Origin of the sequence: Sphingobium sp. IP1 (assembly GCF_002708645.1) — a bacterium.
Classification (GTDB): Bacteria; Pseudomonadota; Alphaproteobacteria; order Sphingomonadales; family Sphingomonadaceae; genus Sphingobium; species Sphingobium yanoikuyae.
The window spans coordinates 1-55,470 of record NZ_NOIW01000020.1 but is presented as its reverse complement, the minus strand read 5'-3'; the positions used below and the strand labels follow the sequence as shown (position 1 = coordinate 55,470).

61 protein-coding genes (1 of these 61 only partly in view) are annotated in these 55,470 nt (G+C 65.9%); 28 read left to right on the top strand and 33 right to left on the bottom strand.

The genetic code is table 11. The features are described from left to right. The 3 genes in view from CG471_RS09470 to CG471_RS09460 are tightly spaced (at most 52 nt apart) and all read left to right on the top strand, a layout consistent with a single transcriptional unit that may run on beyond the window. Positions 1–199: the final stretch of a L,D-transpeptidase family protein gene (locus CG471_RS09470; RefSeq protein ID WP_099231700.1), read on the top strand. It extends 1,262 nt beyond the left edge of the window; only the last 199 of its 1,461 coding nucleotides appear in the window; its start codon lies beyond the left edge, outside the window; it ends in the stop codon at positions 197–199. A gap of 5 nt (positions 200–204) precedes the next feature. Then, the gene (locus tag CG471_RS09465; RefSeq protein WP_099231699.1) at positions 205–525 is read left to right on the top strand and encodes a hypothetical protein; all 321 of its coding nucleotides are present in this window, start codon (positions 205–207) and stop codon (positions 523–525) included. 52 nt (positions 526–577) lie between these two features. After that, the gene (locus CG471_RS09460) at positions 578–1,261 is read left to right on the top strand and encodes a murein L,D-transpeptidase catalytic domain family protein (RefSeq protein WP_010339641.1); all 684 of its coding nucleotides are present in this window, start codon (positions 578–580) and stop codon (positions 1,259–1,261) included. A gap of 45 nt (positions 1,262–1,306) precedes the next feature. Here the strand turns inward: CG471_RS09460 and CG471_RS09455 are convergent, their stop codons facing one another. The 7 genes from CG471_RS09455 to CG471_RS09425 all read right to left on the bottom strand — a co-directional run bounded on the left by CG471_RS09455 (position 1,307) and on the right by CG471_RS09425 (position 6,505). Beyond that, entirely contained in the window at positions 1,307–2,032 is a 726-nt protein-coding gene (locus CG471_RS09455; protein WP_099231698.1) for a hypothetical protein, read from the bottom strand. 98 nt (positions 2,033–2,130) lie between these two features. After that, positions 2,131–2,826, bottom strand: a complete 696-nt coding sequence (locus tag CG471_RS09450) for an ATP12 family chaperone protein (protein WP_099231697.1) — start codon at positions 2,824–2,826, stop codon at positions 2,131–2,133. Continuing rightward, positions 2,823–3,077 carry a hypothetical protein gene (locus CG471_RS09445; RefSeq protein WP_004208582.1) on the bottom strand — a complete coding sequence of 85 codons (255 nt, stop codon included), beginning with the start codon at positions 3,075–3,077 and terminating at the stop codon, positions 2,823–2,825. Before CG471_RS09445 ends, CG471_RS09450 begins: the two co-directional genes overlap by 4 nt. Then, complete coding sequence (locus tag CG471_RS09440) at positions 3,074–3,733, bottom strand: HAD-IA family hydrolase (protein WP_099231696.1); 660 nt, start codon at positions 3,731–3,733, stop codon at positions 3,074–3,076. The genes CG471_RS09445 and CG471_RS09440 overlap by 4 nt, the downstream gene beginning before the upstream one ends. Positions 3,734–3,744: 11 nt before the next feature. Next, a complete protein-coding gene (locus CG471_RS09435; RefSeq protein ID WP_099231695.1) occupies positions 3,745–5,115 on the bottom strand; it encodes an RluA family pseudouridine synthase in 1,371 nt (456 codons plus the stop codon). Next, a complete protein-coding gene (crcB, locus tag CG471_RS09430; protein WP_010339636.1) occupies positions 5,112–5,498 on the bottom strand; it encodes a fluoride efflux transporter CrcB in 387 nt (128 codons plus the stop codon). Before crcB ends, CG471_RS09435 begins: the two co-directional genes overlap by 4 nt. 44 nt (positions 5,499–5,542) lie before the next feature. Beyond that, positions 5,543–6,505 (bottom strand): DMT family transporter, encoded by a 963-nt coding sequence (locus CG471_RS09425; RefSeq protein ID WP_099231694.1) that lies wholly within the window; start codon positions 6,503–6,505, stop codon positions 5,543–5,545. On the opposite strand from CG471_RS09425, the gene CG471_RS09420 reads away from it, so the two are divergent. Continuing rightward, positions 6,504–7,082: an Lrp/AsnC family transcriptional regulator gene (locus tag CG471_RS09420; protein ID WP_099231693.1), complete on the top strand. Its 579-nt coding sequence runs from the start codon at positions 6,504–6,506 to the stop codon at positions 7,080–7,082. The two genes, CG471_RS09425 and CG471_RS09420, sit on opposite strands and share 2 nt — an antisense overlap. A 19-nt stretch (positions 7,083–7,101) precedes the next feature. Here CG471_RS09420 and CG471_RS09415 read toward each other — a convergent pair whose 3' ends face one another. The 5 genes from CG471_RS09415 to CG471_RS09395 form a co-directional block, all read right to left on the bottom strand. Continuing rightward, positions 7,102–8,058: a fatty acid desaturase family protein gene (locus CG471_RS09415; RefSeq protein ID WP_099231692.1), complete on the bottom strand. Its 957-nt coding sequence runs from the start codon at positions 8,056–8,058 to the stop codon at positions 7,102–7,104. Between the two features lie 258 nt (positions 8,059–8,316). Next, positions 8,317–9,225: a LysR substrate-binding domain-containing protein gene (locus CG471_RS09410; protein WP_099231691.1), complete on the bottom strand. Its 909-nt coding sequence runs from the start codon at positions 9,223–9,225 to the stop codon at positions 8,317–8,319. Positions 9,226–9,311: 86 nt separating this feature from the next. Then, a complete protein-coding gene (locus CG471_RS09405; RefSeq protein WP_257211487.1) occupies positions 9,312–9,563 on the bottom strand; it encodes a hypothetical protein in 252 nt (83 codons plus the stop codon). Continuing rightward, positions 9,553–9,918 (bottom strand): hypothetical protein, encoded by a 366-nt coding sequence (locus CG471_RS09400; protein WP_099231690.1) that lies wholly within the window; start codon positions 9,916–9,918, stop codon positions 9,553–9,555. Before CG471_RS09400 ends, CG471_RS09405 begins: the two co-directional genes overlap by 11 nt. A 142-nt stretch (positions 9,919–10,060) precedes the next feature. After that, positions 10,061–10,792: a hypothetical protein gene (locus CG471_RS09395; protein ID WP_180275655.1), complete on the bottom strand. Its 732-nt coding sequence runs from the start codon at positions 10,790–10,792 to the stop codon at positions 10,061–10,063. A gap of 162 nt (positions 10,793–10,954) precedes the next feature. Here CG471_RS09395 and CG471_RS09390 point away from each other — a divergent pair, with 162 nt between their 5' ends. The 4 genes from CG471_RS09390 to CG471_RS09375 all read left to right on the top strand — a co-directional run bounded on the left by CG471_RS09390 (position 10,955) and on the right by CG471_RS09375 (position 13,863). Continuing rightward, positions 10,955–11,176, top strand: coding sequence for a hypothetical protein (locus CG471_RS09390; RefSeq protein WP_004208594.1), 222 nt, complete (start codon positions 10,955–10,957; stop codon positions 11,174–11,176). Beyond that, complete coding sequence (gene rarD, locus CG471_RS09385) at positions 11,173–12,075, top strand: EamA family transporter RarD (RefSeq protein ID WP_099231688.1); 903 nt, start codon at positions 11,173–11,175, stop codon at positions 12,073–12,075. Before CG471_RS09390 ends, rarD begins: the two co-directional genes overlap by 4 nt. 567 nt (positions 12,076–12,642) lie before the next feature. Beyond that, positions 12,643–13,083: an excalibur calcium-binding domain-containing protein gene (locus CG471_RS31655; protein ID WP_306552738.1), complete on the top strand. Its 441-nt coding sequence runs from the start codon at positions 12,643–12,645 to the stop codon at positions 13,081–13,083. 171 nt (positions 13,084–13,254) lie between these two features. Continuing rightward, entirely contained in the window at positions 13,255–13,863 is a 609-nt protein-coding gene (locus CG471_RS09375; protein ID WP_099231687.1) for an outer membrane protein, read from the top strand. Positions 13,864–14,004: 141 nt separating this feature from the next. On the opposite strand, the gene CG471_RS09370 is transcribed toward CG471_RS09375, so the two are convergent. Next, positions 14,005–15,336 carry a dihydroorotase gene (locus tag CG471_RS09370; protein ID WP_010339625.1) on the bottom strand — a complete coding sequence of 444 codons (1,332 nt, stop codon included), beginning with the start codon at positions 15,334–15,336 and terminating at the stop codon, positions 14,005–14,007. Positions 15,337–15,405: 69 nt separating this feature from the next. Between CG471_RS09370 and CG471_RS09365 the strand changes: the two genes are divergently transcribed. After that, complete coding sequence (locus CG471_RS09365; protein ID WP_099231686.1) at positions 15,406–16,143, top strand: folate-binding protein YgfZ; 738 nt, start codon at positions 15,406–15,408, stop codon at positions 16,141–16,143. Further along, positions 16,140–16,886 carry a glutaminyl-peptide cyclotransferase gene (locus CG471_RS09360; protein ID WP_099231685.1) on the top strand — a complete coding sequence of 249 codons (747 nt, stop codon included), beginning with the start codon at positions 16,140–16,142 and terminating at the stop codon, positions 16,884–16,886. Before CG471_RS09365 ends, CG471_RS09360 begins: the two co-directional genes overlap by 4 nt. Before the next feature lie 65 nt (positions 16,887–16,951). Here the strand turns inward: CG471_RS09360 and CG471_RS09355 are convergent, their stop codons facing one another. The 10 genes from CG471_RS09355 to coxB all read right to left on the bottom strand — a co-directional run bounded on the left by CG471_RS09355 (position 16,952) and on the right by coxB (position 25,690). Next, positions 16,952–17,821, bottom strand: a complete 870-nt coding sequence (locus CG471_RS09355; RefSeq protein ID WP_099231684.1) for a class I SAM-dependent methyltransferase — start codon at positions 17,819–17,821, stop codon at positions 16,952–16,954. Between the two features lie 53 nt (positions 17,822–17,874). After that, positions 17,875–19,275, bottom strand: coding sequence for a threonine synthase (gene thrC, locus CG471_RS09350; RefSeq protein ID WP_099231683.1), 1,401 nt, complete (start codon positions 19,273–19,275; stop codon positions 17,875–17,877). 44 nt (positions 19,276–19,319) lie between these two features. Then, positions 19,320–19,961 carry an SURF1 family protein gene (locus tag CG471_RS09345; protein ID WP_099231682.1) on the bottom strand — a complete coding sequence of 214 codons (642 nt, stop codon included), beginning with the start codon at positions 19,959–19,961 and terminating at the stop codon, positions 19,320–19,322. Further along, entirely contained in the window at positions 19,958–20,341 is a 384-nt protein-coding gene (locus CG471_RS09340) for a DUF983 domain-containing protein (protein WP_099231681.1), read from the bottom strand. The genes CG471_RS09345 and CG471_RS09340 overlap by 4 nt, the downstream gene beginning before the upstream one ends. 10 nt (positions 20,342–20,351) lie before the next feature. Next, the gene (locus CG471_RS09335) at positions 20,352–21,182 is read right to left on the bottom strand and encodes a cytochrome c oxidase subunit 3 (RefSeq protein ID WP_004208605.1); all 831 of its coding nucleotides are present in this window, start codon (positions 21,180–21,182) and stop codon (positions 20,352–20,354) included. A gap of 44 nt (positions 21,183–21,226) precedes the next feature. After that, entirely contained in the window at positions 21,227–21,802 is a 576-nt protein-coding gene (locus CG471_RS09330) for a cytochrome c oxidase assembly protein (RefSeq protein ID WP_099231680.1), read from the bottom strand. Continuing rightward, positions 21,802–21,939, bottom strand: a complete 138-nt coding sequence (locus tag CG471_RS30585; RefSeq protein ID WP_010339616.1) for a hypothetical protein — start codon at positions 21,937–21,939, stop codon at positions 21,802–21,804. Before CG471_RS30585 ends, CG471_RS09330 begins: the two co-directional genes overlap by 1 nt. Then, a complete protein-coding gene (locus CG471_RS09325) occupies positions 21,936–22,856 on the bottom strand; it encodes a heme o synthase (protein ID WP_026108937.1) in 921 nt (306 codons plus the stop codon). The genes CG471_RS30585 and CG471_RS09325 overlap by 4 nt, the downstream gene beginning before the upstream one ends. A 132-nt stretch (positions 22,857–22,988) precedes the next feature. After that, the gene (gene ctaD / locus CG471_RS09320; RefSeq protein WP_004208609.1) at positions 22,989–24,668 is read right to left on the bottom strand and encodes a cytochrome c oxidase subunit I; all 1,680 of its coding nucleotides are present in this window, start codon (positions 24,666–24,668) and stop codon (positions 22,989–22,991) included. 14 nt (positions 24,669–24,682) lie between these two features. Beyond that, complete coding sequence (coxB, locus tag CG471_RS09315) at positions 24,683–25,690, bottom strand: cytochrome c oxidase subunit II (RefSeq protein ID WP_099231679.1); 1,008 nt, start codon at positions 25,688–25,690, stop codon at positions 24,683–24,685. 284 nt (positions 25,691–25,974) lie between these two features. On the opposite strand from coxB, the gene pyrE reads away from it, so the two are divergent. The 6 genes from pyrE (at position 25,975) to CG471_RS09285 (ending at position 30,153) form a co-directional block, all read left to right on the top strand. Beyond that, positions 25,975–26,556, top strand: coding sequence for an orotate phosphoribosyltransferase (gene pyrE / locus CG471_RS09310; RefSeq protein ID WP_004208611.1), 582 nt, complete (start codon positions 25,975–25,977; stop codon positions 26,554–26,556). 1 nt (position 26,557) lies between these two features. Then, complete coding sequence (locus tag CG471_RS09305) at positions 26,558–27,289, top strand: pyridoxine 5'-phosphate synthase (protein ID WP_099231678.1); 732 nt, start codon at positions 26,558–26,560, stop codon at positions 27,287–27,289. Between the two features lie 7 nt (positions 27,290–27,296). Beyond that, positions 27,297–27,698 (top strand): holo-ACP synthase, encoded by a 402-nt coding sequence (gene acpS, locus CG471_RS09300; RefSeq protein WP_004208613.1) that lies wholly within the window; start codon positions 27,297–27,299, stop codon positions 27,696–27,698. 35 nt (positions 27,699–27,733) lie between these two features. Next, the gene (gene lepB / locus CG471_RS09295) at positions 27,734–28,648 is read left to right on the top strand and encodes a signal peptidase I (RefSeq protein WP_099231677.1); all 915 of its coding nucleotides are present in this window, start codon (positions 27,734–27,736) and stop codon (positions 28,646–28,648) included. 29 nt (positions 28,649–28,677) lie between these two features. After that, positions 28,678–29,760 (top strand): AI-2E family transporter, encoded by a 1,083-nt coding sequence (locus CG471_RS09290; protein WP_099231676.1) that lies wholly within the window; start codon positions 28,678–28,680, stop codon positions 29,758–29,760. 66 nt (positions 29,761–29,826) lie between these two features. Continuing rightward, the gene (locus CG471_RS09285; RefSeq protein ID WP_004208616.1) at positions 29,827–30,153 is read left to right on the top strand and encodes a hypothetical protein; all 327 of its coding nucleotides are present in this window, start codon (positions 29,827–29,829) and stop codon (positions 30,151–30,153) included. A 213-nt stretch (positions 30,154–30,366) separates the two neighbouring features. On the opposite strand, the gene CG471_RS09280 is transcribed toward CG471_RS09285, so the two are convergent. After that, positions 30,367–30,948, bottom strand: coding sequence for an FKBP-type peptidyl-prolyl cis-trans isomerase (locus CG471_RS09280; protein WP_004208617.1), 582 nt, complete (start codon positions 30,946–30,948; stop codon positions 30,367–30,369). A gap of 83 nt (positions 30,949–31,031) precedes the next feature. Continuing rightward, complete coding sequence (gene rpsU, locus CG471_RS09275; RefSeq protein WP_004208618.1) at positions 31,032–31,238, bottom strand: 30S ribosomal protein S21; 207 nt, start codon at positions 31,236–31,238, stop codon at positions 31,032–31,034. A gap of 233 nt (positions 31,239–31,471) precedes the next feature. Between rpsU and CG471_RS09270 the strand changes: the two genes are divergently transcribed. After that, on the top strand, positions 31,472–32,230 hold the full coding sequence (locus tag CG471_RS09270; RefSeq protein ID WP_099231713.1) for a class II aldolase/adducin family protein: 759 nt from the start codon (positions 31,472–31,474) through the stop codon (positions 32,228–32,230). 47 nt (positions 32,231–32,277) lie between these two features. Here CG471_RS09270 and CG471_RS09265 read toward each other — a convergent pair whose 3' ends face one another. Continuing rightward, positions 32,278–35,859: a hydantoinase B/oxoprolinase family protein gene (locus CG471_RS09265; RefSeq protein WP_099231675.1), complete on the bottom strand. Its 3,582-nt coding sequence runs from the start codon at positions 35,857–35,859 to the stop codon at positions 32,278–32,280. A gap of 46 nt (positions 35,860–35,905) precedes the next feature. Further along, positions 35,906–36,370 (bottom strand): Rrf2 family transcriptional regulator, encoded by a 465-nt coding sequence (locus CG471_RS09260; protein WP_097384593.1) that lies wholly within the window; start codon positions 36,368–36,370, stop codon positions 35,906–35,908. 119 nt (positions 36,371–36,489) lie between these two features. Here CG471_RS09260 and CG471_RS09255 point away from each other — a divergent pair, with 119 nt between their 5' ends. Continuing rightward, positions 36,490–37,383 (top strand): NAD(P)/FAD-dependent oxidoreductase, encoded by an 894-nt coding sequence (locus tag CG471_RS09255; protein ID WP_099231674.1) that lies wholly within the window; start codon positions 36,490–36,492, stop codon positions 37,381–37,383. Between the two features lie 34 nt (positions 37,384–37,417). Here CG471_RS09255 and CG471_RS09250 read toward each other — a convergent pair whose 3' ends face one another. After that, positions 37,418–38,572, bottom strand: a complete 1,155-nt coding sequence (locus CG471_RS09250) for an FAD-binding oxidoreductase (RefSeq protein WP_099231673.1) — start codon at positions 38,570–38,572, stop codon at positions 37,418–37,420. Positions 38,573–38,688: 116 nt separating this feature from the next. Here CG471_RS09250 and CG471_RS09245 point away from each other — a divergent pair, with 116 nt between their 5' ends. From CG471_RS09245 to CG471_RS09220, 6 genes are all read left to right on the top strand, one after another. Beyond that, positions 38,689–40,551, top strand: a complete 1,863-nt coding sequence (locus CG471_RS09245; protein ID WP_099231672.1) for a CHASE3 domain-containing protein — start codon at positions 38,689–38,691, stop codon at positions 40,549–40,551. 44 nt (positions 40,552–40,595) lie between these two features. After that, complete coding sequence (locus CG471_RS09240; RefSeq protein WP_099231671.1) at positions 40,596–41,837, top strand: putative DNA modification/repair radical SAM protein; 1,242 nt, start codon at positions 40,596–40,598, stop codon at positions 41,835–41,837. A gap of 82 nt (positions 41,838–41,919) precedes the next feature. Then, a complete protein-coding gene (locus CG471_RS09235) occupies positions 41,920–42,276 on the top strand; it encodes a hypothetical protein (RefSeq protein ID WP_010339604.1) in 357 nt (118 codons plus the stop codon). 62 nt (positions 42,277–42,338) lie between these two features. Further along, positions 42,339–42,809 carry a hemerythrin domain-containing protein gene (locus CG471_RS09230; RefSeq protein WP_099231670.1) on the top strand — a complete coding sequence of 157 codons (471 nt, stop codon included), beginning with the start codon at positions 42,339–42,341 and terminating at the stop codon, positions 42,807–42,809. Between the two features lie 10 nt (positions 42,810–42,819). Next, a complete protein-coding gene (locus CG471_RS09225; protein WP_099231669.1) occupies positions 42,820–44,226 on the top strand; it encodes a UdgX family uracil-DNA binding protein in 1,407 nt (468 codons plus the stop codon). Between the two features lie 67 nt (positions 44,227–44,293). Continuing rightward, entirely contained in the window at positions 44,294–45,619 is a 1,326-nt protein-coding gene (locus CG471_RS09220) for an amidohydrolase family protein (protein WP_099231668.1), read from the top strand. An 18-nt stretch (positions 45,620–45,637) separates the two neighbouring features. On the opposite strand, the gene CG471_RS09215 is transcribed toward CG471_RS09220, so the two are convergent. After that, entirely contained in the window at positions 45,638–46,036 is a 399-nt protein-coding gene (locus CG471_RS09215; RefSeq protein ID WP_099231667.1) for a DUF1489 family protein, read from the bottom strand. A 23-nt stretch (positions 46,037–46,059) separates the two neighbouring features. Further along, a complete protein-coding gene (gene mgtE, locus CG471_RS09210; RefSeq protein WP_099231666.1) occupies positions 46,060–47,511 on the bottom strand; it encodes a magnesium transporter in 1,452 nt (483 codons plus the stop codon). 183 nt (positions 47,512–47,694) lie between these two features. On the opposite strand from mgtE, the gene CG471_RS09205 reads away from it, so the two are divergent. Next, on the top strand, positions 47,695–48,147 hold the full coding sequence (locus tag CG471_RS09205) for a peptidylprolyl isomerase (protein ID WP_004208636.1): 453 nt from the start codon (positions 47,695–47,697) through the stop codon (positions 48,145–48,147). Positions 48,148–48,251: 104 nt separating this feature from the next. On the opposite strand, the gene CG471_RS09200 is transcribed toward CG471_RS09205, so the two are convergent. Both CG471_RS09200 and CG471_RS09195 read right to left on the bottom strand, forming a co-directional pair. Beyond that, complete coding sequence (locus tag CG471_RS09200; protein WP_180275654.1) at positions 48,252–48,938, bottom strand: hypothetical protein; 687 nt, start codon at positions 48,936–48,938, stop codon at positions 48,252–48,254. A gap of 32 nt (positions 48,939–48,970) precedes the next feature. Then, on the bottom strand, positions 48,971–49,651 hold the full coding sequence (locus CG471_RS09195) for a peptidase (protein ID WP_099231664.1): 681 nt from the start codon (positions 49,649–49,651) through the stop codon (positions 48,971–48,973). 314 nt (positions 49,652–49,965) lie between these two features. On the opposite strand from CG471_RS09195, the gene CG471_RS09190 reads away from it, so the two are divergent. Both CG471_RS09190 and CG471_RS09185 read left to right on the top strand, forming a co-directional pair. Next, entirely contained in the window at positions 49,966–50,520 is a 555-nt protein-coding gene (locus CG471_RS09190) for an outer membrane protein (protein WP_004208639.1), read from the top strand. A 163-nt stretch (positions 50,521–50,683) separates the two neighbouring features. Then, positions 50,684–51,598 (top strand): helix-turn-helix domain-containing GNAT family N-acetyltransferase, encoded by a 915-nt coding sequence (locus CG471_RS09185; RefSeq protein WP_099231663.1) that lies wholly within the window; start codon positions 50,684–50,686, stop codon positions 51,596–51,598. Positions 51,599–51,777: 179 nt separating this feature from the next. On the opposite strand, the gene ppc is transcribed toward CG471_RS09185, so the two are convergent. Further along, entirely contained in the window at positions 51,778–54,480 is a 2,703-nt protein-coding gene (gene ppc / locus CG471_RS09180) for a phosphoenolpyruvate carboxylase (RefSeq protein ID WP_099231662.1), read from the bottom strand. 114 nt (positions 54,481–54,594) lie between these two features. On the opposite strand from ppc, the gene CG471_RS09175 reads away from it, so the two are divergent. Then, a partial coding sequence (locus tag CG471_RS09175) for an ATP-binding protein (protein ID WP_143560178.1) occupies positions 54,595–55,470 on the top strand: 876 nt, incomplete at its 3' end.

Genomic DNA, 55,470 nt, shown 5'->3' with positions numbered 1-55,470 from the left:
GACCCAGCGCGTATCGCTGCCCTCGCAGGTCGCGGTCTATCTGCTCTACTGGACCGCCTTTGCCAGCAGCAACGGCACCATGAATTTCCGCGCCGATCCCTATGACTGGGACAAGCTGCTGGCCCAGAAGATCGAGGCCTCCAGCCGCCGCGTCGACCCCACCGCGGTCAATTCGACCGCCCCCGCAGCCAAGGACTGATCCCCATGCGCCATTTTGCCCGCCCCCTGCCCTTCGCCGCCCTGTCGGGCGCGCTGCTGCTTGCCGCCTGCGGCAAGAAGGAAGAGGAAGCCCCGGCGACCAATAATCTGGTCGAACCGCCGGTCGAGAATGTCATCGTGAACGAGCCGGAAGCACTGCCGCCCGAGCCGGAAAATGTCGTAACCCCGACTCCGGCACCGCCGCCGTCCGTGTCGGAACAGCAGCAGATTCTGGATGATGCCGAAGCCAGCGGCATGACCTCGCGCCTGCGCGAAAACGGCGAGGGGAGCCAGGGAGCGGACGAAGCGGGCAATAGCAGCCTGTGACTAACGGCGCCCCCGTCTTGGAGCGGGGGCGTTGATTTGTTATAGACGGCACATGGATCGCCGCAAATTCACGAAGTTCGCTTTAAGCGGACTCGCCTTCTCGTTTTTGACCGACAGTGTTGGCAAGGCCGCACTGCCGGTAGCGCCTGAACCCGCGAACCGCCCTCCGGTTCCCGCGACTCCATCGGCCGCACCGATTTTTTCGCGCAAGCCCTATGCGCTGCTGCTGGAGGAGGCCAAGGCCGCGCTCGACCAGCATGCGCGCGACTTCACCCTGCGTGACCGCATCGCCATTGCCGACTTCAACGCGCCGTCGAAGGAATTTCGGTTCCATATCGTCGACCTGATCGGTGGCCAGGCCAACAGCTATCTGGTGTCGCACGGCCGCGGGTCCGATCCGGGCCATTCGGGCTGGCTGCAGAGCTTTTCCAACGAGCCCAATTCGCTCGCCAGTTCGTCGGGCGCCTACAAGACGCTGACCGTCTATGATGGCCAGCATGGCCGGTCGATGCGGCTGGCGGGGCTCGATCCGCAGAACAACAATGCCGAAATGCGCGCCATCGTCATCCATGGCGCCGACTATGTCAGCGAGGACCATGTCGCGGCCTGGGGCAAGTGCGGCCGCAGCGAGGGCTGTTTCGCGCTCGCCCGCCACATGGTGCCGCAGGTATTGGGCATGCTCGGGCCGGGCCGCATGGTCTATGCCAACAAGATTACCGGCATGGTCGAAGCCTGACTGGCAAAGGCCCCGCCCGGATCACCGGGCGAGGCCTCTTCATGCTCAGCCGGCCTTGACGCCGCTCAGCGCCTGAGCGGCAGGCTTGTTCGACGCATCGACCGAACCGTCGGCCAGCATCGCCTTGCTCATCGTTGCCGCTTCGGTCTTGAGCGCGGCATCGTCGGTCGCCTGGCTGACGCCGATCAGCGCCGACAGCAGGATATTCTTCGTCACCGGATCGGCCGCATTGGCCGCCGCCGACTTGCGGGCCAGGCCCAGCGCTTCCTGATAGAGCGGCGCGGAGCCGGCCTTGTCCTGCGCGCCCAGCTTCTGGTTGCCCAGCTGGATCAGGATACCGGCCAGGATGTTGCGGCTGGTGGCATCGGCGGGCTTGGCCTCCACCACCTTGCGCCAGTGTGGCAGGGATTCGCCATAGAGCGCGATCACCTTGTCCATCTTGCCGAGCGCGCCCTGGGCAGCGGCATCGGCATAAAGCGCGTTGGCGAGGAAATTGACATTGTCGATCTTGGTCGGGTCGACCTCCACCGCGGTGCGGATGGCGGGCATCGCCGCCTCATATTTGGTCGCGGCGGTGGCATTGTCGCCCGCCTGCAGCGCGGTCTGGCCGGCGGTGAAATCGGTCACCGCCTGGTTGAAGGCGTTGATCTGTTCGGGAGTCATCTGGCCGGCGGCGGGGGCAGTGCTGGCTGCCGGGGCATCCTGTGCCAGGGCCGGTGCGGCGAGGGTGGAAAGGGCAAGAAAGGCAGGAACCAAAAGGCGGGACTGCAAGGTCAGGGTCTCCCTGGTCGTTGATCCAATGTGGCGGATGCAGTCAGGGCATCCGCCAACACAAGAATGAACGAACGAGCGGTCCCGTTCCCAGCCCCCTAGGCTCGTGCCATCCCGCAAAAGGCTCGACCCACGGCAAACTCGCCCGTTCGGCGCGCCGAACGGGCCAGCGCTTCGGCATCCTCGCCCCATTGTTCGGCCTGCCAGCGCTCGTCGATCTCGGCCGCTTCCCATACGGAATCCGCATCGAACGCCTCTTCCAGCACTGCCAGGCCGCAGACCAGCGAGCCGCTCAAGGTCACCAGCCGCGACAGGCCGGCCAGGGTGAAGGGATCCAGTCCGTCCACCGCCGCCGCCAGCCGTTCCAGCGTCGCGTCGGGCTGGGCGACATGGATGATGCCCTGGGTGGTGACGAAGGCAACGTCGTAGCGGGCGCGCGCCCAGTCGAGCAGCGGATCCCAGGCCGCCGCCTGACGCGCGACGAACGCCTCCGGCCCCTCGGCCCGATAGCAGAGCATGTCGGTGCCGCCATATTCGGCGATGTCGGCCGCGAATTTCGCGCGGTTGCCGGCGATATGGTCGATCGCGGCATTGGCAAGGCCGGTGAAGGCCATCGTCGCCGGATCGACCGTCTCGCCCTGGTCGCGCCATTCCTGCGCCACCGCCTCTGCCAGCACCGTATTGGGCAGCGCCAGTTCGGCACGGGCCGGCGTGCGCACCGGGCGGCCATCCAGCCGGATCGCGAAACCGCCCTCGACCGGCTCGACCGTCACATCCTTGTAGAAACGCTTCACGGGCGGCTCCGCTTGAACAGGGCCAGCATCAGGCGCGGCACGATGATGAACTGGAACAGGCCGGCGACGACCATGATCAGGCCGAACGCCTTGGCCTTGTCGCCCTGTACCCAGGAAAAGCGCTGCATGATCGCCAGGAAACCGAACATGACGAGGAAGGCGCCCGACAGGCGGAACAGGCCAAGCGCGAAATGGCGCTGGCGCGCAATCTTCTCCGGGTCGACCGGCGGGATGGGAGGCATGTCGTTCATGGCGCGTCGATATGGCGGCGCAATTCGTCGCTGTCCATCGCCACCGCATGGGCGCCGGCCTGCACCAGTTCGGCCGGCGCATGATAGCCCCAGCCGACGCCGATCGTGCGGGTGCCGGCGGCCAGCCCCATGTCGATGTCGAAATGGGTATCGCCGATCATCACCGTGGTTTCGGGCACCGCGCCCGCCTCCGCCATCGCCTGCAGCAGCATCGAAGGGTGCGGCTTGGACGGGTGGCGGTCAGCAGTCTGCAGGGTCACGAAATGATGGGCCAGATCATGATGGGCCAGACACAGGTTGAGGCCGCGATCGGACTTGCCGGTGGCGACGCCCAGCAGCCAGCCATCGCCGTCCAGCGCCCGCACCAGGTCGGCCATGCCGGGATAGAGCGGTTCGGACACGGCATTGGCGCTGCGCAGGGCGTGGAAGGCCGCCTTGTAGCGATCGGTCAGCAACTGGTGATAGTCCGGCTCTGCATCGGGCAGCAGCCGGGCCATCGCATGGGGCAGCGACAGGCCGACGATCGACAGGATCGCCAGCCGGTCGGGCGGTGCCAGCTTCTCGCCCTCGAAGGCATGGGCCATCGCGGTGCAGATGCTGTGCTGGCTATCAACCAGCGTGCCGTCGCAATCGAAGACGGCAAGGCGGTTGCTCATGCCCCCGCCCCTTATTTCTCGCCGCGACCGCGCCGCTCGCCGCGCCTGCCCTTGCGGATCTGCTTGGCATGGGCGCGGGCCGCCTTCTTCTCGTCCTCGCGGGTCGGCGTCCGGTCGATCTCGTCATCCAGCGGCATATCGCCGAGCGACAGGTCGAAGCCCAGCGCAACCAGGCTGTTGAGGAAATGTTCGGGCAGTTCCGCCTTCATGTCGATGCGGCCGCCATCGGGATGGTCGACGCGGATGCGGCGGGCATGGAGGTGCATCTTGCGGCTGATCGATCCGGACAGGAAACTGTCCTTGCCGCCATATTTGCCGTCGCCGACCAGCGGATGGCCGATCGCCGCCATATGGACGCGCAACTGGTGGGTGCGGCCGGTATAGGGCTGCAACTCGACCCAGGCGGCGCGATTGCCGGCCCGTTCGATCACGCGATAGCGGGTGCGGGCGGGCAGGCCCTCTTCCTCGTCCACATGCATCTTCTCGCCGCCGGTGCCCGGCTGCTTGGTGATCGGCAGTTCGATCATGCCATCGTCAATGCTGGGCACGCCGATGACGATCGCCCAATAGACTTTCCGCGCGGTGCGGCTGGAAAAGGCCTTGGCGAAATGCGCGGCCGAGCGGCTGGAACGCGCGAGCAGCAGCGCGCCCGACGTGTCCTTGTCGAGGCGATGGACCAGCTTGGGCCGGGATTCCGCGTCGAAGATCAGCCCGTCGAGCAGTCGGTCGACATGCTCGTCGGTCTTGGTCCCGCCCTGGGTGGCGAGGCCCGGCGGCTTGTTGATGACGATCGCCTGCTTGTCGCGGTGGATCACCATGTCCTGGACATAGGCGATCTCGTCCTCGGTCAGGTCGATGACGCGGACACGCTTGGGCTTGTCGGCCGCCGCCACCTTGGGCTCGGCCGGCGGCACGCGGATCATCTGGCCTTCGGCGATGCGATCGCCCGGCGCGGCGCGGGCGCCATCGACACGCAACTGGCCGGTACGCGACCAGCGCGACACGATGTTGAAGCCGACATCGGGCAGATGCCGCTGGAACCAGCGGTCGAGGCGGATGCCATCGTCATCGGCCTGCACCCGATATTGCCGCACGTCCAGGCTGACGCCCTTGGCCGGATTGGGCTTGGCCGCGACCGCAGGGGCCGGTGCCGCCGCCTTGGCGACGGGCGCCTTGGTGCGAGGCTTGCCCACTGACTTGGTGCCGGGCTTGCCGCCTGACTTGAACGGCCGGTCGCCATCCTGCTTGCGCGCGCTCGCCGCCTTGGCGCCGCCGCGGGCGCGACCGGGCGCGCCGCTGCGGCCGCCGGGTTTTGCACTGCTACCGCCGGGCTTGCCGCCCCGCGCCGGACCGCCGGATTTGCCGGGAGGACGCCCCTTCATGCCGCAACACTCCGCATAACCGTAAGACCCAGCGCCAGCGCGGCCACCGCGCCGACCAGCGAGAAGAGCGCATAGCCAAGCGCCAGGCCGATCTGGCCGCGCTCGATCATCAGCATCGTCTCCAGGCTGAAGGAGGAAAAGGTGGTGAAGCCGCCCAGCACGCCGACGCCGAGCAGCAGCCGCATCGGTTCGCCCGACGCCGTGCTGCCACGCGCCAGCCATCCGGCGAGCAGCCCCATGGCGAAACCGCCGATCAGATTGGCGGCAAAAGTGCCCCAGGGCCAGGCCGCGCCGGGCGCCATCTGCCCGGCGAACCGCCCCAGCAGATAGCGCAGCGCCGCGCCAACCGCGCCGCCGCCCATAACAAGGAAGATATTGGTCATGATTGTCGCCCTATCGCGATTCCGCCAAAGGGGAAAGGACGCATTCAGGCGGCGATGCTGGCCTCCGCCGGGACGGGACGGCGATGGGCGGCGATGCAACTCAGCACCGAGAGGATCACTAGCACGAATGCCGTGCCCTCCAAGGGCGTCGGCAGCCGCGCTTCCCAGATGAAACCATAGAGCAGGGCAAAGCCGGTTTCGAACAGGATCATCTGTCCCACCATGGTCAGCGGCAGCAGCCGGGTCATGCGATTCCACAGCGCATTGCCGACGATCGAGGCAAACAGAGCGACAGCGATCACGACAGCCGCAAAGCGGGTCCAGTCGGCCGCATCATGCGTGCCACTGCCCAGCCACGGCACCAGAGGCAGGAACAGCAGCGCCTGCGCGCCAGTGGCGAGGCCGATCAGGAAATTCCAGTCCTGCGACGTAATCCCGTCCATCCGCCGCAGCCAATGGGCATTGCCGATCGCAAAGCCGGTCCAGGAAATTAGCGCGCCAACCGCGCAGGCAAAGCCGATGATCCGCGTCGCCACCGCGCCCCCGCCCGGCATGACGATCGCCTGCCAGCCGATGCACAGGGCACCCGCGACGCAGAGCAGCAGCGACGGCGCCAGGTGCCGCAGCGGCACCGCGCCCGCCTGCCGGCTGCCGACGATGGTCACCGCCACCGGCAGGAAGCCGACCACCAGTGAGGTCATGGCAATACCCCCCATCTGCACCGCGCTCACCAGCAGCACATAATAAAAGAGGTTGCCGGCCAGTGCGAGCCAGGCCAGCGCCCACAGGATGCGCGGCGTCAGCAGCGGCCGGATCGCCCGCCAGCGCGGCGCAACCAGCAGCACGGACATCAGCCCATAGGCCAGATAGCGACCCACCGCCTGTTCGAGCGGACTGAAACCGGGCACGATCTCGGGCGCCAGGAAGACGAGGCCCCAGAGCGCCCCCGCCCCCATGCCGCAAAAGATGCCGGCCAGGATCGCGCCGGATGCTCGTGATTGGTTCATGCTCGCATTCCGCCTGTCGAAAATTCAGGTGACGGGAAATATCATCATCGACATGAGAAAGGCGCTCTTGATTGGCCGGTCAAATGCAACAATTACTCATTTCATGAGCCAGACCACCAAGATCGACCATTTCGACCGGGCGATTCTGCGCCTGATCCAGCGCGACACCCGCATGCCCCAGCGCGCAATTGCCGAGGCGGTCAACCTGTCGACCGCCGCCGTGCAGCGCCGCATCGCCGTGATGGAGCGCAGCGGCGTGATCGTGCGCAATGTCGCGATCGTCGATCCCGATCAGGTGGGCCTGGGCGTCACATCGATCGTCGAGGTCAATCTGGTCGATGAAAAGGCGGCGCGCGTCGACAAGGCCAAGCAATTGTTCCGCGACGCGCCCGAAGTGCAGCAATGCTATTATGTCACCGGCGGCCGCAGCTTCATCATGCTGATCGTCGCGCCCGACATGCGCAGTTACGAAGCGATCACCCGCCGCCTGTTCGCGGAAAATGAATCGGTCGCCAGCTATCACAGCTATCTGGCGCTCAACCGGGTGAAGGCGGGCATGGAACTGGTGATCCCCTGATTCATCCCCGCACTTCGGGTTAGGGATTTGCCTCGCCCGGCACGGCCCGTCGGTTTCTATCCCCCGGCGGCGGCATCAACTCCCGAATCATGGCCCAATAGCCCCGCGTGACATGGGCATCGCGCGCATAAAGGGGATCAGACGCCATGAGGTGCCGGTGCAAGCGGCGCAGATTATGCCAGGGCACCGACGGAAACAGATGATGTTCCAGATGATAGCTGACATTGAGCGGCCCGATCAGGATCCGATCGATCAGGGTCGGGATGACGGTGCGGGTGCCGCGAATTTCCGACTCGTCGGTGACGCCATTATGTTCCGCCATCGCCCGGATGCGGTTGAAGACGTTCATCCACAGAAATTGCGGGACGAGGAACAGCCCCAATATCTGCCAGCGCCAGGGCGACCACAGGATGACCCCATAGACCAGCAGCACCCAGACGACATAGCGGACGCGCAGCGCGAGCCGAAAATCGAAGCCGAAGCGCATCGGATTGTGGAAATTGGCCAGCGGCGACCAGACCCGCGCCGGGCGGGCCACGCGATAATAGTTGACGCCGGTCAGGCTGCGTAACAGCAGCACAGCCATGGCACGCCCATCCTTCGGAAAATCCTGGTCGCTGTCCTTGCGCGCGGCGCGATAGAGATCGACGCTGAGCGCAAAGGGGTAGGCCACGAACAGGTCGCCGATCAGGTCATTGATCCGGCGATTGCTGAACAGCATCCCGTGACAGGCCTCATGCATCATCACCGCCAGAACCTGGATACGCGTGCCGATGACGATGCCGGCGATCAGATAGGCCGGCCAACGATCGACCCGGATCGCGATCACGCATGCGGCGATCATCACCGCCCATTGCAGCGCCAGCAGCAGCGCGTTGCGCCAGTTGGGAACGACCGACAATTGCCGGATCAGCGGCAGGGTGGCACGGCGCGAGTAACGATAGCCGGGGCCACGTTCCTGGGCGATATCCTCCATGGAAACTGCCTCCCGACACCATGCCTGCCTGGGACGGAATGCTATGGTCGGCGCAGAACAGCGTCAAGCACGCCCCTTCTTTCCCATCAGCATTAACGGCTTGTTAGGCGCATGGCCGCAGAAGGATCGCTTCCAATCGGTGGGGATCGATGATGGTTGATATTGTTTTCGAATTTTCGGCGCACATGCTGGCGCTCGGGCTGATCGTCGGCGGGCTGTACAGCCTGACAAAGGAAGCCGGCTTGCGCTAAAGGCCATTCAGGCCAGCGTGCTACCCGTCAGCGACGGAAAGCTTTCCGCGACATAGTCGATGAACGCGCGCAGGGTCGGCGACATGCCGGTGCGCGCGGTGAAGAGGACATGGACGATGCCCTCGCTGGTCCGCCAGTCGGGCAGGACATGCACCAGCCGCCCCTGTTGCAGCTCGACCGAACAGGCTGCTGACGACAGCAGCGCCACGCCCAGCCCGGCCACCGCCGCATCGCGCACGGTCGCTGAATCATTGCTGCAAAAACGGGGATGATGGGCCACGATATGCTGTCGCCCCTGCCCGTTCATCAGCAGCCACTCATCATGTTCGACATGCTCGCCCACGCTCAGCGTCGGCAACTCGGCAAGGCTGGCGATGGTCGTTGCCGCGACCTGCGCCGCCACCGCCGGCGCGGCCACCAATATGCGGTCCAGCCGCCCCAGTTGATGCATCGTCAACGCCTGATCATGCACGGTGTCGATATCCACGCGAAAGGCGGCATCGAACCGCTCCTGGATCAGGTCGATGCGCTGGCTGCTGATATGCATTTCCAGATGCACGTCGGGATAGAGCAGCAGGAAGCGGGCAAAGACGTCGGTGCGCAGATAGCGGGCCAGCCCCGGCGGGCAGGCGATGCGCAGATTGCCGCTGATCTGCGACCGGGCACGCGCGGCGATCGCCTGGGTAGCGTCGATCCCCTCGGCGATCGTCTCGCACTGGCGATAGATTTCGCGGCCGACATCGGTCACGCGCAAATTGCGGGTCGATCGCTCGATCAGGCGGACGCCCAGCACCTGTTCCAGCCGCGCGACCCGGCGACTGAGCTTCGCCTTGCGCTCGCCGGTGGCACGCTCCGCCGCGCTGAAGCCGCCATGGCGCACGACCTGGGCAAAGCTGCGCAAATCATCCAGATCCATGGCGCCGTCCCGTCCGCTCTCCTGCCGCGTCGGACCGGTGCTACACGCTCCGCCCGGCTGGCGCCAGTCGGGCGCGGCATCCGCGATCACCGCGCCTGGCCGCTGACCATCATCGGCAGGAACAAGAGCGACGCCGCGACCGTCGCCACGAAGGATACCAGCAGATCATCGACCATGCCGTTGATGCCGCTGAACAAGGCGATTTCCACGAACAGGATCAGGACGAACAACGCCATCCGCGTGACGACACGCGGATGCGCCAGATGGAATGCGCGCACCATCTCCAACGCCTGCATCGGCGGCTGGCGCAGCGCGCTGCCGGAAGGATCAGGCCGCACGGACCACCGCCCGCCGGGCATCCCCGGTCGTGTAGAGCACGCGCAGCAGGTCGAGTTGCTCGCGCGAGAAACCCGCCGCATCGAACGCCTCCAGCTCCTCGCCGGTCAGCGACCGGCCGGTGCGCAGGATGATCGCGCTCTGGCGCAGCGTTTCCAGCCGCGGATTGGCCAGGGTGTAGGTCGGCTCCGGGCCGCGCAGGAAGCTGCGCAACCGGCCGAGCGGCGCGCGGACCGAAGGCACGGAACTGGCCGGATCGCTATCGGCCAGCCAGAGCACCTGGCGCTCCTGCGCGTCAAAGGGTTCGCCGACATTGTCATTGGCCGTATCGGCCCGGTTGAAGACGGAGTGTTGCATCGCCTTGATCCCACCTGTTGTTGCAGGCGATGTAGCGATGCACGGGTCGGGCTTGTAGCCGGCAAAAGGACGACAGATCGTTTCCGTTTTGGAAACAAAGCGCCCCGGTTCAGCAAAGGCCCACTTCCCCTTATGCCCCTTCTTATCGACCGTGGTCGGCGATGATGTCGACGCCCGTCTTGCCGCCCGGCGCATTGGTGAAGACGATGAAATAGGCGCTGCCATCGGCCTTGCGCGTGCCGCCCAGCACATTGTCGCCCTCGACGATGCGATGTTCCGCATCGAAGCCGGCACGGCGCGCCTGGGTATAATAATAGTCGATCACGCCCTGCTTGGGCACCGCCGTCACGAAGCTCGCCGCGCGCAGGGTGCAGCCGTCCTTTTCCGCGCCCGCCGCCTCGGTCAGTTGCGCGCCAGGATAGAGGGTGAAGGGATCGGGCATACGGCTGGCCCATTGCATGCCATAGACCAGCTTCTTGGCGCAGCCGGCATTGCTGCCGCCGCCCAGTTGCGCCTGTTCGCGCGCCAGCCCGCCCAGCGTCATCGGGCTGTTCTTGATCGGACCGCTGACCGGTGCCGGCGCGGAGAGCAGCTTGGCCGCTTCCGCCTGTGCCTTGCCGGCGTCACCGCCCAGCACCGGCAGGGCGCCATTGGCGGCACGATCGGCACTGCGCACGGCATTGCGGTTCGACTGGCCGACCAGATTGGGATCGACGACGATATCATCGGCCAGCGCGCCCTTGACCGCCGGGTCCGCGGCATTGTTGGTCAACTGGTCGTCCAGCGCGGCAAGATTGCCGTCCTTGCCGCCCTTGCCACAGGCCGCGAGCGCCAGCAGCAACGCCATCACACCAACTTGTCTGGAAATCGCCATCCGCCTCGCTCCTTCATAACCCGGCACATAGAACGGATAGCGGGACTTTCCGTTCGCATTCAGGGTGCATAGACGCCCCTAACCCATCGCAGGGCCAGTTTCTGCCGGGTGGCATGGTCGCTTGTCTTGTTCCGGGACAGCAAAGCCGCCATCAGTCGGACTATGCTCAACCTTCTGTCAGCCCTGATCGGTCTTGTCACCCTTGTCCTGATGATCCCGGCGGTGTTTCCGCTGCTCGGCGCGCTCAACTGGCTGCTGGTGCCGATGGCGCTGTTCGGCGCCTTCATCGGCCTGATGTCGTCGAAAAAGGGCGGGCAGAATTTCTGCCTGATCGTCGCCGCCTTTGGCGCGCTGCGCCTGTTCCTGGGCGGCGGCATCCTGTGACCATCGCGGAAAGCGAAGCCCGCAAGGGCGTCATCGCCGCGATCGGCACCTACAGCATCTGGGGGATGCTGCCGCTCTTCTTCCGCCTGCTGCATCATGTCGACCCGATCGAGATCGTGACCCAGCGGGTGATCTGGTCGGTCATCCTGATCCTGGTGCTGCTGGCCGCGCGCAAGGGGCTGGCCGCCTTCGTCGCGGCATTGCGCACGCCCCGGCTGGTCCTGCCGCTGATGGCATCGGCGGTGATGATCGCGATCAACTGGCTGGTCTATGTCTGGGCGGTCAATGACGGCCATGTCGTCGCCTGCAGCCTGGGCTATTTCCTCAACCCGCTGGTCAGCGTCGGCCTCGGCGTCGTCATACTCAAGGAAAGGCTGCGGCGCGGACAGATGCTGGCGATCGCGATCGCCGCCATCGGCGTCGCCATCCTGGCTGCGGCCGCGCTCACCACCTTGTGGATCAGCCTGGCGCTGGCGATCAGCTTCGCCCTTTATGGCCTGATCCGCAAGCTCACCCCGGTCGCGCCGATGACGGGCCTCGGCGTCGAGACGCTGCTGCTGGTCGCGCCCGCGATCGGCTACCTGATCTGGCTGGCGGGCCATGGCGGCATCAGCTTTGGCCAGGACGTGCCGACCACCGGCCTGCTGATCCTGGCCGGCGGCGTCACCACCGTGCCGCTGGTGCTGTTCGCCACCGCCGCCCAGCGCCTGCCGCTGGCGACGCTGGGGCTGCTGCAATATCTGGCGCCGACGCTGCAATTCCTGTGCGGCGTGGTGCTGCTGGGCGAGACGCTGAGCCAGGGCCAGATGCTGAGCTTCGGCCTGATCTGGCTGGGCCTCATCCTCTTCGCCAGCGACAGCTATGCCGCCGCCCGCCGCAACCGGCTGGCCACGGCCTGACCCCGGTCTGGACAGTCCGTTCGGGGTAGCGGATGGGCGTGCATGGTGGGCGAGAAGGCCCAAACTGCGGGATTACTTGGTCGCAAGAGGCGAAACTTGACCGATCAGGCGGCGATAGCGGCTGCCCGATGACGTTTCACCCCAATCATAACAACGTCTTTTCAATGCCTTAGCTGAAGGCGCGCGGAAGTTTACGCGTGTGCGCCATGCGGGATATTGGGCCGATCAGAAAAAACGGCCGGAATAGAATGGGTTGACGATAGAAAGGAGCCGGCCGGAAGTTTATACCGGGCGCATGGCTGTAGGACAGGATTTTTATCGGATCGGCCGGAATGGGTAGGAAACGGACTGACGGGTTTTGGAAGAGAATGTTTGATACTGGACATAATCGTTGGCACGCCGCCTCGCGCTTGTCCCATGGCTATCCATATCACTGATGCAATCTCGAACAGGCCCGCTGGCAGGCCTCTCACTTCAAGGCCGGAAACCATCTGACCGCCGCGCGGCAGCGCGGCTCCCATCAAAGCGAGTCGCGCCAATGGGGCACCGGATCGGCACCGCCCTCGAATGCAAACCGATCCTTTACTCTCGATCGGCAATATGCCCCACATGCGTAACAATTTCGCCTTGAAGTCGTTTGCGGTCGCCGGGCTGGTCGGCGTCACCGTAGGCGGTGGTAGCAGATACATGTCCACCTCAACGACGGTCCCCGAAGCCAGCGCCGCCGACGAAGTCATATCAGAGTGGCGACCGACCCGCGACACGATCCGGGATCGCCCGATGTCAGCGGACGAACTGGACGCCCAGCAGCCTTCAGGTTCTAGCGCCACTCCTCAGCGCAGGCCACGCGCCCAAACTCCAACGGGATCGGGAACATGGTCGTATCGGAATTGCGCCGACGCCCGTGCAGCCGGCGCTGCGCCAATCCACCGGGGGCAGCCGGGCTATGGGGCACATATGGATGGCGACGGGGATGGCATCGCATGTGAGCCATATCGGGGACGATAACCCCAATCATCGTCAATCCATCCCGACAAATCGCAACGCGACATAATTGTCACAATCCATCCTCGAAACGGTTTGGAAACGAAACCAAGGTTGCCCTAACGGCTTCCCCCCCTATTTGAGCCAGCAAGGGTCGCACGATAACTTTGTGCATCAATATCAGGGGTTTGTAATTTGAAGAACGTTCTTTTCGCGGCGGCCGCTCTGGCTGCTGTGTCGGCTCCCGCGTACGCGCAGGAAGCCTCGAATTTCGGCGGCTTTAAGGTCGGTGCGACCGTTGGCTATGACAGTGTCAATCTGTCCTACGACGATCTCGACGATAGCAAGGGCGGCTTCCTCTATGGCCTGACCGCTGGCTATGACTATGACATCGGCACTCTGGTAATCGGCGTTGAAGGTGAAGTCAGCGACTCCACCGTCAAGGAAACCGCAACCGACGTTCTTGTCGATGGCGATCGCTGGAAGCTGTCGGCTGGCCGCGACATCTATGTCGGCGCACGCCTTGGTTTCCCGGTGTCGCAGAACCTGATGCTGTATGCCAAGGGCGGCTACACCAACGCCCGCGCGAAGCTCTCGGTCAGCTATGATGGCGACAGCGCCAGCGAAGGCGACAACCTTGACGGTTACCGCGTCGGCGGCGGCATCGAATTCGCCAACGCAGGAAACTTTGCCCGCCTGGAATATCGCTACAGCGACTATGGCAACTACAGCTATGACGGTTTCAACACCGGCATCGCCGCGTCGCGCCATCAGATTGCGGTAACGGGCGGTTTTCGCTTCTAATCTGATCTTGCTCGGCAAACGTGGCTGAGCGACCGGCCCGGAATTCTTTTCGGTACGACTTGCGGCCCTGATCGTCTTCGGATGGTCAGGGCCATTTTTATGTCTGGGCTGGAGGCCGTCCCTCGCGACGGCCTGACCCGGTCAGTTGAACTCGGTCGCCTCGAACCGGACCGGTTCGCCGACCGCCTGATTGGCGAGGCTGTCTTCCCACATCACGCGGTTGCCGCGGATGATGGTGCCGATCGCCTTGCCGGTCAGGTCCATGCCGTCGAACGGCGACCAGTCGCAGCGCGAGGCGAGCCAGTCCTTGCCGACGGTCCATTTCTTCTTGAGGTCGACCACGGTGAAGTCGGCATCATAGCCGAGCGCGATGCGGCCCTTGCAGGTCAGGCCGAACACGCGCTGCGGCCCCGACGAGGTCAGTTCGATGAAGCGGCGCAGCGTCAGCCGCCCTTCGGCGACATGGTTGAGCAGCAACGGCACCAGCGTCTGCACGCCCGGCATGCCGCTGGGCGAGGCGGGATAGACCTTCGCCTTTTCCTCGATCGTGTGCGGCGCATGGTCGCTGCCCAGCACGTCGGGCACGCCCTGGTTGAGCCAGAACCACAGGCCGTCGCGATGCGCCGCGCTGCGGATCGGCGGGTTCATCTGGGCATAGGTGCCCAGCCGCGGATAGGCGTCCTCGCCGGCCAGGGTCAGATGCTGCGGCGTGACTTCGCAGGTCGCGACATCCTTGTTCTGGCCGATATATTCCAGCTCCGCCGGGGTGGTAACGTGCAGGATGTGGATGCGACGGCGCGCCTTGCGGGCGAGCGCGATGATCCGCTTCGTCGCGATCATCGCGCTTTCATCGTCGCGCCAGACGGGGTGGGACGAGGGATCGCCCTCGACCCGGTAATCCTTGCGCGCGTTCATCCGCGTCTCGTCCTCGGCATGGATGGCGACGCGGCGGGTGCCCGACGCCAGCACGCGGGCCAGCGCATTGTCATCATCGACCAGCAGGCTGCCGGTCGACGCGCCCATGAAGATCTTGACGCCGGAGGTGCCGGGAATGCGCTCCAGTTCCTTCAGTTGCTCGGCATTTTCCGCCGTCGCGCCGACATAGAAGGCATGGTCGCACCACATGCGATGATGGGCGCGCTTCAGCTTGTCATGCACCCGCTCGGCGGTGTCGGTATTGGGATTGGTGTTGGGCATTTCGAACACGGCGGTGACGCCGCCCAGCACCGCAGCGCGGCTGCCCGATTCCAGATCCTCCTTATATTCCAGCCCCGGCTCGCGGAAATGCACCTGACTGTCGATGCAGCCGGGCAGCACGTCGAGGCCGGTGCAGTCGATCACTTCGCCCGCATCGCCCAGGCTGGTGCCGATGGCGACGATCTTGCCGCCGCGCACGCCCACATCCACCTGCTCCGCGCCGCCCGGCGTATGGACGGTGCCGTTCTTGAGGATCATGTCGAAGGTCTGGGTCATGGCGATATTCCTGTCTGCTGTTCGCGCGAACCGCTTGGCGAAGTCGTGCCGCCGTCCTACCTAAAGCCGATGACCGATACCACCCTTACCGACCGCGCGGTGCTGCGCATTTCCGGCGAAGAGGCGCGTCCCTTCCTGCAGGGGCTGCTGACCCGCGACGTGCTGACGCTGAAAGACGGCGAAGCGCGCTGGACCGCGCTGCTGACGCCGCAGGGCAAGGCGCTGTTCGACTTCATCCTGTGGGGCGATGACGGCGATATATTGATCGACTGCGAGGCGGCGCAGGCCGATGCGCTGGCGAAGCGGCTGACCATATACCGGCTGCGGCGCAAGGTGGTGATCGCGCGCGATGAGTCGCTGGCGGTGCATTGGGCGATCGATGCGGCCGACAAGCCGCGCGACCCGCGCCTGCCAGACCTGGGCGCGCGCTGGCTGGCGCCGGCGAGCGATGGCGACGCCTCCGCCGCGTTTCGCGCGCATCGGCTGTCGCTTGGGGTGTTCGAAGGCGCGGCGGAACTGGGGCAGGACCAGACGCTGTGGCTCGAATCCAATGCCGAGGAACTGCACGGCGTCGATTATGACAAGGGCTGCTATGTCGGCCAGGAAAACACGGCCCGCATGCATTATCGCAACAAGGTGAACCGGCGGCTGGTCGCGGTGCCGCTGGAGCAGGCCGACGAGAAGCGCCAGCGCGCCGCCCTGCCCGACCTCAACCTGTCGATCGAGCTGCAACGGGTGGAGGCGATCGACCCCGCCACCCTGCCCGCCTGGCTCGCCACCGCGATCGCCGCGCAGGCCGCCGAATGAGGCAATGGCTGCTGGCGCTTGCCTGCGCCTTCACCCTGACCATGCCGGCGCGGGCGGAAACGCCCTGGACACTGGTCAAGGCCTATCCGCATGACCCGGCGGCCTTCACCGAGGGTCTCTTCTACCTCGACGGCGCGCTTTATGAGAGCACCGGCCTTGAAGGCCAGTCGGAGATTCGCAAGGTCGCGCTCAAGACCGGCAAGGTCGAGCAGCGCCGCGTGGTCGAGCAGCCCTATTTCGGCGAGGGCATCGTCAATTGGGGCGGCAAGCTGGTCAGCCTGACCTGGCGCCACCGCCAGGGCTTCGTGTGGAAGCTGGACGATTTCTCGCCCCTGTCCACCTTCCGCTATGAAGGCGAAGGCTGGGGCCTGACCCAGGATGGCCGGTCGATCATCATGAGCGACGGCAGCGCGCAGCTGCGCTTCCTCGACCCCGAGACGCTGGGCGAACAGCGCCGCATCACCGTCACCTGGAACGGCCGCGCGGTCGACCGGCTCAATGAGCTGGAATGGGTGAAGGGCGAGATCTGGGCCAATGTCTGGTACGACACGAAGATCGCCCGGATCGACCCGCGCAGCGGCGGCGTGATCGACTGGATCGACGTCGCCCCGCTGCGCAAACAGGCCGGCGTCACCGACAGCGAAGCCGTCGCCAACGGCATCGCCTATGACGCGAAGAGCGATCGCGTCTTCATCACCGGCAAGAACTGGCCGAAACTGTTCGAGATCAGGGTCGGGAAATAGCCAAGGGCGCAGCTGAAAGCCCTCTCCCGCCTGCGGGAGAGGGTTTATAGGCGTCGCCCTTCCGTTTACCGCTTCCAGCGTGCCCAGATGGCGGTGGGGAGCAGCAGGCCGCGGGCTTCCTCGCGCACGGTCAGTTCGCCCGCTTCCACCTCGCCGGGCAGGTCGGCAAAGGCCTGGCGCAGCAATTCGCCGATCGCCAGCGCCGACATGCGCACCGCATAGACGGTGAGGAAGAGGAAGCGACTGTCGGCGTCGAGCAACTGGCGGCAATTGGCGATGAGGCCCGGCAGATCCTCTTCCAGCCGCCACACTTCGCCGTCGGGGCCGCGGCCATATTTGGGCGGGTCGAGCAATATGCCGTCATAGCGGCGGCCGCGCCGCACTTCGCGCGCGACGAACTTGGCCGCGTCCTCGACGATCCAGCGGATCGGCCGGTCGCCCATGCCCGACAGGTCCGCGTTCGCCCGCGCCTGCGCCACCGATTTCTTCGACGCATCGACATGGACCATGCGGGCGCCGGCCGCCGACATGCCCAGCGTGCCGACGCCGGTATAGCCGAACAGGTTCATCACCTCCGCCTCGGGCTTGTCGGTCGTGCTGGCGCGCATGAAGTCCCACACCGGCGCCATGTCGGGGAAGAAGCCGAGATGGCGGAAGGGGGTGCAGCTCGACTGGAAGGTCACTTCCTTCCAGTGCAGCGGCCAGCCTTCGGCCGGGACCGGCTTGTCATAATACCAGCGGCCGCCGCCATCCTCGTCAGAGCCGGGGATGAATTCGCCGTCGGCGCGCCAGTCTTGCGTCGCCGGCGCCCACATCGCCTGCGGTTCGGGGCGGATGAAGCGGAAACGGCCATAGCGTTCGAGCTTGCGGCCGTTGCCCGAGTCGATCAGGCCATAGTCGGACCAGGGTTCGCCGATGAGAGTCTTGAGTTCCATTCCGGCCTCATCGTCTCTTGCGCCGCTCCTGTCGAGAGGGGATCAACCCGCGATCAGCCGCGCGGCGTCGCCCGCTCCGCGACATAGGCGGTCACCGCCTCGAACGTGCCGGGCAGCTTGGCATAGCTTTCCTCGCGCGCGAACAGGTCGCCGACCCGTGCGGGCAGCGGCGGCCGCGTGCCGGTCGCCCGTTCCACCGCGTCGCGGAACTTGGCGGCATGGGCGGTCGCCAGCGTCACCACCGGGATCGACGGGTCGATGTCCGCCTCGCGCGCGGCGGCGAGGCCGATGGCGCTGTGCGGGTCGATCACCTGCCCGGCGGCGTCGAACGCCCAGCGCATCGCCATGGTCATGCCATCGGCATCGATCCGGGCGGAGGTGAACAGGTTGGCCGCGCCCTCGCGCTGGGCATTGGTGAGGCGCATCGCCTTGCTCGCCTCGAAACCCTGCATCTGCTGGGCGAGCGCGATGCCGTCACGGCCGCCGGCATCGAACAGCAGCCGCTCGAAATTGGAGCTGACCTGAATGTCCATGCTGGGCGTGGCGGTCGGCACGACCTGGCCCTGGCTATAGTCGCCCTCCGACAGGGCGCGGTGGAGGATGTCGTTGACGTTGGTGGCGACCACCAGCCTGGCGACCGGCAGGCCCATTTTCGACGCGACATAGCCGGCGAAGACATCGCCGAAATTGCCGGTCGGCACCGAGAAGGCGATCGGGCGATCGGGCGCCCCCAGCCGCACGGCGGCGTAGAAATAATAGACGACCTGCGCCATCAGCCGCGCCCAGTTGATGCTGTTCACCGCCGACAGGTTGAAGCGCGCCTTGAAGTCCGCATCGTTGAACATGCGCTTCACCAGCGCCTGCGCATCGTCGAAGCTGCCGTCGATCGCGATATTGTACACGTTCGGCGCCAACACCGTGGTCATCTGGCGGCGCTGCACGTCGGACACGCGGCCCTCGGGATGCAGCATGAAGATGTCGACCTTCTCGCGGCCGGCGACCGCGTCGATCGCGGCCGAACCGGTGTCGCCCGATGTGGCGCCGACGATGGTCAGATGGTCGTCGCGGCGCGACAGGAAGCGCTCGAACAGCTGGCCGAGCAGCTGGAGCGCGACATCCTTGAACGCCAGGGTCGGACCATGGAACAGTTCCAGCATCCAGTGGCGATTGTCGAGCTGGACCAGCGGCGTCACCGCGTCATGGCTGAACCGGCCATAGGCGGCGGTGCAGAGGTCACGCAGTTCCTCTTCGCTCAGCGAGCCGGCGACGAATGGCGCCATGACCCGCACGGCGGTTTCGACATAGGAAAGACCGGCGAGCGCGCGAACGTCGGCAGCGGAAAATTGCGGCCAGCTTTCGGGCACATAAAGCCCGCCGTCGGACGCCAGGCCCGCCAGCGTGACATCTTCAAAACCGAGCGCCGGTGCGCTTCCCCTGGTGCTGACATATTGCATAATGGGAAAGCGCGGTAGCGACGCGGGCGCGCCGGGGCAAGTGTTTACGACGGCCTTGGCGGCTCCGCATTGCGTCGGCGCAGGACAAGCAGATAGATTATTGCTGCCAGCGCGGCAAAAATGAACCATTGCACCGCATAGGCGAGATGATTGTTGGGCACGTCGGCGGTGCTGGGCGGCGCCATGGGTTTCAGGCCCGGCGGCGCGGCGCGCGCGACCAGCATCGGCCGCAGCGGCATGGTCCTGCCGCTGGCGCGCGACAGGAGCGAGCGATGATCGGGCTCCTGCGAAATCCAGCCTTCGACCTGTCCGCCGGTCCAGGCCGGCTTGTCATCCGGCTTCTGGCCGACGCCGACCGCGACCAGTGCGCCCGGCCCTTCGGCGCCGGTCGCGCATTGGGCGATATGGCGATAGCCGGTCGATCCGTCGGCGGCGCGCCCGGCCTCCACCTGCCAGCCGACGACGCGCAGGCAATGGACCGAGGATGGGCGGAACAGCAGTTCGTCGGGCACCGGCGGCATTTCCGGGAAGGCGACGGCCGGGCGCGACACATTGCTGGCGGCCAGCGCCAGCATGGTCTCCTTCTCGCCCCGGCGCTGCAACTGCCAGATGCCGAGCGCGATCATGACTACGATCGCGACACAGACCAGCAGGGTCGGGACAATCGGGATGCGCCGTCCGCTCATGCGTCCTTCTTCTCCACCACCCGCCCGTCGCGGGCATCCTTGCGATATTCGAGCGTCAGCAGCGCGCCCTTGGCGACGCGCAGGCTGCCGACGACGGCGCCGGCGGTCAGCGGCGCCCAGAGCAGCAGGTGCAGCCATAGCGGCGGATGGACCGTCAGTTCCAGCGTCAGCGCCAGCGCGACCATGACCGCGCCGATGATCAGCGTCAGGAAAGCCGCCGGCCCGTCGCCAACATTATATTGGCCATAGTCCAGCCCGCACTGGCGGCAGCCCGACGCAAAACGCACCGGCCCTTCGAACAGGGTCGGTGCGCTGCAACGGGGGCAAAGGCCGCGGGCGGAGGCCGCAAGCAGGTCCATGCCTGTCGCCTTCGCCGTCATCCCTGAACCATCAGCCGCCGTGGATCGGCGCGCCCCAGCCGCCCCAGACATAGATGGCGGCGAACAGGAACAGCCACACCACGTCGACGAAATGCCAGTACCAGGCGGCCGCTTCAAAGCCGAAATGCTGGCGCGGGGTGAAGTCGCCCTTATAGGCGCGGATCAGGTTCACCACCAGGAAGATGGTGCCGACCAGCACATGGAAGCCATGGAAGCCGGTCGCCATGTAGAAGGCCGAGCTATAGGGCGAACCGCCGAACGGGAACGGCGCGTGCATATATTCATAGGCCTGGATGCAGCTGAACAGCGCGCCCAGGATCACGGTACACCACAGGCCCTTCTTCAGCCCTTCGCGATCGCCATGGATCAGCGCATGATGCGCCCAGGTCACGGTGGTGCCCGAGCAGAGCAGGATCAGCGTGTTGAGCAAGGGCAGCTCGAACGCGTTCATCACCTCGATGCCCTTGGAGGGGAACATCCCCTCGATCGGCGCCAGTTCGCTGGGGAAGAGGGAGAAGTCGAAAAAGGCCCAGAACCAGCCGACGAAAAACATGACTTCCGACGCGATGAACAGGATCATGCCATAGCGCAGATGCAGCTGGACCACCGGCGTATGATCGCCGGCATGCGCCTCGGCAATCACATTGCTCCACCAGCTGAACATGGTGAAGAGGACACCGGCCACACCGATCAGGAAGATCCAGCCACCGCCGGCAGGCATCGCGTCGGGATGCATCCACATGATCGCGCCCATCGCCATCACCAGCGCCGACATCGAGCCGAACAGCGGCCAGATGCTGGGCGGAAGGATATGATAATCGTGGTTCTTGGCGCCTGCCATGACGGTTTCTACCTCTTCCCTGTTTTTCGGTTATTCTCGTCAGCTTAGCTTGGCTGCTTCCCCTGCTCAACAGGATAGAAGGTGTAGCTGAGCGTTATCTGCTGCGTGTCCTTGTTGTCGGGATCCTGCAATATCTTGGGATCGACATAATAGATGACCGGCATGCGCACTTCCTCACCGGGCTGCAGCGTCTGCTGGGTGAAGCAGAAACACTGGATCTTGGTGAAATAGGCGCCGGCCTGGGTCGGCGTGACGTTGAAGCTGGCGGTGCCGGTCACCGGCTTGTCGGACAGGTTCTTCGCAATGAAAATCGCCATGTCGCGGCCCCCCACGGTCACCGTGTCGGTGCGATGTTCGGGCCGAAATTCCCAGGGCATGCCGGGCTGGACATTGGAATCGAAGCGGATCGACATGGTCCGCCCGGCCACCGGGGTCAGCTTCACATCGGCTGCCGCGCGCTGGGTCGTGCCGCCGAAACCGGTGGTCTGGCAGAAGATGCGATAGAGCGGGACCGAAGCGAAGCCCAAAGCAAGCATCGCCAGGCCGATGCCCGCCATCGCCACCAGCGTCCGCCGGTTGCGGCGGTCGCGGTCAAAGGGCGAGGGCGGGAGCGAGGCCATCAGATATTATGGCTCGCGCCGATCTTCGCCAAAGTGATGGCGAAGAAGAGGATGGCGAGGAAGCCGAGCAGCAGCCCGGTCACCAGCGCACGGGACTTTTGCCGCGCACGCACCTGATCCTGATCTTCCGGACTCATGCCAGCAGCCAGCGGTCGACGACCACTGCCCCGAACAGCAGGAAGAGATAGAGGATCGAATATTTGAACAGCCGCTTTTCCGGCGCCATGCGTGCGGGGTCGGTCTCGCGGCGCAGATAGACCTGGAAGGCCATGGCCGCGAAGATCGCGGTGCCGACCAGCGCCGCCGTGCCATAGATCGCGCCGGTCAGGTGCAGCGCGACCGGGGCCAGCGCCGCAACCGCCATGATGAAGGTGTAGAAGAGGATCTGGCGCCGGGTGACGACCTCGCCCGAAACGACCGGCAGCATCGGAATGCCGGCGGCGGCATAATCGGTCTTCACGAACAGCGCGAGCGCCCAGAAATGGGGCGGCGTCCAGAAGAAGATCAGCATGAACAGCGCGATCGGCAGCGCGGTGATGTCGCCCGTCACCGCCGCCCAGCCGATCACCGGCGGGAAGGCGCCGGCCGCGCCGCCGATGACGATATTCTGCGCCGTCCGGGGTTTCAGCCAGATGGTATAGATGAAGACATAGAAGAGGATCGAGACGGTCAGCACCGCGGCGGCCAGCCAGTTGGTCGCCATCCCCATCAGGATCACCGAGAAGAAGGACAGGCCGACGCCGAAATGCAGCGCCGTCTGCCGCTCCATCCGGCCGGCGGGCAGCGGCCGGCTGGCAGTGCGCTTCATCTTGGCGTCGATGTCGGCTTCCCACCACTGGTTGAGCGCGGCGGCCGCGCCGGCGCCCAGCGCGATGCACAATATCGCGGTAAAGCCCAGCACCGGATGGATATGGCCGGGCGCGGCGAGCAGCCCGCACAGGCCCGTGAACACCACAAGCGTCATCACGCGCGGCTTGGTCAGCGCGACGAAATCGCGCCAATGAGCGGGCAGGACGGGGGCATTAGCCCCGGACGAAAGCGGCGAACTGGCCATAAACTCCTCTTCGATCAGCCGGCGCCCCATACAGGCCCTGACCGATTCCGGCAAATGGACAGACGGTCCTACCCATCTGCCCCGCCGCAGGGGGATGGAGTGCCCGGTCTAGGCCGGGCACCCGCATGGCGATCAGTCGATGACCGGCAGGGTCTCGAACTGGTGATAGGGCGGCGGGCTGGTCAGCGTCCATTCCAGCGTCGTCGCGCCTTCGCCCCAGGGATTGCCCTCGGCGCGTCTGCCGGCGAACAGCGACCAGAAGACATTGACCAGGAAGATCAGCACGCCGACCGCCATGATCTCATAGCCGTGGGTCGCGATCTTGTTCCAATAGGCGAACGCCTCGGGATAGTCGGGATAACGGCGCGGCATGCCGCTCAGGCCCAGGAAGTGCATCGGGAAGAACAGCAGGTTCACGCCGATGAAGAAGACCCAGAAATGGAGCTGGCCCAGCACTTCATTATACATGCGCCCCGTCATTTTCGGGAACCAGTAATAGAAGCCCGCGAACAGCGAGAAGACCGCGCCCAGCGAGAGCACATAGTGGAAGTGCGCGACCACATAATAGGTGTCGTGCAGCACGTCATCGACGCCGCCATTGGCCAGCACCACGCCGGTCACGCCGCCCACGGTGAACAGGAAGATGAAGCCCAGCGCCCATACCATCGGCGTCTTGAAGCTGATCGACCCGCCCCAGATGGTCGCGATCCACGAGAAGATCTTGATGCCGGTCGGCACCGCGATGACCATGGTGGCGGCGGTGAAATACATCTTCACATTCACAGACATGCCGGTGGTGAACATGTGGTGCGCCCAGACGACGAAGCCGACCACGCCGATCGCGACCATGGCATAGGCCATGCCGAGATAGCCGAACACCGGCTTGCGGCTGAAGGTCGAGACGATCTGGCTGACGATGCCGAAGCCCGGCAGGATCATGATATAGACTTCGGGGTGGCCGAAGAACCAGAAGAGATGCTGGTAGAGTTCGGGATCGCCGCCACCGGCCGCATCATAGAAGGTGGTGCCGAAATTGCGGTCGGTCAGCAGCATGGTGATCGCAGCGGCCAGCACCGGCAGCGCCAGCAGCAGCAGGAAGGCGGTGACCAGCACCGACCAGACGAACAGCGGCATCTTGTGCAGGGTCATGCCCGGCGCACGCATGTTGAGGATGGTGGTGATGAAGTTGATCGCGCCCAGGATCGAGCTGGCGCCGGCGATGTGCAGCGACAGGATCGCCATGTCGACGGCTGGGCCGGCCGATCCGCTGGTCGACAGCGGCGCATAGACGGTCCAGCCGGTGCCCGCGCCATTGCCGGTGCCGCCGGGTACGAAGGTGGAGCCGAGCAGCAGCAGGAAGGCGGGGATGAGCAGCCAGAAGCTGATATTATTCATCCGCGGGAAGGCCATGTCCGGCGCGCCGATCATGATCGGCACGAACCAGTTGCCAAAGCCGCCGATGATCGCGGGCATCACCATGAAGAAGACCATGATGAGGCCATGGGCGGTGATCAGCACGTTCCAGAGGTGATAGGCCTGGTCCAGCGTCGCGGCGGGACCGTCGCTCCACTGCGCCCAGATATGCAGGAACTGGATGCCCGGCTCGCGCAATTCCATGCGCATCAGGCCGGAAATGGCGCCGCCAATCAGGCCGGCCATGATCGCGAAGATCAGATAGAGGGTGCCGATGTCCTTGTGGTTGGTGGACATGAACCAGCGCTGGAAGAAGGCCGGCTTGTGGTCGGCATCATGATGATCATGGGCATGGTCGCCATGATGATCGCCATGATGGTCGGCGGTGATGGTGGTCATGACGTTCCTACCCCTCAGATCTTCTTTTCAGCAGTAGCGGCAGCGGCTTCAGCCGTCTTCTCCGCCGCTGCGCCCTTCAGCGTGCCGCCCTGCGACTGGACCCACTGGTCGAACTGGGCCGGGGGCAGCGCCTCGATCGCGATCGGCATGAAGCCGTGGCGCGCGCCGCACAGTTCCGAACATTGGCCATAATAGACGCCCGGCTTCTCGATGGTGAAGCTCTTCTCGTTCAGGCGTCCGGGCACGGCGTCCATCTTCACCCAGAGCGAAGGCACGGCAAAGCTGTGGATCACGTCGGCGCCGGTGATGATCAGCTTGACCGGGCGGCCGACCGGCAGGACCAGGCGATTGTCGGGCGCGAGCAGATAGGGCTCGCCATTTTCCTTCGCCTTGTCCTCGGGCAGCATGTTCGACACGAATTCGGGGATGCCGTTGTCGGGATATTCATAGCCCCAATACCATTGATAGCCGGTGACCTTCACGGTCAGCGCATCCTTGGGCGCGGGCTTATACTGGTCGGCCAGCAGGCCGATCGAGGGAATCGCGATCACCAGCAGGATGAGGACCGGGACCAGCGTCCACACCACTTCGATGACGGTGTTGTGGGAGGTCTTGGACGGCACCGGGTTGGCGGAGCGGCGATAGCGCACCATCACATAGAGCATCAGCAGCAGCACGAAGACCGAGATGATGGTGATGAGCGGCAGCAGCATCTTGTCGTGCAGCCAGCGCGCGGTGTGGCCGGTGGAGGTGAACTGCTCCTGCAGCGTGATCTCGCCGGGCTTGGGCATGCCGATGCCTTCGGTCGGCTTCATCCGCGGCGGCGCGGCGACCTTGGCGGCGGGCGCGGCTTCGGCCGCAGGGTCCGTCGCATTGTCGGGTGATTCGGTCGATATAGCTGCATTGTCAGCAGCGGGGGCGGCAGCGGCGGCATTCTCCTGCGCCAATGCCATCGGGCTCATCACCGTTGCCGGCGCCATTGCCAGCAAGCCGGCCAGAATGAGCGATCTCACCTTTTTCATAGCCTCATCTACCCCTAACCCCTTGTTGCCGCTGCAACGGGAACGTCCACTTTCGCGTCGTGCCCGCCCGTTCGGTCTATGTGGCGGCTTATAGGCAACGAATTTTTCTGCCTCAAGTCAGTGTGGACCAGATTTTCTTCGCTGTTGCACCGCCCCCCGCTCCCGCCTATCTCGCACCTCGCGCACAGGTGCGCGATCATGGGCATGTCATGCCCGTGCGATATGGGCGGGCCGGGCGCCGTTTTTGCGCGACCTCCCGCAACGGAATAGTGGAACAGGGCGGAATGACCGACGAAGAAGTATTGGCAGAATTCCGGGCAGCAGGTGCGCTGCTCGAAGGACATTTCATCCTGTCGTCGGGCCGCCGCAGCGCCAATTACCTGCAGTGCGCCCGCGTGCTGATGAATGCCGAACGCGCCGGCAAGCTGGCCCGCGCCACCGTGCAGCAGCTGCCGCGCGAGCTGCGCCAGGAGATCGACCTGGTCGTGTCGCCCGCCATGGGCGGCCTGATCATCGGCCATGAAGTCGGCCGCGCGCTCGACAAGGATGCGGTGTTCCTGGAACGGCCCGAGGGCGTGTTCGAACTGCGCCGCGGCTTTGCCATATCGCCGGGGCAGAAAGTGCTGATGGTGGAAGACGTCGTCACCACCGGCCTGTCCTCGCGCCAGGCGATCGAAGCGGTCGAGCGCGAAGGCGGCATCGTCGTCGCCGAAGTGGCGCTGGTCGATCGTTCGGCCGGCGAAGTGGACCTGGGCGTCCCCTTCTACCCGCTCGTGAGCATCAATTTCCCGGTCTATGACGCCGATCAGCTGCCGCCCGAACTGGAAGCGGTGCCGGCGATCAAGCCCGGCAGCCGGAAGCAGTAAGATGGCCGCCGTTCCGCTGCGCCTGGGGGTCAATATCGACCATGTGGCGACGATCCGCAACGCGCGGGGCGGCGAACATCCCGATCCGGTCAAGGCCGCGCTGCTGGCGGTGAAAGCCGGCGCCAACGGCATCACCGCGCATCTGCGCGAGGATCGCCGCCATATCCGCGACGAGGATATCGCGATGCTGATGGCGGCGCTCGACGTGCCGCTGAACCTGGAAATGGCGGCGACGCAGGAAATGCTGGGCATCGCCCTCAAGCACAAGCCGCATGCCGCCTGCATCGTGCCGGAAAAGCGCGAGGAGCGCACGACCGAGGGCGGCCTCGACGCCGCCGGCCAGATCGCGGTGCTGCGCCCGATCGTCGCCGCACTCACCGAGGCCGGCATCCGCGTCAGCCTGTTCATCGAGGCCGACGCCGCCCAGATCGAGGCCGCGATCCAGCTTGGCGCGCCCGTGGTCGAATTCCATACCGGCGCCTATGCCCATCTGACCGGCGAGGCCCGCGCGGTCGAGTTGCGCCGCATTGCCGACGCCGCCGCGCTCGCCGCCAAGAACGGCATCGAGCCGCATGCCGGCCATGGCCTCACCTTCGACAATGTCGCGCCGATCGCCGCCATCCCGCAGATCGCCGAACTCAATATCGGCCATTTCCTGATCGGCGAGGCGATCTTCGGCGGGCTGGAAGCCAGCATCCGCGAAATGCGGCGCCAGATGGATTTGGCGCGGTGACCGCCGCATGATCATCGGCCTCGGCTCCGATCTCTGCAATATCGAGCGGATCCAGAATTCGCTCGACCGCTTCGGCGACCGGTTCGTCCAGCGCGTCTTCACCGATGTCGAACAGGCCAAGGCGGAACGCCGGCCGTTTACCAAAGCCGGCACGCTGGCCAAGCGCTTCGCGGCCAAGGAGGCCTTTTCCAAGGCGGTCGGCACCGGCTTCAAGGCCGGTGTCTTCATGAAGGATATCGGCGTCGTCAACGCGCCCAGCGGCGCGCCCACGCTGGCGTTGACCGGCGGCGCGGCACAGCGGCTGGCATCGATGGTCCCGGCGGGCTACAAGCCGGTCATTCACCTGACGCTCACGGACGATCATCCATGGGCGCAGGCCTTCGTCATCATCGAGGCGCTGCCGCTTTGAGCGGGCCGCCCTCCCCATCCGAGCATAGCCCTTCCATGACGGCAGTCGACATGACCCAAACCGATCCCCTGCCCCCCGCCGCGCCCGAAACGGCAGCCGACGACAAGGAGGCAGGCAATAGCGGGGCCGGCAGCAGCGGGGTGAATTGGTGGCATGAGGTGAAGAGCATCGTGCTGCTTATCCTCGCCGTGCTGGCCTTCCACAGCTTCGTCGCCAAACCCTTCTACATCCCGTCGGAATCGATGATGCCGGTGCTGCTGAAGGGCGACCGGCTGGTGGTCAGCAAATTCCCCTATGGCTGGTCCTATGTCAGCCCCAGCTTCCATCCGCTGCCCTTCCTGAAGGGGCGCATCCTGGGCCATCTGCCCGAGCGTGGCGACATCGTCATCGTCTCGCCCCAGAACCGGCGCGAGGATTATATCAAGCGGGTCATCGGCCTGCCCGGCGACATCGTCGAGGTGCGCGGCGGCCAGGTGATCCTGAACGGCGTGCCGGTGCCGCAAAAGGTGCTCAAGCCCCTGCGCATAGCGGTCGACGGCAACGCCCCCTGCCCGCCGATGCAGTTTCCCGGCGCGCTGGTGACCGACAAGGCGGGCAAGAGCTGGTGCGAGCTGCCGGTGCGACAGGAAGTGCTGCCCAACGGCAAGACCTATGTCACGATCGACATGGGGCCGAGCGCGCTCGACTGGTATGGCCCGGTCCGCGTGCCCGCCGACCATGTCTTCCTGATGGGCGACAATCGCGACAACAGCGCCGACAGCCGCGCGCCGCTGGAGGAAAATGGCCTGGGCGGCCCGGTGCCGTGGGAAGCGATCGGCGGCCGCGCCGAATTCATCACCTTCAGCCTGGACGGCGATTCGAGCTGGAACCCGCTCAGCTGGTTCCATGCCTTCCGTGGCGGCCGCGCCGGGAACAGCCTGCGCCCCCAGAGCGTTACCGAGGCGAAATAGTTCACAGCGATTGATTGGGGGTTCCGGGTTTGAGCGACGCGCAGCAGCATATCGAGCAACCCGGTCCCAGCGAATTGCGCAGCCCGCTGGTCCAGCATGAGATCAAGCGGGCGGGCGTCTGGTTCGCGATGGCGATCGGCATCGCGCTGATCGTGCTGCTGGCCCAGCCGATCATGCTGATCCTGGGCGCGCTGGTCTTTACCACCATGATGGATGGCGGCACCCGCCTCCTGGGCCGTGTGCTGCCGATCGGCCGGGGCTGGCGGCTGACGATCGTCCTGCTCGCCGTCGTCGCCTTCCTCGCCTATACTTTCTACCTCACCGGCTCCAGCCTGGCCGCCCAGGCGCAGGCGATGCGCACCATCGTCGAGGCGCAGGTGGAACGGGTCGGCGGCTGGATGCAGCAGCTTGGCATCACCACCACGCCCGAAGACCTCAAGGGCCTGGCCCAGCAGGCGATGAGTTCCATGGGCAGGGTTACCGCCGCCGTCGGCACCGCCGTCGGCGCGATCACCAGCGGTGTCATGATGCTGGTGCTGGCGATTTTCATCGCGGTCGAACCCAAGCTGTACGAGCGCGGCGTCGCCTGGATGCTGCCGATGGACAAGCGCGCCCATTTCTACACCGTCGCCGACAAGATGGCCTTTACCCTGCGCCGGCTGATGTTCGGCCGGCTGATCGGCATGGCGGTGGAGGGCGTGGGCGTATGGCTGCTGCTGTGGGCGGGCGGCGTGCCGATGGCGGGTCTGCTCGGCATCCTCACCGGCCTGCTCGCCTTCCTGCCCAATATCGGCGCGATCATCTCCGGCGTGCTGATCGTCCTTGTCGGCTTTTCGGGCGGCACCCATACCGGCCTCTATGCCTTTGGCGTCTACATGGCGGTGCAGATCATCGACGGCTATCTGATCGTGCCGATGGTGGCCAAGCGCGCGACCGATCTGGCCCCGGCGCTGGTGCTGGCGGCGCAGATCCTGCTGGGCGCGCTGTTCGGTATCCTCGGCCTGTTCCTGGCCGATCCGATCGTCGCCATGATCAAGGTCTATCTGGAGGAACGGTCCAAGGCTCTGGCAGGGCAGACCATCCTGAAAAGCGACGATAAAAACGGCGATTGACGAATGCGTCCCGGAACGTAACGATTGCTCCTGCGCTTCTATCCTAAAGCGAAAGGAGAGAATGGCATGACCGTGGCAATGGAGCAGCAGAAGAAGCTGCATTTCGAACTGACCAATGTCGGCATGCGGGCCCAGGCAACCGCCGCCGGCATGGTCCAGCTCTGCCGGGAACTGCATCGGGCCGGCATCCTCGACAATGACGCGCTGGAACGGATCAAGTCGGCGATCGCCGACGATATCGACATTGGCGCGCCGCGTTCGGTGTCCTGCGTCGAATATCGGCGCGACGTGAAGGCGCGACTCGACCGCCTGTTCACCGGCGAGGAAAAGATTGGCAGCGCCGAAGGCCTGGCCTTCCCGCCATCGGCCCCCGGCGATCAGGCCAGCCTCTGAGCATTTGTCCGGACTGCGCCTCTGGCGCAGCCGCACCGGCCCACACCCCCCACCCGACCACCCAGATATGGTACCCTGATGGGCGGTCGGGTGGGGGTGTGGGCCGGTACCGTATCAAAAATGCGCCCTTTCGCGCATTTTTCAGACAGACTCTGACCAGCAAAGAAAAAGGACCCGGAAACCGGGCCCTTCTCTACTCTCGGATCGATCGGATCAGTTGCCCGGCACGCCCTGCGGAACGGCGCCCTGCGGCATGCCACCCTGCATCTGCTGCATCCGCTGCTGCATCTGCATGATTTCCGCGCGCGACTTGAAGTCGTGCAGCTGGACATCGAACACCAGCACCGAATTGGCCGGGATCGGGCCGGCGGCCTGTTCGCCATAGCCAAGCTGCGGCGGGATCCACAGGCGATACTTGCCGCCCTTCTTCATCTTCTGCAGGCCTTCGGAGAAGCCCGGCACCACGCCGTCGACCGGCATCGGCGTCTGCGGATTCTCGTCGAACACGGTGCCGTCGAGCAGCGTGCCCTTATAGCCCACCAGCGCAACGTCGGCGGTCGTCGGGCTCGGCCCGCTGCCTTCCTCCAGCACCTGGTACTGCAGGCCCGACTCGGTCGTGACCACGCCCTTGGCATGGGCGTTCTGCGTCAGGAAGGCGGCCGGCGATGCTTCCACGCCCTGCTGCCCTGCCCAGGCCAGACCACCGGCCGCCAGCGCGATCGCGGCGACACCGATCCAGAGTCGCGTCAGCGACCCCTTGGCGATAGGACGAAGGGGGACAGCCGTCGTGGACATGGGCGAACGCCTCGCAATGAAGAACGGGAAATCAGCAAAGAGTCAGGACGACCGCGAACCGGCCGTCCTGATATCGGCAGTCCTTAACGGACGCCGTCGCGCTCGGCGCGCTTGCGCTCCAGCTTGCGGGCGCGGCGGACAGCAGCCGCCTTTTCGCGCGCACGCTTTTCCGAGGGCTTCTCGTAGTGACGACGCAGCTTCATTTCGCGATACACGCCTTCACGCTGCAGCTTCTTCTTGAGCGCGCGGAGGGCCTGGTCGACATTGTTGTCGCGAACGATGATCTGCATAAGTCCGTCAATCTCCAATCGAAAACGGGCGGATCGCCAGGAAAGAAACCCTCCCGACGGGCCGACCGAATATAAAAATCCGTGAGTCGCCACAGGTCACCCTGAGGCATGTGGGGCGCGCCCTACCAGCAGAGTCGCGCAAATTCAACCCCTGCAGGGCTTTCACGCCCTTTCCCTCGACAGAATGCGTCGAGCGGAGGATAGTGGCGCCCATAATATAAAGGAGGATGGCCATGGCAAGTGCCGCCAGACAGCCCGACATGTCGCCTGCCGAATGGGAGGCGCGCCAGCAGCTCGCCGCCTGCTACCGCATCTTCGACCATTTCGGCTGGTCGGAACTGATCTACAATCATATCACCCTGCGCGTGCCCGATGAGGAAAATGCCTTCCTCATCAACCCGTTCGGCCTGCTCTACAGCGAGGTGACGGCGTCCAACCTGGTCAAGATCGATATCGACGGCCATGTGCTGGACGGCAGCCCCTATCCGGTCAATCGCGCCGGCTTCACCCAGCATAGCGTGTTCCACCGCCACCTGGCCGACGCCCATTGCATCATCCACACCCATACCACGGCGGGCATGGCCGTCAGCGCCACGCAGGAAGGGCTGCGGCCGATCAATTTCTACGCCGCCGCCTTTGCCGGGCGGATCGCCTATCATGAATTTGAAGGCGTCACGATCCGGCCGGAGGAAGGGGAAAGGCTGATCGCCAATCTGGGCGCGCGGCGAATCATGATGCTGCGCAACCATGGCACGCTGGTGATGGCCAAGAGCCTGCCCGAAGCCTTCCTGATGCAATGGATGCTCCAGCGCGCCTGCGAGATTCAGGTTGCCGCCTGCGCCGCCGGCACGCCGGTGGAGATCCCCGCCGACGTCATCGCCGTGCATCAGCGCGATCTTGCCGGCGTGCAATTGCCGGTCGGCGTCGGCGTGCCCGATTTCCAGGCGATGGTCCGCCTGATCGACCGCACCGACAGGAGCTGGCGGGACTAGCGCCCTGCCTCCCCCGCCTCTGTCCGCTTGCCGCGGACGGAGGCGGATCAGCCCTTGCCGAATCCGCCGCCGCCCGGCGTCTCGATCACGAAGACGTCGCCCGGAGCCATCTGCGCCGATCCGGTCGCGCCCAGCCTCTCGACCCGGCCATCGCCACGCTCGACCCAGTTGCGCCCCAGCCCGCCGGGTGCGCCGCCGTCGAGGCCAAAGGGCGGCACGCTGCGTCGGTTGGCCAGGATGCCGGCGGTCATATCCTCCAGGAAGCGGATGCGGCGCAGCGCGCCATTGCCGCCATGATGCGCGCCCGCGCCGCCCGATCCGGCCCGAATCGAAAATTCCTCCAGCAGCACCGGGAATCGGCTTTCCAATATTTCGGGGTCGGTAAGGCGGCTGTTGGTCATGTGGGTCTGCACCACATCGGCGCCGTCGAAATCTGGCCCGGCGCCCGATCCGCCCGAGATCGTCTCATAATATTGGTGGCGCGCATTGCCGAAGGTGAAATTGTTCATCGTCCCCTGCGCGCCCGCCATCACGCCCAGCGCGCCGAACAAAGCGTCGGTGACGACCTGGCTGGTCTCGACATTGCCGGCGACCACTGCCGCGGGATAAAGCGGCCGCAGCAGCGATCCCTCCGGCACCACCAGAGTCATGGGCTTGAGGCAGCCGTCATTCATCGGCACGGCCTCGTCCACCAGCGTCCGCACGACATAGAGCAGGGCCGCGCGCGCGACCGACAAAGGCGCGTTGAAATTGCCCGGCAGCTGGTCCGACGTGCCGGTGAAATCCACCGTCGCGCCGCGCGCCGCCCGGTCGATCGTCACATTGACGACCACCTCCGCACCATTGTCCATCGCATAACGATAGTGCCCGTCGGGCAGGCGATCGATCAGCCGGCGCACCGCCGCCTCGGCCTGATCCTGCACATGGCCCATATAGGCGGCCACGACATCGGCGCCATAATCGCCGCTGATCCGCTGCAGTTCGGCCGCGCCCTTGGCGCAGGCGGCGATCTGGGCGGACAGGTCGGCGATATTCTGGTCGACATTGCGCGAGGGCCAGCGGCCCGACCCCAGCAGGGCGCGCAGATCACCCTCCAGGAAGCGGCCCTGATCCACCACCAGCACATTATCGAGGACGATGCCCTCTTCCTCGATGCTGCGACTGTCGGGCGGCATGGAGCCGGGCGAGATGCCGCCAATATCGGCATGATGGCCACGCGCCGCGACATAGAAGGCGGGCGCGTGCGCCGCCCCGTCGACGAACACCGGCATCACCACCGTCACGTCGGGCAGGTGGGTGCCGCCATCATAGGGCGCGTTGAGCGCATAGACGTCGCCCGGCAGCATGCCGCGCCCGTCGATCGCCCGGCCATCGGCGCCGATCCCGCGCCGGCGCATGACCGCGCGGATGCTTTCCCCCATGCTGCCGAGGTGAACCGGCATGTGCGGCGCATTGGCGACCAGATTGCCCGCCGCGTCGAACAGGGCGCAGGAGAAATCCAGCCGCTCGCGAATATTGACCGAGGAGGCGCTGTGCTGGAGCGCGGCGCCCATTTCCTCGGCGATCGCCATGAACAGGCCGCCCATCACCTCCAGCCGGACCGGATCGACGGCGGTGCCGTCATCGGCCGCGGGCGCCGGGCGCGGCGCATGACGGGTCAGCACCAGATTGCCGATCGCATCGAGCCGCGCGCGCCAGCCCGGCTCGACCACCGTGGTCGACACCGGGTCGCTGATCAGTGCCGGGCCATCGACGATGCTGTCCAGCGTCAGTCCCGCCCGGTCAAACACCGGTGCCTGCGCGCCCGCCAGCATCACCTGCGCCAGCGGCACGGCCTTCTGGGTCGCGATGGTCGCCACCTTGCCCATATCCTCGGCGGTCGGCGCGATCGCCTCGACCCGCACCATGTCGACCAATATGGTGCCGGTGCCGCCATAGCCGAAACGCGCCTGATATTGCGCCTCGAAATCGGCCAGCATCGCCGCCCGATCGCCCAGCATCACGTCGAACAGGCTGTCGGTGCCATCATAGCGCAGCCGCAGCACCGTCTCGCTCCGCTCCGCCTCCGGCAGGTCGGCGCGCGCCTGCTCCGCCAGCTCGGCGATCGCCGCCGTCAGCGCGTCGGCGCCCGCATCGTCCAGCGGCAGTGCCAGCGTCCGCTCGCGCACCGCGCGCCGGTCGGCCAGGCCCATGCCATAGGCGGACAGGACGCCGCCCAGCGGATGGATCATCACCCGGTCCATACCCAATGCGTCGGCGACCAGACAGGCATGCTGCCCGCCCGCCCCGCCGAAACTCGCCAGCGTATAGCGCGCCACATCATGGCCGCGCGCGACCGAGATGCGCTTGATCGCATTGGCCATGCTGGCGACGGCGACGGCGATGAAGCCCTGCGCCGCCTCCTGCGCGGTCATCACCCGGCCGGTCTGCGCCTCCACCTGCGCACAAATGTCAGCAAAGCGCGCCTCGACCGCGTCCCGGTCAAGCGGCTGGTCGCCCTTGGGGCCGAACAGGCTGGGGAAGAAATCGGGCTGCACCTTGCCCAGCATGACATTGCAATCGGTGATGGTCAGCGGCCCGCCGCGCCGGTAGCAGGCCGGCCCCGGCACCGCGCCGGCCGATTCCGGGCCGACGCGAAAACGCCCGTCGACCACCGAACAGATGGAGCCGCCGCCCGCCGCGATGGTGTGGATGCGCATCATCGGCGCGCGCAGCCGCACGCCCGCCACCCGCGCCTCATTGTCGCGTTCATAGCTGCCGGCATAATGGGACACGTCGGTCGACGTGCCGCCCATGTCGAAACCGATCACCTCGCCAAAGCCCGCCTGCTCGGCGGTGCGGGCCAGGCCGACGATGCCGCCGGCCGGGCCGGACAATACCGCATCCTTGCCGCGGAACAGGTCGCCCCGCGTCAGCCCGCCGTTGGACTGCATGAACAGCATGTCGGCGTCCTCGCCCAGCGCCGCGCCCAGCCCGTCGACATAGGCGCGCAGCACCGGCGAGAGATAGGCGTCGGCCAGCACCGTATCGCCCCGCCCGACCAGCTTGATGAGCGGCGCGACCTCATGACTGACCGAAATCTGGGTAAAGCCGATCTGTCGGGCGATCCGCGCCAGCGCCTGCTCATGGGCGGGATAGCGATAGCCGTGCATCAGCACGATCGCGACCGCGCGCAGCCCGGCATCATAGCCGCGCTGCAACGCCGCCTGCGCCGCCACCTCGTCCAGCGGCGTCAGGATAGTGCCATCCTGCATCAGCCGCTCGTCCATCTCCACGACATCGGCATGAAGCGGCGGCGGCAGGTCGATCCGCCGCGCAAACAGGTCCGGCCGGTCCTGATAGCCGATGCGGATGGCATCGCGGAATCCCTTGGTGATCGCCAGCAATACCGGCTCGCCCTTGCGCTCCAGCAGCGCATTGGTGGCGATGGTCGTGCCGATCCGCAGCGTGCAGGGCGGGATCGGCCCGTCGCCCGCACCGGTCAGCCGCCGGATCGCCTCGACCGCCGCGTCGGCATAGCGCTCGGGGTCGCTCGACAGCAGCTTGGCGGTGTGAAGAACCCCTTGCGGGTCGCGTGCCACCACGTCGGTAAAGGTGCCACCGCGGTCGATCCAGAATTGCCATTGCATGCCCCGCCTGATGGCCGCGCCACAGGCGGTTGGCAAGCCGCTTGGCTCAATGGCCGGTCAGCGGCTCGATCGCCCCGGTCGCCAGCAGCGCGGCGTAACGCTGGTCGAAGTCCGCCGCGATCTGCGCCAGCGTCACCTGTCCCAGCCGGGCGATCAGCATCGCCTCTGCCTCCTGCATCGCGGCCGCCATGGAAGCATTGACCGCCTGTTCGACCAGGCATTGCGGATCGGGATCGGCAGGCCCGATCGAAAAGATGCGCGGCTCGCCAACCGCGCGATAAATGTCGAGGATGCGGATCGCATCGAGCGGCCGGGCCAGGGTCCAGCCACCGCCATGCCCCTTTTCCGAGCGCACATAGCCCGCGTCGCGCAGGCCCGCCATGGTCCGCCGCACCACCACCGGATTGGTGCGCAGCATCTGCGCCGCCAGCTCCGACGTCATCGGGCCGTCCAGCCGATCCATGTGGATCAGGATATGCAGCATTCTCGACAGGCGCGCATCCAGCTGCATCGCAGGCGTCTCCTTTCCCGCCCGCCTATCACGCAACATCATTTGTTGCAAATGCGCGAGGCGCGATTATGTAACTTATCAAGTATCGTGATTCGACGCAGCCATTGAAAGGAAGACCCATGCATGACGTGATCGTGATCGGCGGCAGCTTTGCCGGCCAGTCGGCGGCGATGCAGCTCGCCCGCGCGCGGCAGGATGTGCTGCTGATCGATGCCGGCCTGCCGCGGAACCGCTTTGCCGACGCTGCCCATGGTTTCCTGGGTCAGGATGGCCGCACACCCCGCGCCATCATCCGCGATGCCGCGCGCCAGTTGCTGGCCTATCCCACCGCCCGGATGCTGGCCGGCGAAGTGCGCCATGCCACGCAGGCCAGCGACGGCTTCGCCCTGACCCTGGCCAGTGGCGAAACCCGACTGGCCCGGCGACTGATATTGGCGACCGGCGTGAGCGACGAGCTGCCGCCGATCCCCGGCATGGCCGAACGCTGGGGCGAGACGGTGCTGCACTGTCCCTATTGCCATGGCTATGAAGTGCGCGACCATCCTCTGGGCATCATCGCCAACCACCCGATGTCCGCGCATCAGGCCGCGCTGATCCCCGACTGGGGGCCATCCACCTATTTCACCCAGGGCCAATATGAGCCGGACGATGCCGACCGCGCCCGGCTGGAAGCGCGCGGCGTCGCGATCGAGCGGGTGCCCGTCGTCGCGCTGATCGGCGACGCGCCCGCGCTGAGCGCCGTGCAACTGGCCGACGGCCGGACGATCGAAGTATCGGCCCTCTTCACCGCCCCGAGAACCCGGCTCAGCAGCGATGTCGCGGTCCAGCTCGGCTGCGCGCTGGAGGATGGCCCGACCGGCCCCTTCATCAGCATCGACAATTGGGGCCTGACCTCGGTGCCCGGCGTCTATGCCGCCGGCGACGCCACCTCCCCCATGCACAATGCGACCTTTGCATCCGCATCCGGGGTCAAGGCCGGGGTCGGCGCGCACCAGTCGCTGGTCTTCGCCTGACGGGCGGGGACGGAGGGGCCTGGACGGCGGCGCGCTATTTCCAGAAGCCCGCCAGCTTGCGCACCGATGCCTCGGCAGCTTCGCGATCGGGCGTCTCGGTGGCGTCGCCATAGCCGAACCAGTCGTCCTCCCCGACCTCCTGCACCACGATGCCGTCGCGCCGGGCCAGCATCGCCAGCTTGTCATGATAGACGCCATAGGTGGCGCCGGCCTGCGGGATCAGCCAGGCGATCTGGCCGCGCACCGGCACGATGCTCTCGTCCCGCCACAAAGCCCGCGCGCCATAGCCGGTGCAGTTGATGACCGTCTTCTGCTTCAGCCGCGTCACGTCCTGGGGTTCGTGCAATTCCATCGGCACGATCCGGCCGCCGCCGATCAGGAAATCATTGGTCAGCTGATGGGCAAGGTCGGCGACATTGAAGGTCAGCGAACTGCTGCGCCGGGCCCGCTCGGTGCGGAAGGGATGGGTGCCCGGCGCCAGCTCGACCGATCGCGGCATGATGTCATGCAGCCGGTCTTCCAGACGGATGAAGCGATCGGGCCGCTCCGGCGTCACCCTCTCGACGGCGGGCGCCACGGCCGGACTGTCCGACAGCATGTAACGGTCGGTCCATTCCACCGGATCGCCCGGCAGGCCGAGCAGCCCCTGATAGAAAGCGAAGGATCGCCGCGCCATCGCCTCCCAGCGATCGCCAAAGCCGGCATCGACGCCGCCCTCCATCGCGATCCGTGAATCGGGCGACCAGGTGCCGGTCGCCCGCGCCGATCTTACGTCGGGGAACTGCTCCCTGGCATAGATCGTCACCTTCGCCCCGGCGCGCTGGGCGGTGAGCGCAGTGGTGAGGCCGATCGCGCCGGCACCGATCACGGCAATATCCGTCATCCCCTCCGCCAGCGCCATGCCGACCGCGATCTCGGCCGATCCCCAGGACAGCGACCAGCCGCTGCCGCCATGGCCATAATGATGGACGACCCGCTTGCGCCCCACCTCTTCCACCGCGATGCGCGGCCCGGCGGCGCGGAAGGGCCGCAGGCAGACGGTGATGCGGAAGATGCGATCGGGCGTCGCGCGGATCGGCTCCAGCCCGGCCAGCGGATCGAACAGGCTGGCCGCTTCGGCCCCCGCCGCCAGCGACAGGGCGCCCAGCCCGCTCAGGCCCCGCGCCAGAAAATCGCGTCTGTCCATCATCCCGCCCCCTATCTGCCGACCGGTTCAACGAAGTGCCCGGACATAACCGCAACGACCCGTCGCATGACAGACACAATCGGGTTGCCCCACCGTTGTTAATTGCCCATTAAGACCAGATGAATGCGCTCCGCCCCGAACGATCCATCGTCGTTCTGCTGCTCGCGCTTGCCACCGTCATCGTTGCGGTGAGCGGCACCATCTGGCTCTATCGCAGCCAGCAAGCCGAGATCGGCTGGGTCAACCACACGCTGCGCGTCGAGAACCGCCTGTCGGTGATCCTGTCGCGGGTGCAGGCCGCCGAAAGCGCCCAGCGCGGCTATATGCTGACCCGGCAGGATCCCTTCCTGGGGCCGTTCGACACGTTCAAGACGGACTGGCCGCGCGAGATCGCGCAATTGCGCGCCGACGTGCAGGACAATGCGGATCAGGCTGCAGCCGTCGATGCGCTGGGGCGGATGCTCGACCAGCGACTGACCCTGCTGGAGGGCGGCATCGAACTGCGCCGGCGCGGCCTGCCGGTCGATCCCAACGCCTTCGCCCCCGGCCTGATGGCGATGGCGACGATTCACACCCATATCGCCGGGATGAAGGCGCGCGAGGAGCAGCTGCTGCGCCTGCGCAGTGCCGAGGCCAACCGCCTGACCACCATGGTGACGGCCAGCCTGGCGGTCAGCGGCGCGCTGGTCATCATCCTGGGCCTGCTGGCGCTGCGCAACGCCCGCCGCCGCATGGTGGAGGCGATCGCCGCCAAGCGCGCACTCGCCGACGCCAATGACCGGCTGGTCAGCGAAGCGGAACAGCGCACGGCGATGGAGGCGCAGGTGCGCCAATTGCAGAAGATGGAATCGATCGGCCAGCTCACCGGCGGCATCGCCCATGACTTCAACAATATGCTCGCGGTCGTCATCGGCTCGCTCGACATGGCGCGGCGGCGCCTGCCCGCCGATATCGATCGGCGCATCAGCAACGGCCTCGACAATGCGACCGAGGGCGCGCAGCGCGCAGCGCAACTGACCGCGCGGCTGCTCGCCTTCTCGCGCCAGCAGCCGCTGGCGCCGCAATCGACCGACGTGAACAAGCTGGTCGGCGGCATGTCGGACATGCTGCGCCGGACGATCGGCGAGCGGGTGCGGGTGGAAAGCGTGCTGGCCGGCGGCCTGTGGCGGGCCAGCATCGATCCCGGCCAGCTGGAAGCGGCGATCCTGAACCTGTGCGTCAATGGCCGCGACGCCATGCCCGATGGTGGCCGGCTGACGGTCGAAACCGGCAATGCCTATCTCGACGATGCCTATGCCGCCGCCCATGCGGAGGTGATCCCCGGCCAATATGTGCTGGTGTCGGTCAGCGACAGCGGCACCGGCATGACGCCCGACGTGGTCGAGCGCGCCTTCGACCCCTTCTTCACCACCAAGGGCGTGGGCAAGGGCACGGGCCTGGGCCTCAGCCAGGTGTTCGGCTTCGTCCGCCAGTCGCACGGCCATGTGAAAATCTATTCCGAACCCGGTCAGGGCAGCACGATCAAAATCTATCTGCCGCGCCATTATGGCGTGCCGGTCGCCGATCCGGTGGCGCCCGCCATCGCCCTCGACCTGCCCCGTGCCCAGGGGGACGAGATCATCCTGGTGGTCGAGGATGAGGACCGGGTGCGCCACATGTCGGTCGATTCCCTGCGCGAACTGGGCTACACCATCGTCCAGGCGGCCGATGGCGAACAGGCGCTGGCCATGCTGGCAATCGAACCGCGGGTCGACCTGCTCTTCACCGACATCGTCATGCCCGGCATCAACGGCCGCATCCTGGCCGACCGCGCCCGTGCCGACCGGCCGGAACTGCGCGTCCTCTACACCACCGGCTATACCCGCAACGCCATCGTCCATAACGGCATGCTCGATCCCGGCGTCGCCTTCCTGGCCAAGCCCTTCACCATGGACCAGCTCGCCGGCAAGGTGCGCCAGGTGCTGGACGAGGAGCCGGCCTGATCTGGATTATGGACAAGGCGGCATCGGGAACGTAACATGAACATATGTCCGCCCTGTCCACCCGTGAAAAGCTCGAAATCCTCGCCGATGCCGCCAAATATGACGCATCCTGCGCCTCGTCGGGCACGACCAAGCGGGATTCGCGCGACGGCAAGGGGATAGGCTCGACCGAAGGCATGGGCATTTGCCATGCCTATGCGCCCGACGGCCGCTGCATCTCGCTGCTGAAAATCCTGCTGACCAACAGCTGCATCTTCGACTGCCATTATTGCATCAACCGCCGGTCGAGCGATGTCCGCCGCGCCCGCTTCACCGCGCGCGAAGTGGTCGACCTCACGCTCAGCTTCTACCGCCGCAACTATATTGAGGGGCTGTTCCTCTCCTCCGGCATCATCCGCTCGTCCGACTATACGATGGAGCAGATGGTCGAGGTCGCCCGCAGCCTGCGCGAGGATCATGATTTTCGCGGCTATATCCATTTGAAGACCATTCCCGACGCCGATCCGGAACTGCTGCGTCAGGCCGGCCTCCATGCCGATCGACTGTCGATCAACGTCGAGCTGCCGACCGAACCCGGCCTCAAGCGGCTGGCGCCGGAAAAGGACGGCCGCCGGATCGAGGGAGCGATGGCGCAGATGCGCAGCCAGATGGACGATATGGGCGACGCCCGCCGCAAATATCGCCACGCCCCTCGCTTTGCCCCGGCGGGCCAGTCGACCCAGATGATCGTCGGTGCCGATGCCGCCGACGATCGCGCCATCATCCAGCGCGCGAGCAGCCTTTATGACCGGCACCGGCTGCGCCGCGTCTATTACAGCGCCTTCTCCCCCATCCCCTCGCCCAGCAGCGTGCTGCCGCTCAAGCGCCCGCCGCTGATGCGCGAACATCGGCTCTACCAGTCGGACTGGATGATGCGCTTCTATGGCTATTCCGCGGCCGAGGTCGCCGCCGCCACCGACCGGGACAGTGGCTGCCTGCCGCTCGACATCGATCCCAAGCTCGCCTGGGCCTTGCAGCATCGCGCCAGCTTCCCGGTCGACGTCAACCATGCGCCGCGCGAAATGCTGCTGCGGGTGCCGGGCCTGGGGGTGAAGGCGGTCGATCGCATCCTGGCCAGTCGCCGCCATCGCCGGCTGCGGCTGGAAGATGTCGCGCGCCTGACCACGTCGATCGTCAAGCTGCGCCCCTTCCTGATCGCCGCCGACTGGCGCCCGGTGCAACTGGCCGACCGAGTCGATCTGTCCGCGCAGTTGCGGCGTCCCGCCGCCCAGCTCGAACTTTTTTAAGGGGAGCCGAGGCAATTTTGCGGTTGATCGCAAGCACGGTTCATGAAACTCTTGTAACACGATCAGCAAGGGGATCGGGACTTTGGCGACACTTTTCGACAATCAGGCCATGGAGCGGCAGGGCGCAGGCTTTGCCAAGCGCATCAGCACGCATCTTGCGGCCGCCCTTGTCGTCTTCTGCCTGCTTCAGATCTTCATCGTCGCCAAGATGGGCGGCTCGCTGGTCCTGCACCTTGGCGTCATCATCGCGATCGGCGGTTTCGCCATCGCCGCCCGTGCGCTCGAACATCGCTGGCAGATGCTCGACCATAGCGGCCTGTCCCATGCCGGCCTGCGCCTGCGCTTCCGCCGCGACCTGCTCCAGCTCTGGGGCACCAGCCTGCTGGGCGCGCTGCTCTGGGTGCCGGTCGCGATCATCTTCCACGCGCTGTTCGGCTAAAACGCCGGACCCTTTTTACTGGGCCATCGTTTCCCCCTTCATCGCATGAAGGAGGATTGCCCATGGCCAAGGCCAGCATTTTCGATCGCCTGAAACAGGATCATGATGCCCATCGCCAGCTGTTCGACAAGATGGCGGAGGCGACGCGCGAAAAGGATGACGACCGGCTGGAAAAGCTGTTCGACCAGTTCAAGGTCGAAGTGACGGCCCATGCCGCCGCCGAGGAAGAGACGCTCTACGCCACCATGCTGGCCCAACCCGACCTGCGCGAGGATGCGCAGCACAGCGTGTCCGAGCACAAGGAAATCGACGATTTTCTGGAGGAGCTGGAAGGCCTCAAATTCAACGGCGATGCCTGGCGCCGCACCTTCGACCAGCTGAAGAAGCGCTACCTCCACCATATCGAGGAGGAAGAGGAAGAGATGTTCCCCGACGCCGCCAAGGAACTGAGCGCCGCCGAGGAGGACAAGCTCGCGAAGCTGTTCGCGCGCCGCAAGCCCGCCGAACTGGCCCGTGCCGAGGCGGAGGACTGACCGGACAGCCATGCATCGGGTGACGCTGGCGGGGCCGGATGATTTTGAGGGCTGGCGCGATGCGGCCCGCGCGCTGGCCCTGGCCGCCATTCCCGCCGACGCCATCCTCTGGGACGTTGCGGGCAGCGCCACGCCAGACCTGTTCGGCAGCGACGCGACGCCCCTGCCCCCGGCTCCAGCGGATGCCGCCTTCTCTGTGCCGCGCGCCTTTGTCGAACTGGCGCAAAGCGCAATCCTCCATCGCGACCCCGCCCGCTTCGCCCTGCTCTACAGCCTGTTGCTGGCGGTGCGTGCGGTGCCCGGCCGGATGGAGGATCGCGCCGATCCGCTGCTGCGCCGGGTCGAGGATCTGGCCAAGGCGGTGCGGCGTGATATCCACAAGATGCGCGCCTTCGTCCGCTTCCGCGAACTGGATGAAGGCGACGGCCCGCGCTTCATCGCCTGGTTCGAGCCGGACCATCATATTGTCCGCGCCAATGCCGGCTTCTTCACCCGCCGCTTCGCCTCGATGCGCTGGTCGATCCTGACGCCGGAAGTCAGCATCCATTGGGATGGCGACATATTGACCGAAGGCCCCGGCGCGCAGCGCGGCGACGCCCCGGCCGAAGATCCCGTCGAAAATGTGTGGAAGGGCTATTATGCCGCCATCTTCAACCCGGCCCGGCTGAAGACCGGGGCGATGCTGTCGGAAATGCCGCGCAAATATTGGCGCAACCTGCCCGAAGCTGCCCTTATCCCCGATCTGGTCGCCGGCGCCCAGGCGCGCGAGGCGGCGATGATCGCCACTGCGCCGCGCCCCGCGGCTCGCACCGGCAATAGCCGCGCCGCCTGGCAGGCGCTGCGCAACGAGGCGATGGCCTGCACCCGCTGCCCGCTGCACGGGCCGGCCACGCAGACCGTGTTCGGCGAAGGTCCGCTCGACGCATCTTTGCTCTTCATCGGCGAACAGCCGGGCGATCAGGAGGATCTGGCCGGCCGCCCCTTTGTCGGCCCCGCCGGGCAATTGTTCGACGCAGCGCTGGCCGAGGCCGGCGTGGATCGGGCACGCGCCTATGTCACCAACGCCGTCAAGCATTTCAAATATGAACAGCGCGGCAAGCGCCGCCTGCACCAGACGCCCGACGTGCCCGAGATCAAGGCCTGTCGCTGGTGGCTGGAACAGGAACTGGACCTGATCCGCCCGCGCCTCATCGTCGCTTTGGGCGCTACCGCCGCCCGTGCCCTGCTGGGCAAGCCGGTGACGATCAGCCAGATGCGCGGTCGCCCGATCCCACTCGACGACGGCGCAGAAGCCTGGATCACCGTCCATCCCAGCTATCTGCTGCGCCTGCCCGACCCCGATCGTCAGGCGCAGGAACAGGCCCGCTTCGTCGCCGATCTGCGGATGGTCGGCGAACGGCTCCACGCCCTCGCCTGATATAAATTCGTTGACGGCCGACCCGCTGCGCGCGACGCTGCCGCCATCAAATTAAACAGGGGGTTACATGATCTGGGGGAAGGCAGCGGCGCTGGCCGCATGCAGCATGGCGGCGCTGGTCGCGGTGTCGGCGCCGGCCGTAAAGGCCAAGGATGTCGTGGTCCATGCCGGACGGATGATCGACGGCACCGGCGCCGCCGCGCGCGAGAAAGTGTCGATCCTGATCCATGACGATCGCATCGCCGCGATCCAGTCAGGCTTCGTCACACCCGCCGGCGCGGAAGTGATCGACCTGTCAGCCAAGACCGTGCTGCCGGGCCTGATCGACACCCATGACCATATCACCGCCGGCTGGCACAGCGGCGACCCGATCCGCAACGCGGTTACGCGCAGCGCCTATGAGGACGCGATCGAGGCGACCGGCTTCGTGCGCAACACGCTGCTCGCCGGCTTCACCTCGGTCCGCGACTGCGGCGCCGACACCCAGGTGATCGTCGCGCTCAAGAAATCGATCGACGGCGCCGTCATCCCCGGCCCGCGCCTGTGGGTGGCCGGCACGCCGCTCGGCCCGACCGGCGGCCATGGCGACGCGGTCAACGGCCTGCGCGTCGAATTTGCCGACATTCCCCACATCAGCGACAATGTGATCGACAGCCCGGAAGCCGCCCGCATCGCCGTGCGCCGGCTCAAGCGCGAGGGCGCCGACCTCATCAAGATCATGCCGTCGGGCGGGGTCATGTCGATCGGCGATGATCCCAAGCATCAGCTGATGACCGACGAGGAGATCAAGGCGGTGATCGACACCGCCCATAGTCTGGGCATGAAGGTCGCGGCCCATGCCCATGGCAAGGAAGCGATCGACCACACGATTGCGCTGGGTGTCGATTCGATCGAGCATGGCTCCTATGCCGACGCCGGCAGCTACAAGATCTTCAAGCAATATGGCGCCTATCTGGTGCCGACCATGCTGGTGGGCGAGCGCGTCTATCAGCGCGCCAGGGAACATCCCGAACAGCTTAATCCCTCGACCGCCGAAAAGGCGCTGGTGATCGGCCCGTTGCTGCAGAAGAATCTGCGTGACGCCTATGCCGCCGGGGTCAAGATCGCCTTTGGCACCGACACGTTCGGTCTGTCCGACCATGGCGAAAATGCGCAGGAATTCGCGCTGATGGTGCGCGCTGGCATGCCGGCGATGGAGGCGATCAAGGCCGCCACCGCCAATGCCGCCGACCTGCTGGGCAGCACCGATGTCGGCACGCTGCAGGCCGGCCGCTATGCCGACCTGATCGCAGTCGACGGCGATCCGCTGGCCGATGTCCGCCAGCTCGAAAAGGTCGGCTTCGTCATGAAGGGCGGCGCCGTGGTCAAGGCCGACGGCAAGCCCATGATCTGATTCTGATTGGGGCTGGCGTCAGACCAGCCCCAGCCGCGCCAGTTCTTTCAGCATGGCCGGCGGCATCGCTTCCAGATCGTCCGCCTCGCCCCCGCCCAGATCCGGCGGCGCATCCTTGTCCTCCAGATAGCGCCAGCCTTGATGCGCGCGCTTGGGCGCCGTCCGCACCGGGATCAGCCGCGGCGCCAGCCGGATCCAGTAGCGCCCCTGCCCGGTCTCCTGAAATCCCAGGATCGGACTGCGGCCGACCAGCACATGCCCGTGAATCCAGTAGAGCGATCCGCCGTCCATCTCCTCCAGCCGCTTGGGCAGGTAACGGGTGGTCAGGCGCGCCTCGTCCGCATGGCTTTCCAGCCAGGCCTTGAGGGTCGCGGGGCTTTCGCTCTGGAAAGCGATCTTGGTCAGGTGCAGCGGCATTGGCGTCTAGATGGGGCGGAGGTTCAGCCGGTCAATCCCGCCGCCGTCGCCAGCCCCAGAAAAGCGAAGAAGCCCATCGAGTCCGTGATCATGGTGACGAAGATGGAGGATGCCACCGCCGGGTCCAGGTTCATCCGGTCGAACGCCAGCGGCACCGCCGCGCCCGCCAGCCCGGCGGTCACGATATTGGTCATCATCGCCGCGGCAATCACGCCGCCCAGCGCGACATTGTGGAACACCAGCCCCACGCCCAGCCCCAGCACCAGCGCCACGGTGCAGCCGTTGAGCAATGCCACGCGAATTTCGCGCAAGATGGTGCGGCGGGCGTTGGACCCGGTAATCTGGTTGGTGGCCAGCGCGCGCACCGTCACCGCCATGGTCTGGCTGCCGGCATTGCCGCCCACGCCCGCGACGATCGGCATCAGCGTGGCGAGCGCCACCATCTTCTCGATCGTATGCTCGAAAATGCCGATGATGGTCGACGCCACCAGCGCCGTCAGCAAATTGGTCAGCAGCCAGCGCACGCGCGCGCGATAGCTGTCCATCACCGGCTCGTTGATGTCGCCTTCGCCCGCACCCGACAGGCGAAGAATATCCTCGCCCGCTTCCTCGGAAATGATGTGGACGATGTCATCGACCGTGATCATGCCGACCAGCCGGCCGCTGCCATCGACCACCGCGGCGGAAATCAGCGCATATTTCTGGAAGCGCAGCGCCACTTCTTCCTGGTCCATGTCGACCGGGATCAGCGTCTGCTCGCGCTTCATCAGGTCGGCCATGGCGATGCCGCGCGGACAGGTCAGCACCCAGCTCAGCTGACAGGTGCCGATCGGCTTATGCCCTTCGTCGACGACGAAGATTTCCCAGAAATCGCGGGTCAGGTCGCCATTGTCGCGCAGATAGTCGATCACCTGGCCGACCGTCATATGTTCGGGCACCGCGACCAGGTCGCGCTGCATCATGCGGCCGGCGGATTCTTCGGGATAGGACAGCGCGGACTCGATCGCGGCGCGATCCTCCGGCTCCATCGCCTCCAGCACCGCCTGCTGGTCGGCCTCCTCCATGTCCTCGATGATCGCGACGGCGTCGTCGGTATCGAGTTCGGAGGCGAATTCGGCGACCTGCTCGGGCGCCAGCGCGCCGATCAGGTCGTCGCGCACATAATCATTGAGTTCGGACAGAACCTCCGCGCCGACCAGGTCGCCCAGCGCGGCGGCCACTTCGCCACGCTGCTCGGCGGGCGTCAGTTCCAGAAGGTCGGCAATGTCGGCGGGGTGCAGCGGCGAGACCAGCTCGCGCGCATGGTCGATATCGCCTTCGTCCACCGCATCCAGCACGGCGGACAGGAATTCGGGCTTCAGCCGGTCATCCTCGTCCAGGCTCGACTCGGCCTGCTCCACACCGGCCGAGATCAGACTCTCGTCAGCAAGTTCCTCGTGCGGCCGCGGCTCGGCCAAATCGCCACGTTCGGTCATGGCGCGCGCAACTGTCCGGTTCCTGTAACATTTCGATGCTTTCGCCGATGCACAATATAATTGCAATGGGGTTGGACGCGCTTTGGCAACAGATGGGACAGGCTTTGCCAAACAGCCGCTTCCATCCCCATCCCAAGCCTCTATATGAGGCGATCAACGCCTTCCCCAATGAGAGGATCTTTCATGGCCGACGAAACCCTTACCCTTTCCCTCGACAGCGGCGGCGACGTCGTGATCAAGCTGCGCCCCGATCTGGCGCCCGGCCATGTCGAACGCATCACCACCCTTGCCAAGGACGGCTTCTATGACGGCGTGGTCTTCCACCGCGTCATCCCCGGCTTCATGGCGCAGGGCGGCGATCCGACCGGCACCGGCATGGGCGGTTCCAAGCTGCCCGACATCAAGGCCGAATTCAGCCGCGAACCGCATGTCCGCGGCGTGTGCTCGATGGCCCGCGCGATGAACCCGAACAGCGCCAACAGCCAGTTCTTCATCTGCTTCGACGACGCCACCTTCCTCGACGGGCAGTATACCGTCTGGGGCGAAGTCACCTCGGGCATGGAACATGTCGACGCGCTGCCCAAGGGCGAGCCGCCCAAGACGCCGGGCAAGATCGTCAAGGCGACCGTCGCCTAAGCGACATTGTCCTTCCGGCCGCTGCCAGCCCCGCGACGGGACTGGCGGCAGGCCAAGCCCCGACACCGGTGCGGCCCCGCCGCGCCGGTGTCTGCGTTTCCGGGTCAGTGTTTCCGGGCCATGCCGTCGGTCGCGGAAATCAGCTGCGCGGTCTGGGTCGCATTGTCCGCCTCGTCCGCCGGCGGCGCGACATAGGCGCCGATCGATTCGATATGCCAGCGCCGATCCGCCTCGCTCGCGCCCGGCACCGCATCGACCCGGCGCAACACCACCTGGCGCAGCCGATACCAGGGCTTGCCGTTCGCCTTCAGCCGGCCATAGACCTGCACCGGCACCGTCACGAAGCTCGATCCGGCCGCGCCCTCGATCTCGGCCGGGCTGCCGATATTGGCATGAATCTCGCTGAAGCCACGGAAGCGCGCGGCGAAATGCGCATCATCCTGCGCGCCGATCGCGCTCTTGTCGTTCCACAGATCCTGCGCGTCGCTGAAGCGCTTTTCCTCCAGCAAGCCATAATAGCCCTGCACCACCTGCGCCGCGCCCTGCGCGCTGTCGGGGTCGATCGCGCCTTCCTCGGCCGGTGCCGGTTCGACCGGCAGGCCGCCGGGCGTGCCAGGCGCCGGCGGCGCCAGCGGCTCCATCAGCGCCTGCGCCTCGGCGCGGACATTATTCTCGACCTGGCTGGCATTGGCGCCATTGGCCAGATTGTCGATCGCGCTTTCCTCGCGCCCGTCACAGGCGGCCAGACTCACCAGGCCCAGCAACAACGCGGCGCCAGCCATCCCCCTCATGCCAGCCATCCCCCTCATGAACGTCTCCCGCATTATTGGGGCCGGGTCCGAACCGGATCGCGCCCACTGCCTCTTGTCCCGGCGTCCGACCGCATGCGCGGTGCCGGACGGGCGCTGCCGCCCATGTCGCGCGGCGGGCGGCTCGCCTGGGGCGGGCGCTGGCCGGGCTGCGGCACATAGCGCTGGTCGCCGCCGCTGGCGCCGGGACGGCTCCAATTGCCATCATTGGGCCGACCGTCACCGCCATTCCAGCCGGGGCGACCGCCAGGGCGTCCGTCGCCCGGCCGATTGCCATCGGGGCGCCCGTCACCCGGACGATCCCAGCCCGGCCGACCATCGCCCGGACGTCCGTCACCAGGTCGCCCATAACCGGGCCTGCCGTCACCGGGCCGACCATTGCCCGGCCGGTCCTTGCGACGCGCTTCCCAATAGCGGCGCTGGCTGTCATTCCAGCGATGCCGCGCACCGGCGCGGTCATAGACATAATAGCCGCGTCCCGGATAATAAAAGTCATTGTACCAGCCGCCATAGCCGCCCGGCGCATAGCCATAAGGGCCATAATAGCCGTCGCCATAATAGCCGCCACCGCCATAATAGCCGGTGCCGACGCTCACGCCGCCATAACCATAGCCGTCATCATAGGCGCAGCCCCCCAGGGCCATCGCGCTTGCGAGACCAAGCGCAGCCAGGAATCGTGATCCGGTCCGCGTCATTGCCTGTCTCCTCATATGCTTCATGACCCCGGTTAACGCCGCGCGGTTGAATTGGTGGTGAATGAAAAGCGGTTCAAGATCGGGCATTTATCTGCGGTTCAGAAAAGGCGACTTTCGTTCATCCCCCTGACAGAAACCGTGTCGTTTCCAACACATAATCATGGCCCGGGCAATATTTCGCATTTCGTTCAGGAAACCTTCCGCCGGCCCCGACCATTGATGCCCCATGTCCTCGCAGACGCTTGCAGCGCACGGGACATGCCGGCGGGTCCACACCCCGGCCCAATTTCAGAAACAGATAAAGGGTCACCCCCATGAAGACACTGCTTTTCACGGCAGTTGCTGCCGCCACCCTGTTGCCTGCCGCCGCCATGGCGCAGGAAGACAGCAGCTCCACCCGCCGCATCGAACCCTATGTCGGCGTGATGGCGGGCGTGCATAATTATGACAGCGAGACCAGCAAGGAGGGCATTCCGCCCGTCGGCTACAAGGGCCGCATGGTCGAAGGCGTCGCGGGCGTGAACTATAATGTTGCCGGCCCGCTCGTGCTCGGCGTCGAAGGCACCGTGTCCAAGGGCGTCAGCGGCGACATCGACTGGGAATATGGCGCGGCCGGCCGCGTCGGCGTGAAGGCCGGCAAGGACAGCATGTTCTTCGGCAAGGTCGGCTATCAGTGGACCAATTTCGACGCGCTGGGCAAGGATAGCCGCGACTATCATGGCATGACCTATGGTGCGGGCCTGGAACTGTCGCCCGCCGACCTTGGCAGCTCGGCCGAGCGCAGCAATGTCCGCCTGCGCGTCCAGGCCGACACGACCGGCAATTTCCATTCGATCCGCCCGATGGCCGGCGTCGTCGTCAAATATTGATCGCATGAACGGGTGGGCCGGTCATTGATCGGCCCGCCCGCCCAGCCTTCATCCCTTTCCATAAAGGGATCTGGGGTGCGGGACGGCCATGGACTGCGGCCGTCCCGCATTCGCCTGTTCCAATATAGTTGACTGCGTCAACAATTCATGCTGAAGCGTCGGCATGGAACAGGCGATCGCAACCATCCGCACCTTCAACCGCTTCTTCACCCGCCATGTGGGGGCGATCGACGCGCGCTTCCTCGACAGCGACGCCAACCTGCCGGAGGCGCGGCTGCTGTTCGAAATCGCCCGGCTGGAACCGGTGCTGGCCAGCACGCTCCAGGCCGAACTGGACCTGGATCGCGGCTATTTGAGCCGCATGATCGCCCGTTTCGAGAAGAAGGATTGGATCGTCCGCGACCAGGAAGCCGCCGACGCCCGCGCCCGCCCGATCCGCCTCACCACCGCCGGCCGCGCCGCCTTCGACCAGATCGACAGCCGCCAGCGCGCCGTCGTCGCCCAGGATCTGGACCGGCTCGACAGCGTCGAGCAGCAGGATCTGCTCCAGGCGCTCACCCGCGCGCGGCTGTTGCTCGATCCCGCCAGCGGCGGCCCCTTCACCATCCGCCCCTTCCGCACCGGCGAGGTCAGCCAGGTCGTCACCCGCCAGTCGATCCTCTACGCCGCCAGCCATGGCTGGGGCCGGCCGCTCGAAACGCTGGAGACCGAAACCGTCGCCGCCTTCCTGCGCGACTTCAAGCCGGACCGCGAACAATGCTGGATCGCGGAGATCGACGGCGTCATGGCCGGCGCGATATTCCTGACCGACGAGGGCGAGGGCCTCGCCCGGCTGCGCCTGCTCCATGTCGAACCCTTTGCCCGGCGGCGCGGAATCGGCGACGCGCTGGTCGCCACCTGCCTGCAATTCGCCCGCGACAAACATTATCGCGCCGTCACCCTCTGGACGCACAAGATATTGGAACCCGCCCGCCGCATCTATGCCCGGCATGGCTTCGTCTGCGTGTCGAGCGACGTCCACACCGTCTTCGGCGACCCGATCGAGGGCGAGACCTGGCGCGTCGCCCTCCTGCCCTGACCGCGCCTGTCCTACGCAGCAGGGCGATGCTATAAGGGGGATGGACCGGCCGGCCGCTCGCAACATGATTTCCCACAATTGATCGATAAGATCGAAATGTGCGGGAAATGTGCGAAGTTAAGCGCGGCAAATCCTACAGAGCGGGTCGGCCATCCCAACCCGCTCCGTAGCGTTCCAACTCAGCCGCTGTTGCGCAGCGCGGTCGCGATCGCGTTGATCGACAGTTCGATGCCTTCCTTGATCCGGGCATCATCCTCGCCGGCGCGATAGCGCTTGAGCAGTTCGACCTGCAGCAGATTGAGCGGCTCGATATAGGGAAGCCGCAGCCGGATCGACGTCTCGGTCGTCGGGCTCCGTTCCAGCAGGCGCGACTGGCCGGTGGCCGCCAGCAGCCCGTCATGGGTCAGCGACCAGCCCTCGCGGATGCGGCCGAACAGCGTTTCCGCCTTGGCCTGGTCCTCGACCAGCGGCAAATATCGCGCCGCAATGCCCAGGTCCGACTTCGCCAGCACCATCTCCAGATTGGCCAGCGCCGACTGGAGGAAGGACCAATGCTGCGCCATGTCGGCCAGCAGCGCCTTGTCCTCGAACGCGGCGATCGCATGACCGAAACCATACCAGCCCGGCAGCATCACCCGCGCCTGCGCCCAGCTGAACACCCAGGGAATGGCGCGCAGATCCTCGATCGCGGTGCTCTTGGTCCGGCTCGCCGGACGCGACCCGATCTTGAGGCCGGAGATTTCCTGGATCGGGGTGAGCTGGCGGAAGAACTCCTTGAACCCCTCGGTGCCGTAGACCAGATCGCGATAGGCGGTGAAGGCGTTCTTCGACAGCTCGTCCATCGCCGCGGCAAAGCGGGCGGCATCCTTCGCCGACACGCCTTCGGGTTCCAGGCTGGCCAGCAGGGTCGCGCTGGTCATCGCTTCCAGATTGGTCATCGCCACGTCGCGCGTGCCGAACTTGGCCGCGATCACCTCGCCCTGCTCGGTGATGCGGATGCGCCCCTGCACGCTGCCGCGCGGCTGCGCCTGGATCGCCTTGAACGCCGAACCGCCGCCGCGCCCGACCGCGCCACCGCGACCATGGAACAGCTGCATCGCCGCCCCGGCCTCGGCAAATACCGGCTCCAGCGCCTGGCTCGCCTTGTAGAGGCTCCAGGTCGAGGTGATGTAGCCGCCATCCTTGTTGCTGTCGGAATAGCCGATCATCACTTCCTGATGGCCGCGCGCCTGCACCACCCCGGCAATTTCGGGCAGGCCGAAATAGGCGGTCATGATCTTGGGCGCGGCCTCAAGGTCGCCGATCGTCTCGAACAGCGGGATCGACATGATCGCCGCCTTGGCCGGGTCGCCATTTTCCGGCGCGCGCCACAGGCCCGCCTCCTTCAGCAGGATATTGACCTCCAGCATGTCGGACACGCTTTCGGCCTTGGAAATGATATAATGGGTGATGCACTGCGGCCCATAGGTGCGGTGCGCCTCGGCGGCGGCATGGACGATCGCCAGCTCCGACGCCGTTTCCTCGGAATATTCCGAAAAGCGCGTGCCGAGCGGCCGGTTGGTCGCCAGTTCCTTGCGCAGCAGGGCGATGCGGGCAAATTCGTCCAGCCCGGCATAATCCGCCTCGACCCCGGCCACCTTCAGCAGTTCGGCGACCACGCGCTGATGCACATCGCTATTCTGCCGCATGTCGAGCGTGGCGAGATGGAAGCCGAAGGTTTCGACCGCACGGATCAGCCGGCCGAGCGCGCCGCCGGTCGACAGCGCACCATCACCCTCGCTCGCCAGCCCCTGCGCCACGGTGACGAGGTCGCGGCGGAAATCGCCCGGCGCGGCGTAGGGCTCGCCCTTCAGCGCCGACGGGCGCGGCGGGGCCTTGCCGACCAGATGGACATAGGTGGTCGCCAGTCGCGCATAAATGCCCGAAATGGCGCGGCGATAGGGCTCGTCCTGCCGGCTGGGCGATGCGTCGCCGCTCGCCTCCGCCAGCGCCAGCACCGCTTCGGGCACATGGGCGAGTTCGGTCGAGACCGACAGTTCCGCGCCCAGCGCATGGATCGATTCCATATAATAGGCCAGCGCCGCCTCGCAGCCGCGGCCCAGCGCCGATCGCAGCTGCGGCGCCTGGACGAACGGGTTGCCGTCACGGTCGCCGCCGATCCAGTTGCCGACCCGCAGGAAGCTGTGCGGCCGTGCGCCCAGCACCCGTTCCCACCGGCCATAAAGCGCCGGCAGCGTCGGCAGGAAGATGTCGCGGAAATAGGTCAGGACATTGTCGATCTCGTCCTGCACGAACAATTTTTCGCGGCGCAGCGGGCGCGTCTGCCACAGCAGCGCGATCTGGCGGAAAATCGCCTCGTCCAGATTCTCGCCATCATCCGTCTCGGTCCGCCCGGCATCCTTGAGCTGCATCAGGTCTGCGATGCGATTCTTGTGGTCGATCATGCTCTTGCGCCGCACCTCGGTCGGGTGGGCGGTCAGCACCGGCACGATCAGGCTGTGCGACAGCAATTCCAGGACAGCATCCTTGCCGATGCCATGCGATTCGAGCTTGGCCACCGCCGACGCGACATCGGCGCCCGGTTCCGCCGCCACGCCCTGCCGATCCTCGGCCAGATTGGCGAGCATCGAGAACAGCATGAAGCCGCGGGTGAAGTTGAGCGTGTCGTCGAGATTGAGGGCATCGAGGCCCGTATCGGTCAGGTCAGCGCCCTGCAGCCCGCGCGCGCGGTCGACCGAGGCGGAGCGGATATATTCGGTCTGCTTGTAGAGTTTCTCCCCGCCATAGGCCCGAATGACATCGCCCAGCAGGCGTCCCAGATAACGGATGTCGGGATTCTGCGTGATCGCAGGCGCGGATTGGGCGGGGTTTATGCTCTCCATGATGGATCGATGCTGCATCGCAACAATGCGATGGTCAAGATATTACGCGGCCAACGCTGGCAAAGTCGCCAATACGGGTTGCGCGCAGGCCACAGGCTGGGCCAAAGGACGTTCGTGACCGCCAGCATCAGCATAGGAAATGACGGTACGGGCAATCCCGTGCTGGTCGATGTCGAGGAACTGCTTGCCACCCGTCTGCTCGTCCAGGGCAATTCCGGGTCCGGCAAGTCACATCTTCTGCGCCGCCTGCTGGAGGAAAGCGCGCCGATGGTGCAGCAGGTGGTGATCGACCCGGAGGGCGATTTCGTCACCCTGGCCGACGAATATGGCCATGTCGTGATCGATGCCGGCGACTATAATGAGCGCGAGATCGTCAAGATGGCGGCCCGCATCCGCGAACATCGCGCATCGGTGGTGCTGAGCCTCGAGTCGCTGGAACTGGAAGCGCAGATGCGCTGCGCCGCGACCTTCCTGTCGACCCTGTTCGATGCGCCGCGCGACCATTGGTATCCCGCGCTGGTGGTGGTGGACGAGGCGCAGATGTTCGCCCCGGTCGCCGCCGGCGACGTGTCGGACGAAGCCCGGCGCCTGTCCCTCGCCGCCATGACCAACCTGATGTGTCGTGGCCGCAAGCGCGGCCTGGCCGGCGTCATCGCCACCCAGCGCCTCGCCAAGCTCGCCAAGAATGTCGCGGCCGAAGCCTCCAACTTCCTGATGGGCCGCACCTTCCTGGACATCGACATGGCGCGCGCCGCCGACCTGCTGGGCATGGAACGGCGCCAGGCGGAGCAGATCCGCGATCTGGAGCGTGGCCGTTTCCTGGGGCTTGGGCCCGCGATCGCCCGCCGCCCGGTGGCGGTGAAGATCGGTGCGGTGAAGACCGGCACGCGCGGCGGCACGCACAAGCTGATGCCGCCGCCGATCACCACCGGCGAGGATTTTCAGGAATTGCTGTTCGCGCGGGTCGAGGAAGAATCGATGCCGCCGCCC

Bases quoted from the DNA above. Each gene is read 5' to 3' on its own strand.
- CG471_RS09415 (WP_099231692.1), bottom strand. From the start codon at position 8,058: ATGGAGGATATCGCCCAGGAACGTGGCCCCGGCTATCGTTACTCGCGC.
- CG471_RS09230 (WP_099231670.1), top strand. From the start codon at position 42,339: ATGGCCAAGGCCAGCATTTTCGATCGCCTGAAACAGGATCATGATGCC.
- CG471_RS30585 (WP_010339616.1), bottom strand. From the start codon at position 21,939: ATGAGTCCGGAAGATCAGGATCAGGTGCGTGCGCGGCAAAAGTCCCGT.
- CG471_RS09435 (WP_099231695.1), bottom strand. From the start codon at position 5,115: ATGAAGGGGCGTCCTCCCGGCAAATCCGGCGGTCCGGCGCGGGGCGGC.
- CG471_RS09335 (WP_004208605.1), bottom strand. From the start codon at position 21,182: ATGGCAGGCGCCAAGAACCACGATTATCATATCCTTCCGCCCAGCATC.
- CG471_RS09460 (WP_010339641.1), top strand. From the start codon at position 578: ATGGATCGCCGCAAATTCACGAAGTTCGCTTTAAGCGGACTCGCCTTC.
- CG471_RS09360 (WP_099231685.1), top strand. From the start codon at position 16,140: ATGAGGCAATGGCTGCTGGCGCTTGCCTGCGCCTTCACCCTGACCATG.
- CG471_RS09400 (WP_099231690.1), bottom strand. From the start codon at position 9,918: ATGCAACACTCCGTCTTCAACCGGGCCGATACGGCCAATGACAATGTC.
- thrC (WP_099231683.1), bottom strand. From the start codon at position 19,275: ATGCAATATGTCAGCACCAGGGGAAGCGCACCGGCGCTCGGTTTTGAA.
- acpS (WP_004208613.1), top strand. From the start codon at position 27,297: ATGATCATCGGCCTCGGCTCCGATCTCTGCAATATCGAGCGGATCCAG.
- CG471_RS09260 (WP_097384593.1), bottom strand. From the start codon at position 36,370: ATGCAGCTGGATGCGCGCCTGTCGAGAATGCTGCATATCCTGATCCAC.
- CG471_RS09410 (WP_099231691.1), bottom strand. From the start codon at position 9,225: ATGGATCTGGATGATTTGCGCAGCTTTGCCCAGGTCGTGCGCCATGGC.
- lepB (WP_099231677.1), top strand. From the start codon at position 27,734: ATGACGGCAGTCGACATGACCCAAACCGATCCCCTGCCCCCCGCCGCG.
- CG471_RS09185 (WP_099231663.1), top strand. From the start codon at position 50,684: ATGGAACAGGCGATCGCAACCATCCGCACCTTCAACCGCTTCTTCACC.
- CG471_RS09280 (WP_004208617.1), bottom strand. From the start codon at position 30,948: ATGTCCACGACGGCTGTCCCCCTTCGTCCTATCGCCAAGGGGTCGCTG.
- CG471_RS09205 (WP_004208636.1), top strand. From the start codon at position 47,695: ATGGCCGACGAAACCCTTACCCTTTCCCTCGACAGCGGCGGCGACGTC.
- rpsU (WP_004208618.1), bottom strand. From the start codon at position 31,238: ATGCAGATCATCGTTCGCGACAACAATGTCGACCAGGCCCTCCGCGCG.
- CG471_RS09390 (WP_004208594.1), top strand. From the start codon at position 10,955: ATGCTCAACCTTCTGTCAGCCCTGATCGGTCTTGTCACCCTTGTCCTG.
- CG471_RS09265 (WP_099231675.1), bottom strand. From the start codon at position 35,859: ATGCAATGGCAATTCTGGATCGACCGCGGTGGCACCTTTACCGACGTG.
- CG471_RS09445 (WP_004208582.1), bottom strand. From the start codon at position 3,077: ATGAACGACATGCCTCCCATCCCGCCGGTCGACCCGGAGAAGATTGCG.
- CG471_RS09395 (WP_180275655.1), bottom strand. From the start codon at position 10,792: ATGGCGATTTCCAGACAAGTTGGTGTGATGGCGTTGCTGCTGGCGCTC.
- CG471_RS09245 (WP_099231672.1), top strand. From the start codon at position 38,689: ATGAATGCGCTCCGCCCCGAACGATCCATCGTCGTTCTGCTGCTCGCG.
- CG471_RS09285 (WP_004208616.1), top strand. From the start codon at position 29,827: ATGACCGTGGCAATGGAGCAGCAGAAGAAGCTGCATTTCGAACTGACC.
- CG471_RS09370 (WP_010339625.1), bottom strand. From the start codon at position 15,336: ATGACCCAGACCTTCGACATGATCCTCAAGAACGGCACCGTCCATACG.
- CG471_RS09420 (WP_099231693.1), top strand. From the start codon at position 6,504: ATGCTCGCATTCCGCCTGTCGAAAATTCAGGTGACGGGAAATATCATC.
- CG471_RS09440 (WP_099231696.1), bottom strand. From the start codon at position 3,733: ATGAGCAACCGCCTTGCCGTCTTCGATTGCGACGGCACGCTGGTTGAT.
- CG471_RS09255 (WP_099231674.1), top strand. From the start codon at position 36,490: ATGCATGACGTGATCGTGATCGGCGGCAGCTTTGCCGGCCAGTCGGCG.
- CG471_RS09345 (WP_099231682.1), bottom strand. From the start codon at position 19,961: ATGAGCGGACGGCGCATCCCGATTGTCCCGACCCTGCTGGTCTGTGTC.
- CG471_RS09220 (WP_099231668.1), top strand. From the start codon at position 44,294: ATGATCTGGGGGAAGGCAGCGGCGCTGGCCGCATGCAGCATGGCGGCG.
- crcB (WP_010339636.1), bottom strand. From the start codon at position 5,498: ATGACCAATATCTTCCTTGTTATGGGCGGCGGCGCGGTTGGCGCGGCG.
- mgtE (WP_099231666.1), bottom strand. From the start codon at position 47,511: ATGACCGAACGTGGCGATTTGGCCGAGCCGCGGCCGCACGAGGAACTT.
- CG471_RS09270 (WP_099231713.1), top strand. From the start codon at position 31,472: ATGGCAAGTGCCGCCAGACAGCCCGACATGTCGCCTGCCGAATGGGAG.
- CG471_RS09240 (WP_099231671.1), top strand. From the start codon at position 40,596: ATGTCCGCCCTGTCCACCCGTGAAAAGCTCGAAATCCTCGCCGATGCC.
- CG471_RS09340 (WP_099231681.1), bottom strand. From the start codon at position 20,341: ATGACGGCGAAGGCGACAGGCATGGACCTGCTTGCGGCCTCCGCCCGC.
- pyrE (WP_004208611.1), top strand. From the start codon at position 25,975: ATGACCGACGAAGAAGTATTGGCAGAATTCCGGGCAGCAGGTGCGCTG.
- CG471_RS31655 (WP_306552738.1), top strand. From the start codon at position 12,643: ATGCAAACCGATCCTTTACTCTCGATCGGCAATATGCCCCACATGCGT.
- CG471_RS09195 (WP_099231664.1), bottom strand. From the start codon at position 49,651: ATGACGCGGACCGGATCACGATTCCTGGCTGCGCTTGGTCTCGCAAGC.
- CG471_RS09330 (WP_099231680.1), bottom strand. From the start codon at position 21,802: ATGGCCTCGCTCCCGCCCTCGCCCTTTGACCGCGACCGCCGCAACCGG.
- CG471_RS09225 (WP_099231669.1), top strand. From the start codon at position 42,820: ATGCATCGGGTGACGCTGGCGGGGCCGGATGATTTTGAGGGCTGGCGC.
- ppc (WP_099231662.1), bottom strand. From the start codon at position 54,480: ATGGAGAGCATAAACCCCGCCCAATCCGCGCCTGCGATCACGCAGAAT.
- ctaD (WP_004208609.1), bottom strand. From the start codon at position 24,668: ATGACCACCATCACCGCCGACCATCATGGCGATCATCATGGCGACCAT.
- CG471_RS09200 (WP_180275654.1), bottom strand. From the start codon at position 48,938: ATGAGGGGGATGGCTGGCGCCGCGTTGTTGCTGGGCCTGGTGAGTCTG.
- CG471_RS09215 (WP_099231667.1), bottom strand. From the start codon at position 46,036: ATGCCGCTGCACCTGACCAAGATCGCTTTCCAGAGCGAAAGCCCCGCG.
- coxB (WP_099231679.1), bottom strand. From the start codon at position 25,690: ATGAAAAAGGTGAGATCGCTCATTCTGGCCGGCTTGCTGGCAATGGCG.
- CG471_RS09425 (WP_099231694.1), bottom strand. From the start codon at position 6,505: ATGAACCAATCACGAGCATCCGGCGCGATCCTGGCCGGCATCTTTTGC.
- CG471_RS09250 (WP_099231673.1), bottom strand. From the start codon at position 38,572: ATGATGGACAGACGCGATTTTCTGGCGCGGGGCCTGAGCGGGCTGGGC.
- CG471_RS09465 (WP_099231699.1), top strand. From the start codon at position 205: ATGCGCCATTTTGCCCGCCCCCTGCCCTTCGCCGCCCTGTCGGGCGCG.
- CG471_RS09325 (WP_026108937.1), bottom strand. From the start codon at position 22,856: ATGGCCAGTTCGCCGCTTTCGTCCGGGGCTAATGCCCCCGTCCTGCCC.
- CG471_RS09305 (WP_099231678.1), top strand. From the start codon at position 26,558: ATGGCCGCCGTTCCGCTGCGCCTGGGGGTCAATATCGACCATGTGGCG.
- CG471_RS09355 (WP_099231684.1), bottom strand. From the start codon at position 17,821: ATGGAACTCAAGACTCTCATCGGCGAACCCTGGTCCGACTATGGCCTG.
- CG471_RS09190 (WP_004208639.1), top strand. From the start codon at position 49,966: ATGAAGACACTGCTTTTCACGGCAGTTGCTGCCGCCACCCTGTTGCCT.
- CG471_RS09365 (WP_099231686.1), top strand. From the start codon at position 15,406: ATGACCGATACCACCCTTACCGACCGCGCGGTGCTGCGCATTTCCGGC.